Origin of the sequence: Leptospira harrisiae (assembly GCF_002811945.1) — a bacterium.
Taxonomy (GTDB): Bacteria; Spirochaetota; Leptospiria; order Leptospirales; family Leptospiraceae; genus Leptospira_A; species Leptospira_A harrisiae.
Genome location: NZ_NPDX01000002.1, coordinates 346029 through 403699, shown reverse-complemented (window position 1 = coordinate 403699; position 57671 = coordinate 346029). Strand labels below are relative to the sequence as shown.

The 57671-nt window shown below is 35.8% G+C and carries 50 protein-coding genes (1 of these 50 only partly in view); 27 read left to right on the top strand and 23 right to left on the bottom strand.

The annotated features are described in order from the left end of the window. The first annotated feature begins 130 nt into the window (after positions 1 to 130). The 4 genes from CH364_RS11735 to CH364_RS11720 all read left to right on the top strand — a co-directional run bounded on the left by CH364_RS11735 (position 131) and on the right by CH364_RS11720 (position 3293). Complete coding sequence (locus tag CH364_RS11735; protein ID WP_100744069.1) at positions 131 to 649, top strand: DUF1993 domain-containing protein; 519 nt, start codon at positions 131 to 133, stop codon at positions 647 to 649. An 85-nt stretch (positions 650 to 734) separates the two neighbouring features. Further along, complete coding sequence (locus CH364_RS11730) at positions 735 to 1253, top strand: RDD family protein (RefSeq protein ID WP_100744754.1); 519 nt, start codon at positions 735 to 737, stop codon at positions 1251 to 1253. A 206-nt stretch (positions 1254 to 1459) separates the two neighbouring features. Continuing rightward, positions 1460 to 2545, top strand: coding sequence for an MBL fold metallo-hydrolase (locus CH364_RS11725; protein WP_165782917.1), 1086 nt, complete (start codon positions 1460 to 1462; stop codon positions 2543 to 2545). A gap of 85 nt (positions 2546 to 2630) precedes the next feature. Continuing rightward, positions 2631 to 3293 carry a nuclear transport factor 2 family protein gene (locus CH364_RS11720; RefSeq protein WP_165779509.1) on the top strand — a complete coding sequence of 221 codons (663 nt, stop codon included), beginning with the start codon at positions 2631 to 2633 and terminating at the stop codon, positions 3291 to 3293. A gap of 16 nt (positions 3294 to 3309) precedes the next feature. Here the strand turns inward: CH364_RS11720 and CH364_RS11715 are convergent, their stop codons facing one another. The 5 genes from CH364_RS11715 to CH364_RS11695 form a co-directional block, all read right to left on the bottom strand. After that, the gene (locus CH364_RS11715; RefSeq protein WP_100744066.1) at positions 3310 to 4134 is read right to left on the bottom strand and encodes an SDR family oxidoreductase; all 825 of its coding nucleotides are present in this window, start codon (positions 4132 to 4134) and stop codon (positions 3310 to 3312) included. Continuing rightward, on the bottom strand, positions 4118 to 5080 hold the full coding sequence (locus CH364_RS11710; protein ID WP_100744065.1) for a fumarylacetoacetate hydrolase family protein: 963 nt from the start codon (positions 5078 to 5080) through the stop codon (positions 4118 to 4120). The genes CH364_RS11715 and CH364_RS11710 overlap by 17 nt, the downstream gene beginning before the upstream one ends. A gap of 16 nt (positions 5081 to 5096) precedes the next feature. After that, entirely contained in the window at positions 5097 to 6218 is a 1122-nt protein-coding gene (locus tag CH364_RS11705) for a VOC family protein (protein WP_100744064.1), read from the bottom strand. Continuing rightward, positions 6215 to 7825, bottom strand: a complete 1611-nt coding sequence (locus CH364_RS11700) for an FAD-dependent monooxygenase (protein ID WP_243401364.1) — start codon at positions 7823 to 7825, stop codon at positions 6215 to 6217. Before CH364_RS11700 ends, CH364_RS11705 begins: the two co-directional genes overlap by 4 nt. Positions 7826 to 8058: 233 nt before the next feature. Further along, positions 8059 to 8700 (bottom strand): TetR/AcrR family transcriptional regulator, encoded by a 642-nt coding sequence (locus CH364_RS11695; protein ID WP_243401363.1) that lies wholly within the window; start codon positions 8698 to 8700, stop codon positions 8059 to 8061. 366 nt (positions 8701 to 9066) lie between these two features. Here CH364_RS11695 and CH364_RS11685 point away from each other — a divergent pair, with 366 nt between their 5' ends. The 3 genes from CH364_RS11685 (at position 9067) to CH364_RS11675 (ending at position 11159) form a co-directional block, all read left to right on the top strand. Next, a complete protein-coding gene (locus CH364_RS11685; RefSeq protein WP_100744062.1) occupies positions 9067 to 9831 on the top strand; it encodes a helix-turn-helix transcriptional regulator in 765 nt (254 codons plus the stop codon). Between the two features lie 87 nt (positions 9832 to 9918). Beyond that, positions 9919 to 10335, top strand: a complete 417-nt coding sequence (locus CH364_RS11680) for a DUF1761 domain-containing protein (RefSeq protein ID WP_100744061.1) — start codon at positions 9919 to 9921, stop codon at positions 10333 to 10335. A 143-nt stretch (positions 10336 to 10478) separates the two neighbouring features. After that, on the top strand, positions 10479 to 11159 hold the full coding sequence (locus tag CH364_RS11675; RefSeq protein WP_100744060.1) for an SGNH/GDSL hydrolase family protein: 681 nt from the start codon (positions 10479 to 10481) through the stop codon (positions 11157 to 11159). Here the strand turns inward: CH364_RS11675 and CH364_RS11670 are convergent. The 3 genes from CH364_RS11670 to pckA form a co-directional block, all read right to left on the bottom strand. Then, on the bottom strand, positions 11156 to 12112 hold the full coding sequence (locus CH364_RS11670) for a Gfo/Idh/MocA family protein (protein WP_100744059.1): 957 nt from the start codon (positions 12110 to 12112) through the stop codon (positions 11156 to 11158). The genes CH364_RS11675 and CH364_RS11670 overlap by 4 nt on opposite strands. 15 nt (positions 12113 to 12127) lie before the next feature. Further along, complete coding sequence (locus tag CH364_RS11665) at positions 12128 to 13180, bottom strand: Gfo/Idh/MocA family protein (RefSeq protein WP_100744058.1); 1053 nt, start codon at positions 13178 to 13180, stop codon at positions 12128 to 12130. A gap of 114 nt (positions 13181 to 13294) precedes the next feature. Beyond that, positions 13295 to 14887 (bottom strand): phosphoenolpyruvate carboxykinase (ATP), encoded by a 1593-nt coding sequence (pckA, locus tag CH364_RS11660; protein WP_100744057.1) that lies wholly within the window; start codon positions 14885 to 14887, stop codon positions 13295 to 13297. 70 nt (positions 14888 to 14957) lie between these two features. On the opposite strand from pckA, the gene CH364_RS11655 reads away from it, so the two are divergent. The 5 genes from CH364_RS11655 (at position 14958) to CH364_RS11635 (ending at position 21520) form a co-directional block, all read left to right on the top strand. Beyond that, positions 14958 to 16388, top strand: a complete 1431-nt coding sequence (locus CH364_RS11655) for a glycogen/starch synthase (RefSeq protein WP_100744056.1) — start codon at positions 14958 to 14960, stop codon at positions 16386 to 16388. A gap of 246 nt (positions 16389 to 16634) precedes the next feature. Then, a complete protein-coding gene (locus CH364_RS11650; RefSeq protein WP_100744055.1) occupies positions 16635 to 18233 on the top strand; it encodes a hypothetical protein in 1599 nt (532 codons plus the stop codon). Between the two features lie 269 nt (positions 18234 to 18502). After that, a complete protein-coding gene (locus tag CH364_RS11645; protein ID WP_243401362.1) occupies positions 18503 to 20107 on the top strand; it encodes a hypothetical protein in 1605 nt (534 codons plus the stop codon). A 169-nt stretch (positions 20108 to 20276) separates the two neighbouring features. Continuing rightward, positions 20277 to 20651, top strand: coding sequence for a DUF1304 domain-containing protein (locus CH364_RS11640; protein WP_100744054.1), 375 nt, complete (start codon positions 20277 to 20279; stop codon positions 20649 to 20651). Next, positions 20651 to 21520, top strand: coding sequence for an RNA polymerase sigma factor (locus tag CH364_RS11635; RefSeq protein WP_100744053.1), 870 nt, complete (start codon positions 20651 to 20653; stop codon positions 21518 to 21520). The genes CH364_RS11640 and CH364_RS11635 overlap by 1 nt, the downstream gene beginning before the upstream one ends. Here the strand turns inward: CH364_RS11635 and CH364_RS11630 are convergent. After that, positions 21488 to 22384, bottom strand: a complete 897-nt coding sequence (locus tag CH364_RS11630) for an AraC family transcriptional regulator (protein WP_100744052.1) — start codon at positions 22382 to 22384, stop codon at positions 21488 to 21490. The two genes, CH364_RS11635 and CH364_RS11630, sit on opposite strands and share 33 nt — an antisense overlap. A 147-nt stretch (positions 22385 to 22531) precedes the next feature. Here CH364_RS11630 and CH364_RS11625 point away from each other — a divergent pair, with 147 nt between their 5' ends. Further along, complete coding sequence (locus CH364_RS11625; RefSeq protein WP_100744051.1) at positions 22532 to 23380, top strand: NAD(P)H-binding protein; 849 nt, start codon at positions 22532 to 22534, stop codon at positions 23378 to 23380. 84 nt (positions 23381 to 23464) lie between these two features. On the opposite strand, the gene CH364_RS11620 is transcribed toward CH364_RS11625, so the two are convergent. Continuing rightward, complete coding sequence (locus tag CH364_RS11620; RefSeq protein ID WP_100744050.1) at positions 23465 to 23875, bottom strand: DUF5329 family protein; 411 nt, start codon at positions 23873 to 23875, stop codon at positions 23465 to 23467. Between the two features lie 143 nt (positions 23876 to 24018). On the opposite strand from CH364_RS11620, the gene CH364_RS11615 reads away from it, so the two are divergent. Next, the gene (locus tag CH364_RS11615) at positions 24019 to 24690 is read left to right on the top strand and encodes a TetR/AcrR family transcriptional regulator (RefSeq protein WP_100744049.1); all 672 of its coding nucleotides are present in this window, start codon (positions 24019 to 24021) and stop codon (positions 24688 to 24690) included. Here the strand turns inward: CH364_RS11615 and CH364_RS11610 are convergent. From CH364_RS11610 to CH364_RS11600, 3 genes are read right to left on the bottom strand one after another with little or no spacing between them, the layout of a single operon-like run. Further along, the gene (locus CH364_RS11610) at positions 24687 to 26273 is read right to left on the bottom strand and encodes a sulfatase-like hydrolase/transferase (RefSeq protein WP_100744750.1); all 1587 of its coding nucleotides are present in this window, start codon (positions 26271 to 26273) and stop codon (positions 24687 to 24689) included. The genes CH364_RS11615 and CH364_RS11610 overlap by 4 nt on opposite strands. Before the next feature lie 49 nt (positions 26274 to 26322). Next, positions 26323 to 28512: a transglycosylase domain-containing protein gene (locus CH364_RS11605; RefSeq protein ID WP_100744048.1), complete on the bottom strand. Its 2190-nt coding sequence runs from the start codon at positions 28510 to 28512 to the stop codon at positions 26323 to 26325. Beyond that, entirely contained in the window at positions 28509 to 33578 is a 5070-nt protein-coding gene (locus CH364_RS11600; RefSeq protein ID WP_100744047.1) for an alpha-2-macroglobulin family protein, read from the bottom strand. Before CH364_RS11600 ends, CH364_RS11605 begins: the two co-directional genes overlap by 4 nt. A 146-nt stretch (positions 33579 to 33724) precedes the next feature. On the opposite strand from CH364_RS11600, the gene CH364_RS11595 reads away from it, so the two are divergent. Both CH364_RS11595 and CH364_RS11590 read left to right on the top strand, forming a co-directional pair. Further along, a complete protein-coding gene (locus CH364_RS11595) occupies positions 33725 to 34159 on the top strand; it encodes a hypothetical protein (protein ID WP_100744046.1) in 435 nt (144 codons plus the stop codon). A gap of 44 nt (positions 34160 to 34203) precedes the next feature. Then, on the top strand, positions 34204 to 36582 hold the full coding sequence (locus tag CH364_RS11590) for a PAS domain-containing protein (protein WP_100744045.1): 2379 nt from the start codon (positions 34204 to 34206) through the stop codon (positions 36580 to 36582). On the opposite strand, the gene ahpF is transcribed toward CH364_RS11590, so the two are convergent. The 3 genes from ahpF to CH364_RS11575 form a co-directional block, all read right to left on the bottom strand. Then, positions 36568 to 38127 (bottom strand): alkyl hydroperoxide reductase subunit F, encoded by a 1560-nt coding sequence (gene ahpF / locus CH364_RS11585; protein WP_100744044.1) that lies wholly within the window; start codon positions 38125 to 38127, stop codon positions 36568 to 36570. The two genes, CH364_RS11590 and ahpF, sit on opposite strands and share 15 nt — an antisense overlap. A 43-nt stretch (positions 38128 to 38170) precedes the next feature. Continuing rightward, positions 38171 to 38734, bottom strand: a complete 564-nt coding sequence (gene ahpC / locus CH364_RS11580; protein ID WP_100744043.1) for an alkyl hydroperoxide reductase subunit C — start codon at positions 38732 to 38734, stop codon at positions 38171 to 38173. Positions 38735 to 38834: 100 nt separating this feature from the next. Next, a complete protein-coding gene (locus CH364_RS11575) occupies positions 38835 to 39752 on the bottom strand; it encodes a hydrogen peroxide-inducible genes activator (protein WP_100744042.1) in 918 nt (305 codons plus the stop codon). Between the two features lie 92 nt (positions 39753 to 39844). On the opposite strand from CH364_RS11575, the gene CH364_RS11570 reads away from it, so the two are divergent. The 11 genes from CH364_RS11570 (at position 39845) to CH364_RS11520 (ending at position 50339) form a co-directional block, all read left to right on the top strand. After that, on the top strand, positions 39845 to 41770 hold the full coding sequence (locus CH364_RS11570) for a PP2C family protein-serine/threonine phosphatase (protein ID WP_100744041.1): 1926 nt from the start codon (positions 39845 to 39847) through the stop codon (positions 41768 to 41770). Positions 41771 to 41774: 4 nt separating this feature from the next. Next, the gene (locus CH364_RS11565; RefSeq protein WP_100744040.1) at positions 41775 to 42512 is read left to right on the top strand and encodes a LytR/AlgR family response regulator transcription factor; all 738 of its coding nucleotides are present in this window, start codon (positions 41775 to 41777) and stop codon (positions 42510 to 42512) included. Positions 42513 to 42637: 125 nt separating this feature from the next. Beyond that, complete coding sequence (locus tag CH364_RS11560) at positions 42638 to 43009, top strand: LIC20211 family lipoprotein (RefSeq protein ID WP_100744039.1); 372 nt, start codon at positions 42638 to 42640, stop codon at positions 43007 to 43009. 8 nt (positions 43010 to 43017) lie between these two features. After that, the gene (locus CH364_RS11555) at positions 43018 to 43416 is read left to right on the top strand and encodes a hypothetical protein (RefSeq protein ID WP_243401358.1); all 399 of its coding nucleotides are present in this window, start codon (positions 43018 to 43020) and stop codon (positions 43414 to 43416) included. Continuing rightward, positions 43413 to 43754, top strand: a complete 342-nt coding sequence (locus tag CH364_RS11550) for a hypothetical protein (RefSeq protein ID WP_100744038.1) — start codon at positions 43413 to 43415, stop codon at positions 43752 to 43754. The genes CH364_RS11555 and CH364_RS11550 overlap by 4 nt, the downstream gene beginning before the upstream one ends. Then, complete coding sequence (locus tag CH364_RS11545; protein ID WP_100744037.1) at positions 43726 to 46242, top strand: TonB-dependent receptor plug domain-containing protein; 2517 nt, start codon at positions 43726 to 43728, stop codon at positions 46240 to 46242. The genes CH364_RS11550 and CH364_RS11545 overlap by 29 nt, the downstream gene beginning before the upstream one ends. Further along, entirely contained in the window at positions 46242 to 46742 is a 501-nt protein-coding gene (locus CH364_RS11540; protein ID WP_100744036.1) for a hypothetical protein, read from the top strand. Before CH364_RS11545 ends, CH364_RS11540 begins: the two co-directional genes overlap by 1 nt. Before the next feature lies 1 nt (position 46743). Further along, positions 46744 to 47358, top strand: a complete 615-nt coding sequence (locus CH364_RS11535; RefSeq protein ID WP_100744035.1) for a MotA/TolQ/ExbB proton channel family protein — start codon at positions 46744 to 46746, stop codon at positions 47356 to 47358. 2 nt (positions 47359 to 47360) lie between these two features. Further along, positions 47361 to 47762, top strand: a complete 402-nt coding sequence (locus tag CH364_RS11530) for an ExbD/TolR family protein (protein WP_002973390.1) — start codon at positions 47361 to 47363, stop codon at positions 47760 to 47762. Next, positions 47759 to 48412: an energy transducer TonB gene (locus CH364_RS11525; protein WP_100744034.1), complete on the top strand. Its 654-nt coding sequence runs from the start codon at positions 47759 to 47761 to the stop codon at positions 48410 to 48412. The genes CH364_RS11530 and CH364_RS11525 overlap by 4 nt, the downstream gene beginning before the upstream one ends. Before the next feature lie 10 nt (positions 48413 to 48422). Beyond that, positions 48423 to 50339 (top strand): sensor histidine kinase, encoded by a 1917-nt coding sequence (locus CH364_RS11520; protein ID WP_100744033.1) that lies wholly within the window; start codon positions 48423 to 48425, stop codon positions 50337 to 50339. Here CH364_RS11520 and CH364_RS11515 read toward each other — a convergent pair. The 7 genes from CH364_RS11515 to CH364_RS11485 form a co-directional block, all read right to left on the bottom strand. Next, the gene (locus CH364_RS11515; RefSeq protein ID WP_100744032.1) at positions 50311 to 50883 is read right to left on the bottom strand and encodes an SCO family protein; all 573 of its coding nucleotides are present in this window, start codon (positions 50881 to 50883) and stop codon (positions 50311 to 50313) included. The genes CH364_RS11520 and CH364_RS11515 overlap by 29 nt on opposite strands. Next, complete coding sequence (locus CH364_RS11510) at positions 50865 to 51935, bottom strand: multicopper oxidase domain-containing protein (protein WP_100744031.1); 1071 nt, start codon at positions 51933 to 51935, stop codon at positions 50865 to 50867. The genes CH364_RS11515 and CH364_RS11510 overlap by 19 nt, the downstream gene beginning before the upstream one ends. 26 nt (positions 51936 to 51961) lie before the next feature. Beyond that, positions 51962 to 52273, bottom strand: a complete 312-nt coding sequence (locus tag CH364_RS11505; protein WP_100744030.1) for a PLDc N-terminal domain-containing protein — start codon at positions 52271 to 52273, stop codon at positions 51962 to 51964. Positions 52274 to 52291: 18 nt separating this feature from the next. Beyond that, a complete protein-coding gene (locus CH364_RS11500; RefSeq protein WP_100744029.1) occupies positions 52292 to 54262 on the bottom strand; it encodes a right-handed parallel beta-helix repeat-containing protein in 1971 nt (656 codons plus the stop codon). Positions 54263 to 54339: 77 nt separating this feature from the next. Then, positions 54340 to 54966, bottom strand: coding sequence for a TetR/AcrR family transcriptional regulator (locus CH364_RS11495; RefSeq protein WP_100744028.1), 627 nt, complete (start codon positions 54964 to 54966; stop codon positions 54340 to 54342). Then, on the bottom strand, positions 54963 to 56909 hold the full coding sequence (locus CH364_RS11490; RefSeq protein ID WP_100744027.1) for an ABC transporter permease: 1947 nt from the start codon (positions 56907 to 56909) through the stop codon (positions 54963 to 54965). Before CH364_RS11490 ends, CH364_RS11495 begins: the two co-directional genes overlap by 4 nt. Before the next feature lie 3 nt (positions 56910 to 56912). Further along, a protein-coding gene (locus tag CH364_RS11485; protein WP_100744026.1) for an efflux RND transporter periplasmic adaptor subunit crosses the window boundary here: on the bottom strand, positions 56913 to 57671 show its 3' portion. Its footprint extends 186 nt past the window's final position; only the last 759 of its 945 coding nucleotides appear in the window; its start codon lies off the right edge, out of view — the gene reads right to left on this strand; it ends in the stop codon at positions 56913 to 56915.

Below are 57671 nucleotides of genomic sequence, written 5' to 3'. Positions count from 1 at the left end.
GCCGGCCAAAGTAATCATTGAATCAAAAGTTTTTGATAAACTTTTTTGCCATCGCAAGTTTGACCCAATCTAATAAATTTGTTCTAATTTATTAGATTGATTCTATATCTTCTTCAATTCGAGTAGAACAATGAATGAATCCATTATTTATGAAATCTCCGTCCAATCCTTTAAAAAGGGTCTTGGGAATTTAATCAAAATTTTAGAAAAAGCAGAAATCCATTCTGAAACCAAGAAGTTCCCTTTTGAGAACCTACTCAACGCTCGACTCTTTCCTGACCAATTCCAGCTAACAAAACAAATTCAAATTGCTTGCGATACCGCCAAACTTTGTGTCGCTCGTATCACAGGAAAAGAAGCACCTGTTCATGACGATTCTGAAAAAAATTTAAATGAACTCAAACTAAGAATCCAATCAGTGATCCAATACTTGGATACTTATAAAGAAGAAGATTTTAAATCAGTGAATGAAATCAAAGTTTCACAACCAAGATGGGAAGGAAAATATTTAACAGGCCTTGAATACCTCACACAACATGCAATTCCTAATTTTTACTTTCATATAACAACTGCCTATGCGATTCTCCGACACAACGGAATTGAAATTGGCAAAAAAGATTATTTGGGTGAGATGCCTTATAAAAAATAGATGGAAACTGTATTTGAAAATTTCTGTGGGCTCTGATACAAAGAGCCCTCTTGAATAAAGTTAGAATTTCAAATTGGAAAAAAAATTGAACCAAAAACCTAACAATCACTATACAGCTCGTATTCTCGCAAAAGTATTTGATATTAAAGTTGCTGAAATACTATCACTTCCTTTGAGAGAATTTATTTTAGTTCGTATTAATGGAGAAATATTAAACCAAATTCTCCCATATATAATGACTTTTATTGTTTTCATAATATATGATACATCCTTTCAATTTTTCGCAAAGGGAAGTTTAGGAAAAAAGATTTTTAATATTCACTTAGTATCTAATGAAAATCAAGAGATTCCCATCACTATAATTTTATACCGTTCATTTTATGTTTTCTGTTTTGGATTGGGATTTATGATTCCAAAAATCTCAATTTTATTTGCTTTATTTAGTATTTTTTACTTATTTAAAAATGGAACTACTCATTGGGATAAAGTTTTAAAAATTAAAATTGTTTTTAAACAAATTTCGATTTTTCGAATGGTGATGATTGCCTTTTGTTTTTTGATACTATTGAATTCCTACTTTCGGTTGATAAAGGATTATTATTAATGGAATGTTTTTTTCATTTTTTGAAACGACGGGAGGTGTTTTCCTAAACTGCGCAATAAAGCACAAGTCATGGTGTGACAAAAACAATTCGGTTTCACCTTCCTTTTAACATAGTTGACAACTTCTTCATAATTGAGAGAATTGTCAATATTATGGATAGTTCTCAATTTTTAGTTTTTTTGCCTAAAAGTCCGAAATTGAATTTTGTGTTATTTCTCCAAAAATATACACCTAAACTTGTATTAGGATTTCTCTATTTATTAACTAGTTCCTGTTCCTTTCATAAATCTTATTTCGCAGATCATTTGGTTAAAAAACAAATCATCAAAAATACTGCCGAACACAGCGAAAGAAAATGGCTTTCCGATGGAAAAATCCATCTCATCACAATTGGAACAGGTTCACCCCGAGCTGATGAAAAAAGGATGCAAACTTCAACCGCCATCATAACCGACGGAAATTTTTTGATCTTCGATGCAGGATCAGGAACCTCCATTGCTGCCGAAAGACAACATCTGCCTATAGATAAGATGAATGCAATTTTTTTAACACATTTTCATTCCGATCATATTGCGGATGTCCCTATGATGGTCAATAGTAGTTGGAGGCTGGGAAGGAGACACAATCTCCCTGTTTTAGGTCCAGAAGGAACTATTAAAGTTGTAGATGGTTTCAATCAATTTATGTCCTTTGATGCAGCATATCGTCACAAAAATGGAGATGGAATCTCCTCAATTTCATATGCAAAAGCAATAGGAAAAGAAATTTTGACCCCTAAAGAAAAAGTAAAGCTACTGTTATTCGAAGGATTGAATGGGCTAAAAGTATATTGTTTTACAGTATCACATTCTCCAGTAGAACCTGCATTTGGCTATTTGATTCAGCACAAAGGGAAGTCAATTGTTATCAGTGGTGATACAAGAAAAAGTGAAAATCTTGAGTACTTCTCAGAAAATGCCGACATCCTCGTTCACGAAGCTATAAATAAAAGAATTTTAAATAAATTTCTAGAAGTCACAGATCAATATCCAGATGATACTTCGATGCAAATTGCAGCTACAACGGCAGTCCGTGTTATGGATTATCATTCCACTCCGTTGGATGCTGCTGAGATAGCACAGAAAGCAAATGTTAAAACATTAGTTTATACCCATATCACTCCTACGCTCGGACCTTATCTTGCCAGAACCTTCATTACCGTTCCAATGTTTTTAGAGGGGGTTTCTGATGTTTACAAAGGGGAAGTGATCATAGCCGATGATGGATTCCATTATGAATTGAACACGCAGTAATTTTGCAAACGGTATAACAAACGTGAAAAACAATATTAACCATAAAAATAACAGTTTCAAGATTAATACAATATTATGTTTAATATTGTTTTCTACTAGTCCTTCAATTCCAGAGAATTTACATATTTCTGAAACCAAAACAAAATTAGAAATTGCCTCCAATGTTTCTTCTTTTGCTTTTCGAGACTCAGCTCGGTGGGAAGAATTAGAAGACCTTTTCCATAAAGATGCAACGATCTCCATCAGTTGGTTTGATGGAACTGTAAAAAATTTTATAGAAAAATCTCGCCTAATGGTAGATAGTGGAACGCCACCGACAAAACATTGGATCTCATCGCCTAGGATCACCATTTGTGGAAACCGTGCCTTGAGTGAAGCAGATGTGATGATTATGGTTCGAAGTTATGCGGGACCAATCGAACTAGATGTAACTTCTTACACTCGGTTTTATGATCAATTTGAATTGAGTGAGGATGGGAAATGGCGTATTCATAAACGAACCGGTATTTATGAAAAGGATCGATTCGATCCTGTAGGCCCCTCCTTTCTATTTTGGGTAACCTATTTATTTTTGCCCCTCGGAAAATATCCAAAAGAACTACGCCATCTTGCTTTTGGATTAGAGCGAAGCGGCATATCAGTTGCACAAAACGTTATCACTTCAGGTAGCGAAAACGAAAAAAAGCTAAAACAAAAAGCTTGGGAATGGAGTGGATGTGAAAAGTTTACAAACGCAAAACAACCATAATGCGCTCTACTTACAACTAGACAACTTTTGCCTTAGGAATCAATTTAGCAAACAAACTTGGAAAGTATTTATGTAAAAAGATGGCAAATTTTTCTTTTGGACGGGCAATCACAACTTCCAACCTTCCATCTTCAATAGCTGATATGATTTGTTTTGCGCAAACGCGAGAATCGATTCCTTCCTGAATCCCAGGATCAAGCTTCCCATGTTTAGAACCATCGCCAGAATATGCGTTTTCTGAAATATTCGTTTTTATAAATCCTGGATATACTAAGGTAATTTCTATGTTATGATTTATATTTTCTGCACGAAGTGCTTCATAAAAACCAGTCAGCGCAAATTTTGAAGAGGAATATCCTGTACGAAACGGAACACCAAATTTTCCTGCAATGCTCGCGACACTAACGATATGTCCAACCTTTTGTTGTCTAAAATAAGGTAACAAAGCCAGAGAAAGTGCAATATTACCAAAGAAATTTATATTTATTAGTGATCGGTATGTTGATAAACTTGTCTCATGAGCTAACGAACGTTGGCTGATACCTCCATTATTAATTAACACATCAATACGTCCAAATTTTTGAAGTACAAATTCCGGAAATTCTCCTAACGTAGCATATTTTTCTAAATCCAGAGGTAAAATTAAACAATTCTCGTCTGACAATTCTGATTGGCTTTTTACTCTCTCCAATTCTGACTTTCGTCGTGCAGAAAGAACAAGATTTACACCTGAGTCCTTCAATTCATGAACCAATGCCTCTCCGATCCCTGACGAAGCTCCCGTGATCCAAACTACTTTGTTTTTCCAAAAATTCTTTTTTTGATTATTTGTTATTTTCATACTCATTAACTACTATAAGTTCTTGGTCTCCCAAATCAATTCTACGATCAGCAGTTCGTATCGAAGAACGAATGGTATCACCTGGTTGTAAGTATTCAGTTCGTTTCAATTGTCCTTTTACAAATAAGTCCCATTTCTTTTTTTCAGGAAGTAAGGCAGCAATTTTTTGTAATAGTTTACCTGGTGCTCTAAGTGCACATCCAGATGGAGTTCCTGTTAATAAAATATCACCTGGGTTTATATCACAAAAATGGGATAACTCTTGGATTGTTTCCGATGGTTTGTATACCAATCCAGCAATGGTATCATGTTGCCTAATTCTATCGTTTACTAACAATGTTAGTTCCAAGTTATCCAATAAGGAAAAATCACTTTGGTCTAATACAGCAAGAATTGGACCAGCTGGTAAAAAGCTACGATAAGATTTTCCCTTGTACCATTGCATTTGTGGAAGCTGAACATCCCTTGCAGAAATATCATTGGCCATAAATATTGCAGAAACATACTCAGAAATATTAGAAGAATTTATTTCCAAAGGTTGGTTGATCGATTTTCCAAATACCAAACCGAGTTCAATTTCGTAATCAAGTAACTTGATATGACTTGGACGAACAACTTTACCGTGTGCTGGAGAAAGAGATGCATCTGATTTTGTAAAAAATAAATTATAATTTTTTTCGTTTGGATCAAGCCCAGACTCAATCAAATGTTGTTTGTAATTTGCACCTTGACAAATGATTTGGCACGGTGCAGTAATTGGTGAAAGGATAGAAATATCTGCCAAGGTGTATGCGGAAGAATCGGGAATTGTTGGTTTAGTTTTTACAAATTCCAGAAATTCTTTTGTACTCAAATCACCAGTAAACAAAGAAAAAATCTTTCCATTTTCCCATTTTGCCCAATCAACTTTTTTATCTTTTTCAAATCGAATATAATTTGTAGCCATATCTATTTCCTTTTTATTAATATCGAATCCATTTTCTGGGAGAAACTTTCATCGTTTCTTTGAGATCAATTAAATTGCTGATTTTAATTTCTTTTCCACCAAACAATCCTTTAATAAGTGAAAAAATTTTATTCAAACTCAATGTTAAGTCCAAAAAATTTTCAGGCATATCTTGACCCCATTGGTATAAACTTTTACGGTTTACAAAATGGTAACCAACTGCAATAGTATTATCGAATTTATCTCCATCTGAGTAATGTTCTACGAGCATTCCAGTGGGGTCTCTATGGTAATCGAATATCTGACTTCCTAAAAGATGCCTTCCAATTCCCCAGGCGGATCTCCAACCTTTTTCCAATAACCATTCTCTTCCCTTTGCAACTTCATCCAAATTTTCTAATTCAAATGCACAATGTTCCAATCGATCATCAACACCAGTAGCAATCACTATTGTATGGTGATCTGTTAGTTTATTTCCTAAATCGCAGCGTAAAAAAGTAATCACTGGATCTTTTGATTCAGGAAGTATTTGAATATCAGAAGGGATAAATCCAAAAGTATCACAATACCACTGCGCATTTTTATAAAATTCTTGTTTAAGTAAAACAGCATGTCCCAAACGCATAATTTTTGCTGCACCTATTTCATAAGGACTAGGCATATTGATTCTCGCTGTGTGGCTTGGCGTATTCCAAAGTTTTGGCTGATTGTTTTTCGATAGAATTTGATTCTGGAAATTGGAGACTAACACAGCATCAACGGACAATCCAGATGGATCAGTTAAATTCACAATAGGTATATTAGAAACACTTCCGAATCTTCCATTGTGTAAAAACTTCGCCCCCGCCAAAACTTTTAACTTCTCGAATTCTTCAGCGGAAGCAATAAACAAACCAATTCCGAGTAATTCATTTTTTTTATGTTTTTCAATCGACCAACACGGATATTGGGAACTTTGGCCATGAAACAAAACCCTACTAGTCGAATGTTCTAATAATTTTAATCCAAAATCCAAATAATATTTTTTAGAGGATTCTAAATCCTTTCTACCTAACCGAACATAGGCGATATCTTGGGCTTTGCTCAGCGGGTTTTTTGTTCTTACGGGGCATGGCGAGGTGGAATTTTTATTTTTCATGCATTGGTCTCTAAATAAATATTATAAAACTCGCGAATGATTTGGTTCGCATTTTCTTTCGGAAAAAGAGCAACTACAATTCGATCAGGACGAAGTATTGCAAACCTATCCAATCCACCGAAGGCTGAAAAAAAAGTGGAAGTTATATCTTCTGCCGAAGGTTGCAGAGATTTTGAGTCATATACTCTTTGTTGACTTGAAAAAAACATTGTTTTACCCCCCATTCGTTCCCAAATCTTTTTTGAGTCTGAATCCAAAACATCAAAAGGGTGTGCGCCATAACCCAAAATATATAATGATTGTCCAAACATATCATCAGATAATTTTAAAGTTCCATTTGGTAACTTAACAAGTGCTTGAGGAAGGATGGAACCTGGTTTAATACTCGCATTTGCGATTTTTCTATTTTTTAAAAAAAGACCATTTTTAAATGAATTTTCTGGCCGTATTCTCAGATCAAAGAGGAAACGTTTGAGTGGAGTATAAAATAAAAACTTAAAAACCAAATCGCGAAAAATTGCTTTGATCGCTTTTCTAGTCATGATGATGGAACCGAGTAACACTGCCAAACGTATTGTCTTTTTTGCATGCGGTCTTCGCTCGATTTGATAACTTGAGAGTATTTTTAATGACGCATTTTTATTTAATACTGCAGCTAACTTCCATGAAAGATTCATACTATCCCTGATTCCACTTACAAGTCCTTGGCCAGCAAAGGGAGGAGTTAGGTGAGCTGCATCACCTAACAAATATACTCGCCCTTTGCCCATCCAATCCACAATTTTTGCTTGGAAACGGTAAACAGCGATCCTTTCCACCTCCATATCCGAAACATCACCCCAAGGTTTCATCAATTCACGAACTTTGTTTGGTTTTTCCATTTCCTCTTTTGTTTCACCTTCATGAAGTAGGAACTCCCATCGCTCTGAACCATTGGGTCCCGGAACGTGAGCAACAGGTCTTTTGGGATCACAGATAAACTCAACAATGTTCAATGGATTGGGTTGATTTTTTATGTCCAATATCAGCCAATCTTCTTTGTAAGAAGATCCTAACATTGACCAGCTTTGATTTTCTCTTAGATTACTGCGGGCGCCATCACAACCTAACAAAAAACCTGTGGTAATTTTACAATCTACATCTTGGCATTTAACAGTTACTATAATATTTGAATCTGATTCTATATGAGAAACATAAGTGCACTCTGACCATAAACGAACATGAGAAAATCGTTTTAAACCATTCCTGAGTATCCGTTCCAATTCAGGTTGGTAAATGGACACCAAACGAGGATGGCAGTCTAGGGAACCACTTGAATTGATTTTGGCAAAACGCCCGCCAAAGGGAGAAATCAGTTCAATCCCAGAAATTGCTGGCATAGTGGCAGCGATCTCTTCTCCGAATCCTGCTGCTTGTAAAACTCTCAAAGCATCCTGGTCCAAAGAAATGGCTCTTGGAATTTCTAAAATCCCGGGATTTTGATCGATGAGAAGCACAGGAATGCCCTGCAAACCCAAAAGATTAGCAGTGAGAACTCCGACAGGGCCTGCACCTACAATGACCACATTGGGTGTCTGGAGATTTTGATTTTCAACCATCCGTTCCATAAATGTAAAATCCTTCTTTTTTGAGAGTATTCTCATTTATGCAATATATGTCAATAATATTAAAACCGACAAACCATTGGAAATATGACTAACTACCAAAAGCAAAGGATATCACGATAGGAAATCGAAAGGAAAAATCGTTAGGGGGAGAATCGAAAGTTATTCAAATGGCAAAACTAACCAATTAAGGCTGCATTAGTTGTGAGGGATTCTTTAGAATTATCTAATGGAAATTAGGGATTTGATTTCCAAACTTTATCATATGCCCGAGTGACAGTGTTTTTTGCATTCGTATGCGTAAAACCGAAGGCTCTCAGTACTAAAACAATCAAATCCACATCATGTGTTTTAAAGTTTGCTCTACCTTCCAGAATATTTCGGATTCCATAGTGAATGGCTCCAACAAACAAAGCCAAGGCGGACTCTTCCGAATCGATTGAGAATTTTCCAGATGTTACTGCTTTTTTCATATCCCTAAGTGGATAGGCTCTGAGAATTTCGCTCATTCTAGGTGCCACTGCTGCCACACGTATAAGAGCCCAGGCCCAATCGGAATCTTTTCTTGCTTTTTGTAAAAAGTGTACGGCACCAAACGCCAAACGTTCCACTTCGTTTTGAATATCAGCCATAAGAATATCCGCTTCCGCCGCAGCCTGTTCTGCCAACATTAGAGCCGATGCATCTAATAACTCTTCTTTTGTTTTAAAATAATTATAAATTGTTCCGTTGGCTACTTCAGCTTCTACTGCTACTTCTGCTATGGAAGTTTCCCCGGCCTCTTTTATCGCAAACAATCGTAGCGCTGCATTCATGATTTGCGCACGTGTTCTTTCTTTTTTAGGGAGTAATGTTTTTTTAGGTTTTAATATAGCCACAAACTCTATCAATTTTTAAGAGTGATTGGCAAACAACTACATTTTTGAGAGATGACTCAGTTTTTAAAAATTGAAAGTGACCACCTTTAGATTAACAAATAGTATAATCGTTATACGCAATTTCAGTTTATGGAATGGTTCCTTATAACCAACCCTCAAAACCCCTGCGCCAGGGATCCGGAGGGCTTGGCCTGCCTTTGGCAGGCGGAAGCGTGAGCGCACCCCGGAGTGAGCCCGGTCGGTTTTGAAATATGCTATTTCAACTAACGGATGCGAGGCGTCCGTGTGGTAAGCAGTTTCATTCTGATACCTTTGAGAAAAACCTTTACAAAACATTAAAACGACTTTTCCTGGAAGTAAATCCACATGTTGCCCACTGTTACTGAGTACAAACCACAATCGTTACTCCATCGTTATGTGGAAAGTTACCTTTTTATCCAAACTCAAAATGGTTTTTCAAAATCAATTTATCCACATCATTCTTTTGTTTTGACAATCAAACTCAAAGGAAACCATAGTTACCGGATTCATAAAGACATACATGCTTTGCCATCCATCTCTCTATCGGGACTTAGAAAATCTGTAAAACACAATCTCCTATCGGAAGGATCAGAAATCATCATCATAAAATTCCAACCATGGGGAGCTTTTGCTTTTTTCAATATGCCGATGAATGAATTGAAAGAAATCGGTATTTCTGGATACGAATTATTCAATAAAACAGATCTAAACGATTTACATTCACGTTTGTTAGAATCAGAAGATCAAGTTTCAAAGACAAAACATTTAGAAAATTTTTTACTGAAAACAATTAAAAAACAAACAATTGATCATCGGATTTTTGAAGCGATTTCACAAATGAACCAGTCACAGGGAAAGATCAAAATCAATGATATTGCTTCAAATGTAAATTTGAGTATTGATACTTTTGAAAAAAAATTTCGAGAAATTACAGGAGGTACGCCTAAACAAATATCTTCTATCATACGTATGAGTAGGGCTATCCAAGAAATTCCAAAGTATAAATCATTTACTAGACTTGCTTATGATTTAGGATATTTTGACCAATCACATTTTATCAAAGAATTCAAAACTTTCACCGGTCAAACACCCTCACAATTTTTGATGTAAAAAAAAATCCACCCTGATTTTTTACAATTCATTCTTTTTAAAATCTATTATAACCATTCAATACTCATGATTAAAGGAAAATTGTTTATGTTACAAATTTTGAGTCATTTGGATTGGATCGCCATTGGTTTGGCATTTTTTGTTTATTCTTTTCTTGGTTATTTTTGGTTTACAATTCTCTTCGAAAAATTATATAGAACTTCACTTGGGAAAGAAAACGAAACCCCAGAATCATTGGCATTCTTGTTTGTATTCGGCCCAATGGTTTGTATGCTCATCATAACAATAACGACAGCGGTTTTATTTTCCGTACTTCAAGTTCAACAAACCATTGATGCACTTGTTTGGGGCAGTTTGTTTGGATTTGGTTTTTTGACCGCCAATACTTTTAACATCGCCATCAATCCGAACATTCCGAGGCCTATTCTGTATGGTGCCATTTCCAGTGCCTACCATCTAGTAGGAATCAATATTGCCTCTTTTCTACTCATCCAAAGATTCTAAGATTCAAAGTGCAGCTGTAACCTCACCGGTTTGTAGCTGCCTAACGGGAAACTGGACAAGTTGAAGAAAAATTCTAGACTAATTTATGGAAATCGACATAATCAAATTAGATTACGAATATCATATAGGAAAACGTTTTAAAGTTGAAACATACAATTGCTAGAATTCTTGCCTTTACTGATTCGTTAGGAATGCCAAGGAAAGGAACTCCTGTTGAATCTACCTGGACAGAAAAATTACTTTCGCATTGGAAAAATACAAGTATTGTTTATCTTAAGAATGGTCGTGGATTTACATCCAACAATTTAATGGAAGAACTAGATGAAATTGTTTTTCTAAAGCCTACTACTACAATTTTACAAGTAGGAATATGTGATTGTACCAGGCGAGGCGTTCCACCAAAAATTGAAAGATGGATTCGAAGAGTTCCATATCTCCGCAGATTTGTTCTTGATTATATCAAACGTAACAACTATAAATTCACTAAATTTTTTGATTACCGATATATTTCATTGAAACAGTTTGAAGATAATATTCAAAAATCAATCAATCGAATCACTGAATCGCAATCATCATTAATCATCATCGCAATTGCACCACCCGGCGAACATATGATTAAAAATGTCTTTAACATTGAAGAAGATATTAAAACCTTCAATACTGCTTTGAATGAATTAGCTAACTCAAACAACAATGTAATTTTTATTAATCCATATGAAGGCAAACTAGCTAAGGAAGTTGTAGTAGATTACGACGGGCATCATCTTTCAGAAAATGGGCATGAGTTAGTATTCCAGAAAATCAACGAAGCATTAATAAATTAACTTTCCAAATTCAATAATCCATAAATAGAAGCACAAAGTTTCATGGATTTAGTAGCTGACTCGAGAGTTGCCAATGCAAATTGTTTTCCCTCTAAAAGATTCAAAATTTGCTCGGCTTGATAGCGCAAACCGGGTTTAAATTCACTATCAATGATGTCAGGTTCCACTTCGGTGAGTCTGCGTTCGCCACGACGTTGGATTCCTAACTTTTCGAGTGGCCTCATTTCAAGTCTAACTTTACGGTTTGAAACTGTAACAACCCAAGGTCCGGGGCCGTCCCAAACAGCTTGGTAAACGCCAACATCGCCACTCGAAAATCTGATGACTGAAACTACATTTCCGGGATGTTCCGGATTCCAAGGGGAAACGGAATCTACAGAAATGACATCACCTCTTCCAAACAAAGTAAAATAGTCTATCAAATGAATGGAGTTGGCATACATATAATTGTTAACAACAATTTCAGGTTGACCCATTTCCCTTGCGGCAACCATATCTTGTTGGTCAAGGATAGAGATCAGTCGAGGGCTTTCATCATCCGTGATTTCTTTAACAGCTTGTCTCGTGGAAGAGTAGGATCGTCGATTAAGAGCAACATAAGCTCTAACCTTCATCTCGTTAGCTTTTGCAAAAATTGATTCTGCAATTGATAAATTTATCCCAACAGGTTTTTCTAAAAAACAAACCCATGGATACTGAAAACATTGAAAACAGATTTCAGGCATTGATAACTCGGTAACTGTTACTACGGCTACATCGGCTTTAGTCTTTTGGTACATAGAATCAATACTTTCAAATGTCTCTGAATTATACAATGAAGCAAGTTCTTCGGCTCGCGACTTGGTTCTACTATAAACGCCGACAATCTCAACGGATTCAAGAGATGCAAATGCCTTTGCATGTTCCATTGCCATATAACCGGCACCAATAATTGCAATTTTCCACTTTTTCATGTCGAACTCTCTGAATTATGCCCAATTAAATTTTTGATTTTTTCTTATGTTTGAACTATTGATAGAAATTGGAACATTCCCATTTTCATGAGACGAATGTGCAGCAACCAAACATGCCATGGCATGTGCACCTGCATCACCGTCAGGAAAAGATTCGCCTTCCAATAAAGCATTCCATACTCGCACTGTTGGTACAACTGTATCAGCTGGTTCGATTTGTGTATTGATAATGTCAGCCGGCATTCCATAACGACTAGTTGGCAGTTCGCGAAATTCAGTTTTACGAGAAGAAATTCTTAAATCTCCAGTAAGCTCATCTACAAGAACTTGACCATTACGACAAATATAAACAAGCTGTAAGCCATAACCAGAGTTAGATGAGAAATCGATAAACATAGAAATGCCTAAATGATTTTTTGCGAGTAACCTACCAGAGCGATCTTCAAATTGTGGCCCCCGGGGATTTGGTAATTGGCCTTCTTCAAACCATGCTTGAATTGTCTCCACATTTGAATCTGTCATATAACGAAACATTTCAAAATAGTGACTAGCATTCATAGCAAGGCCAAAGTTAGAACCGGCAACAATGATACTGGACAATGTGCCTAGACGATCACCTTCCTGAATCAAAGCCTTTACCTGTGTGTATTGTGGCATAAACCTCATTTGATGGTTGATCGCCAAAATTGACCCTGCTTTATCACATGAAGACTTCATTTTTTCAACTTCCTCCAATGAGATTGCCATAGGTTTTTCGCAAAGAATATATTTTATACCTAATTCTGCTGCTGCACATACATATTCGCAATGGAAAGGTGCGGTGGTTGCGATGACAAGGGCCGTTGGTTTTGTATTTTTTAACATTAAATATGCATCAGTAAAACCAACTGATTGTTCTAATTTGTAATCTTTCGAAACTAATGCTATCACCTCTGCTGAGACATCAGCGATTCCACAAACTTCCATTTCTAACTTTATGACCGCTTGTAAATGACGGATGCCCATACGACCAAGTCCGATAATCGCAACTCGCATACCTTTAGCTTTCTTAGAATCATTCTTGATCATATTTTATCTCTTTTTTCGTTCATTAGAATAAAAAAGCCGCCTATCAAGAGACAGACGGCTTTCAAACACTTTAACTCTTAATCAAAAGAGTTAAAGTTCAAGTGATACTAATACTTACGCTACTGGACCGTATTGGCTGTAATCAAATTCTTTGGAACCAGTGAGGTATTTTTTATAGTTCTCAATGAATTGTTTAGCAAGATCAGTTGCAGTTTTGTCGTAGTCTTCTTTGTTTTCCCAAGCATTACGTGGGTTAAGGATATGTGCATCCACACCGTTGATTGTTTTTGGGAAAGAAACTTGGAATACTGGGTGTTTTTCAAACTCAGATTTTTCAATGTTTCCGTTAAGGATTTCATTGATGATTTGGCGAGTTGCAGGTAGGTTCATACGTTTTCCTACACCATACTTTCCACCAACAAGACCAGTATTGATAAGATAAGCATTTACTTGGTGTTTTTTCATTTTTTCACCGAGTAACTTTGCATAGTATGTTGGGTGGAGAGTCATAAACGCCTGACCGAAACAAGCAGAGAAAGTTGCTTGTGGTTCTTTCACACCGCGCTCCGTTCCCGCAACCTTTGCTGTGTAACCAGATAGGAAGTGATACATTGCTTGTTCGATAGAAAGTTTAGAAACCGCAGGAAGAACACCATAAGCATCATAAGTAAGGAAAATAACAGTGTTAGGGTGACCTGCTTTCGATCCTGGTTGGATGTTATCGATGTGAAAAATTGGGTAAGAAACTCTGGTGTTTTCTGTTTTTGCAGCAGAAGAGTAATCTACCTTTTTTGTAGCCGCATCAAATACTACGTTTTCTAGAAGAGCATCACGACGGATGGCTGCATAGATTTCTGGTTCTGTTTTTGGATCCAAATTGATGGTTTTTGCATAACACCCACCTTCAATGTTGAAAATTCCATTATCGTCCCAACCATGTTCATCATCACCGATGAGTTTGCGGTGTGGGTCAGTGGAAAGAGTGGTTTTTCCTGTTCCAGAAAGACCAAAGAAAAGAGCACTGTCTCCATCCTTACCAACGTTAGCTGAACAGTGCATTGTGAGCACGTTTTTCAGTGGTAAGTAGTAGTTCATGACAGAGAAAATCCCTTTTTTCATTTCTCCACCGTATTCGGTTCCACCGATGATACAGATTTTTTTTGCTAAGTGGAAAATCACAAATACATCGGAGTTAAGGCCATGTTCTTTGTATTTTGCGTTTTTGTAACCAGATGCGTTGATGATGGTAAACTCTGGATTTAATTTTTCGAGTTCTTCTTTAGTAGGGCGAAGGAACATGTTTGTGCAAAAGTGGTGTTGCCAAGCTCTTTCTGTAACCACACGAAGAGAGATACGTGTGTCGTTGTTGGTTCCAGCATGGCCATCAAAAACATAAAGTTTTTTGTTATCTAGGAATTTAGTTACTTCTGCGTATAATTCATTGAAAATGGCTTCGGAAACCTTTGTGTTGACCGGACCCCACCAAATGTTGTTTGTGGAAGAAGGTTCATCGACAAAATATTTGTCTTTAGGGGAGCGACCCGTAAAAATCCCGGTATCTACCATCATCGTTCCGTTATCAGAAGTTACGCCTTCTTTGTTGTTCAATTCGTGCTGGTAAATTTCTTCGTATGATAAGTTATGGAAGACTTCAGACGGTTTAAGGCCTAATTCAGCAAGGCCGCGCAGATTAGTAGATACTGACATGGATCTCTCCTCGATTTCACTTTGTGTTTTTCTAGCTTCTTACTTTGCGAGTCGGTGTCAATAACAGAAAATGAAGATTCTCCACGCATCTGCAGAATATTTTCCTTACATTAAGATGGGAGGCCTTGCGGACATGCTTGCCTCACTCACCAAAGAACAGGCGAAGTCGGAAGAAGTTTATGTCGCATTACCCTTGATTGGGAAGTTGGGAAAGTCACCCCAATTTACGGGCATGGTGTTCCCGGCCCTGCTCCCAAAAGACGGAGAAACAGACACACTCATCATTTCAGTTTTGAAAACATCTAGATTTTTAGAAGCGGAAGAAGGTGGTGTGAAGTTATATTTTTTCGAATCAGAACTTTTCCAAACTTTGGATTCTATTTACGGACACGCAGAAGAACACTTTCGCTTTGCTATTTTCTCTTACGCTTGTTATGCCCTCAGCCAAATCTTAAATGTAGATGTATTTCACGCCCATGACTGGCATACCGCATTGTCACTGGCCTTACAAAAAGATTCCAAAAAACCAATTCCAACTGTTTTCACCATTCACAATTTAGCTTATCAAGGAGATCATCCGTTTTGGATGACCGGCTTCTTAAAAGAAGCACCCTTTCACCTCATCACTAGCCCTTTTGAACACAACGACAAATGTAATTATATGAAAGCAGGAATTCTTTCTGCTGGAAAAATCACTACTGTGAGTCCTGGTTATAGAGAAGAAACCATTTCAGAACCAAATGGATTTGGACTCAGTTATTGTTTAAGACTAAGAGCAACCGACTATTCAGGAATTTTAAATGGAATTGATTCAGAAGAATGGAATCCAGAAACAGACCAAAGAATTTTCGAAACCTATTCAACGAAGGATTGGAAAAAAGGGAAATTAAAAAATAAAGAAGAGTTATTTAAAGAAATTGGAAGGCCTTTTTTACCCTTAGATGTTCCTTTGGTTGGTCTTATTGGAAGGCTTACTTACCAAAAAGGATTTCCCACTTTTTTAAATGCATTTTTAGAAAGACGTCACCTGCCACACTGTTATGTAGTTCTTGGTTCAGGAGATCCAGAAACAGAAAATTCTTTTTTTCACTTATCAGATACTTTACCCGATGTATTTTATTTTTACAAAGGATATAATGAATCACTTGCACATAAAATTGAAGCAGCTAGTGATTTTTTTCTGATGCCTTCACTCTTTGAACCTTGTGGCCTAAACCAAATGTACAGTCACGTTTATGGAACAATTCCAATTGTTTCCAGAGTCGGTGGACTTCGCGATACAGTGAATGAATCAAGTATCATAAAATATAAAACGGGAATTATCTTTGAACCGAATGACGTTGGTTCGCTTGGATACGCTCTGGAACGAGCAAAAGATTTATACAATTCGCCTGAAAGAGAGAATGTAGTGAAAAACATGATGGCATTGGATTGGAGTTGGAAAACTAGGAAATTAGAGTATGACAAAGTTTATACGGAAACAATAGAATTGAAAATATGAATGGTTTGAAAGACCCAAAGATAAAACAAACCTTACATCTCGTGCAAATCGTACGTTAAAACCTTTTCATTTAAGATTTTCTACATTCATTATTGTACAATCTTAGGATCATTACTAGTCTCTCTTTTTTTTCCAAACAAATCTTGCAAATGACTTGTGAATCTTTGACTTTCCAATTTGCTAAGGACTAAAAATTTCAATTATAAATTTCCATTTATCTAAAGATGAATGGGGTCGTTAAGGATCATGTTTTTATTTTTTAGAATCAAAAAATTTCTACTTATCATTATTTATTTAATCCTCCTGTTTTGCATTTTTGAAAATTGTAAGTTGGATTTAAACAATCCGAGTGATTCAAATTCAAAAAGTTATTTCGAAACGGCTGCGATGAATGTTTACCTTCGAACTATCTGTAGCCCTTTTATAAGAGGAAATGTTAAAATTGGAAGTGGGAATTATACTGTTCTCCCACAGTCGTTCCTTCCATTAAAAAATGGGAATTATATTGTAACTGCGAGTGTTTCAGAACAGGTTTCCTGGTCAGGTAAAAACTTTGGTGTTAATTATAGTTATACGGGAGTGACCGGAACGGATGCTTCCATTGTCATTTTCCAAGTGAATGGCAGGACTTTTGAAATAGATTGGTTGGACTATTTAGGACCCGCAGCCACCACGACAGCCAATAGTAATTTTTCTAGCCTTTCGGAATTTTCCAATGGAGACATTGGAATTTTTACCCAAGTCCAAGGAACAGAACAACCAGGTGCCATTTCAACAAAACTAAACCCACAAGCTTTTATGGCGGTTCGTTTTAGTCCATCTGGTTCTCGAGTATGGTTCACCTATCTTGATATGGCAACAGGATCTTTTTCAATTGATAAAATAGCCCACGTAGTCGACTCGAACGACAGAATGCATCTCTTTTTTACATCCATTGGAACTGCAACAAACACACCAAATACAGTGGGTATCATTGAATTTCCCGCACCTACAGTTGCATCCAACGGATTGGTTGCAGGACAAAAAGAAATTGGTTGGGCCATTCTTAATGGGAATGGGATTCCACAAAGACAACGTTTTTTGAGAGGACTAAGTGATTTAGAAGTAATCACTGCAATATATTCAAAAGACGGCAATATAATGTTAGGCGGTTCCACTCTAAATTCAATTGAGAATTATCCAGGTCATCCTGCAGTCAATTTCCAAAGAGGTTTTTCTGCGCTTTTATCTTCCAATACTATAGATATTTTGAATGTAACTTATATTGGATCTAATAATACTTCATTCAATTTGGGTAAACTCGAATCGATCAAATTAGCAAATGATGGGTATTATGGTACAGGAGTGGCCGCTGGTTCTTATGGTTTTCCTATTCACGATTATCAATACTTCCCTTCTGGAAATTTTAGAAATTATTCATTTGTTAAATTTGATCTAAATGGAAATTTACTTTGGAACCAATTTTTGGGTTCCGCTGTCACAAACGTTATCGATCAAGTTCCAGCTATAACGTACATAAGTTATTATGATGAAATCCGTGCAAAACTTTTAGGAACGGATGCTGGTGCATGGATGACTGGACTCGATTCAATCAGCTACGGAACTGGTTTCAATCCATACCAAGATGTGACTTTGCATATCAATGGAAAAACGGGAAGGTACGGATCTATCCGTTATGAAAACAATATCTTTAACACTTCACCTGTATCAGGACTCGTTGGTATGAATGTAATCATTCAAGATGTTTGTAATGGAAGGTTGGTATCCTTAAAAAGATATTTAAACTTTCCTGCTGCGAATGGGTATTTAGAATTATCTACAAAACCACCGATTGAAGAACTGTAAACCCTATGTTTTTTACTACAAAACACTGGGACTTTTACCAAAATTCATTCTTGTAAAAAGTTTCCATTTCCGTTTGAAACATATAAATATTAAAATATTCTAACTCAATTTTTATTTTTAAAAAAACAAAAACGATTCATCCAGAAAACGTTCCGAAAAAAGGTTGGCATTGTTAGGGTTTTCAACAAAGGACTTGAGAAATACGTTACTTCCTATGAAATGACTAAAAATAGAAAACTTTTCCTTTTAATGGGAAATTTGATTTGGCAATGAAACAACGTAGAAATTTTACCAGGAAGTTCACTCTACTTCTCACTCTCTTGATTGTATTGTTGCAGTTTAACAACTGTAAACTGAACTTTAACAATCCTAGAGACCCGATGTCCCAAAGTTATTTGGAAACTTGGTTCTGGGAAGAATACCTTCGAAGTTTATGTAATCCCAACACAAAAGCGTCAATTCGATTGGGAACAGGAAATTACAAAACATATCCTTACAAATTACTGAAACTCAAAAACGGAAATTTTTTAGTAACTGCGGGAGTTTTTGAACCAGTGAATTGGAATGGAAAAACCACTGGGAAAAATTTTTCTTTTTCTGGAACACCAGGCACCGACATGAACGCAATTGTTTTTTTAGTCAATGGAAGGACATTTCAAATTGAATGGTTGGATTATATAGGACAACTATATTCTTCTTCTGATAACAAAGAATCAGTTCCTATCGCAGAATTATCGAACGGCGATATCGTTATTGCAGGTTATATAAAAAGTGCTGAACAAGGAATTCCCCTTTCACTCAAATCCAATTCCAATTCACTTTTTCTTGCTCGATTCAATTCAAGTGGGAATCGAGTATGGAGCACTTATTTAGATAAAACAGATAATTCAATTGTCGAAAACCGGTTCGTCCTTGTGACAGATCCAATGGATAACATACATTTATTTTATAATGGACGAGCTGTTTCCATGACTCCAGATAACAATGGATTCGCTGAATTTCCAACGATGGAGGTAGCTTCTTACGCACTAAATACAGGTATGGAAGAAATCGGATGGGGTGTGATTTCCTCTCAAGGTAATCCGATTAGACAAAGATATTTACCATCTTATGGTCGAGTCTCAGTTTTCAATGCTACTTATGGCCCAGACCACTCTATCCTTCTTTTTGGAGCTGCTGATGACAATTATGTAGGTTTTACTGGGCATCCCTTACCTTCTTATAATTACCAAAGACCGATGGTGACAAAACTTTCGATTTCTGATTTTGCAATTACGAACCGAACTTATCTTGGATCTATCAGCGCCAGTTTTACATTAGGTGTGATTTATGGAATTGCTCCCGCACAAGATGGAGTATATACTACAGGGATCAACGCTGGAGATTTTGGATCTTCCTTTCATCCTTACCAACTATTCCCCTCATCATCAAGTTTTCGAAATAATATCTTTTCAAAATTTGATTGGAATGGGAATTTAATTTGGAACCAATTTCTCGGATCAACTACAACTGATACTTTAGAGATTCCAACTATCATTGGTTATGTTTCAGGAACAAATACGATTAAATCATATGGTTTTTCTTTAGCTGATGGAAGTCACTATACAGGGTTTTCTATTCCCACAAGTGGCAATGGAATCAACCCCTACCAGCGAGCCACTCTAAATATCTCGGGAAACACTGGATTTTACCAATCCATTCATTATGAAACTAGTTTTTATAATTACCCTGCCACAACAGAACCTTTGCAGTTTACAGTTTCTGCGACTGAAGCCTGCGGAGGAAGGATGGTGCGATTGAAAAACATCTTGGACCTGAATACCGAAGTAGGCGTGTTGGAATTGGAAACTAAACCCCCAAACGAAGAACCATAGGGTTTTTGACTCTTAAATCGAACAACCCTTGTATCCTATCTGTTTTTAATGCGAAAATACAGATAGGGTCGCTGAATTATATTCCTTTTTTTCATTTTTTTCTTCCCATTTTGTCACAAACAGTAAGATCGATTGTCCCAATAGAAAAAGCGTTCTTTAGGAGAATTTAATGAAACTTCTTTCTTTCATACTTAGTACATTTGTTGCAGTGGAACATGTGTTTATTTTGGTCTTGGAAATGTTCCTTTGGAAAACCGAGTTGGGGATGAAAATTTTCCAGTTAACACCAGAAACTGCAGAAATCACTGCAAAACTTGCAAAAAACCAAGGGCTTTACAATGGTTTTTTAGCTGCCGGACTTTTTTGGGCATTGTTCTTTATCAAAGAAGAAAAACAAAAGTTCCAAACCATTTTGTTTTTTCTCATTTGTGTGGTAGTTGCGGGAATTTACGGTTCGGCAACTGCTAAGTTTTCAATTTTGTTTTCACAAGGACTTCCTGCTTTCCTTGCTCTTGTAGTTCACTACGTAACCAACAAAAAATAATGATTGAAGATCCGCATCTTTTACTGTTAGAAAGTTCACTTGCTGGAAAAACAAAAGCATTGGAAGAATTAGTTCAAATCTTCCAACCAAAGGTTTTTTCACTCGCATTGAAATTTTTATGGAATCCAGAGGATGCGGAAGACGCCACCCAAGAAATATTGGTAAAGGTAATTACAAACTTAGGTGGATTTAGGAAAGAAAGCAAACTTTCTACCTGGATCTACCGAATTGCCAGTAACCATCTGATCAATGTACAAAAATCAAAAATGGAACGAAGGAAAATACATTTGCGAGCCATCCGGGAAGAATTACACCGAACACAAAAACCTTACCAAACTCCTTCTGAATTTCCCACAGTGACATTTGAAGAGGAATCCTCTCCTCATGTTTCTGAACTTGTTTTACATGTTCAAGTTGCTTGCACCTACTCTATGTTACAAGGCCTATCTCGGCCTTACAGAATGGCCTATTTACTAGGAGAAGTATTTCAAACTTCCAGTGAAGAAGGTGCTTTTGTAATGGGAATTCGTCCAGAAACATTCCGTCAAAAATTATCTAGATCCAGAAAACAAATGGAAACATTTCTTGGTAAAGAATGTAGTTTAACAAAGGCAGACAATCCATGCCACTGCAAAAATCGAATCTCTTATGCAACAAGAGCAGGAAGAATCAAATCTTATCTTAAACTTTCTGAACAAATGAAACTAGATGGAAGATGGAAAGAAACAAAACCAATGATGGCAAATACTTCCAAAATCAGGAAAGCAGCCGAGGTATTTCGAAATCACCCAGATTTTTTACCAAAAAAAAACCAATTAGAAAACATTAAATCGTTACTACACAACTCGTTTCCACTCACGGCTCGGTGAATTTCCATAAATACGTTTGTAAGCTTTCGAAAAAGAAAAAGCAGAAGCATAACCAACAATTTGTGCAACTTCTTCCAATCCCATATTCCCTTTTTGAAATAATTGTTTTGCTTTTTCCATTCTAAGTTTTGCCAAGTATTCCATCGGCGGAATTCCTAAAACATCACGGAAACGATTGGCTAAGTTTGCCCGAGAGACCCCCGTTTCTTTTGCCAAAGACTCAATGGTCCAATCTTTACTATATCCATTGTGTAATTTTTCCAATGCATATAAAACTAAAGTATCATGAAAAGCTTTTATCCAACCAGATTGTGTATCTACATTTTGGTTTAACCACATTCGTAACATATAATATAGCAAAATATCTGTTAGTCTTTGGACAATCAAATCAGTACCTAAATTTAATTCTAATTCACGAGATAGGATTTGAATGATATCTCCTAACGCATGGTGAGCTTGAATAGTTTCATAAGGTATATGGATGTATTCGGGTAGTTCTAAAAACAGCGGGTGGATGGGACCTGGAGGGACCTCATAACGAACAGAAACAAAAGTAGTGACAGGATTTTCTTTTTTGATCCGAATCTCTTTATCACCGAGAAAACGTTCAATGGTTACCACTTTTGCTTTAGGATCAGATAATAATTCATGATTGGTTCCTCTAGTGATAAAGATAAGATCTCCTTTATGTAAGGGAATCATTGTATTACCTATTCTCGCATAACAACTACCTTGTGTTACGACATGAAAGCCACCACTTTTATCACAGGGAAAGTGAAATCCAAAACTTTGAAAAATTTGGCCTTTGGAAAGTAAGTCATTTTTCCAACCGGCAGAGGAGAGAATTTCCGATAACAAATCCATATCCCTAATTTACACCTATTTGACCAAAAGTCTATCTTTTTATACGATTGGATATTTTTTTAATATTTTATGACATAGACAGTATATAAAATCTAGAGTATTCTAGAAAAACAATAACGGAATCTATTCCGAATTCAAGGATTAACTATGAAAGTATTTGTATATGGTGGCTCTGGACTCGTTGGAGGCCATCTTGTAACGGAACTACAAAAACAAGGACATGAAGTTTGGATTGGATCCAGAAAACCTGAGGCTCAAAAAAGTAGCCCAAACTTGCATTGGGTATTTGCGGACTCATCCCAACTTACAAAAGGATTGGAAGTTTTGGAACAAGTGGATGCAGCTTATTTTTTAAGTCCTCCTGGCCAAACCAATCAATATGAAATTCTTTCTCCATGGATTGAAAAAGCTAAACAAGTGGGTCTTAAAAAATTAGTACTCATGACTGCAATGGGAGTTGATCATACACCACCTGAAGCACCCTTTCGCAAAACAGAAATTATGCTCGAAGGAGCAGGTATTCCATGGAATATTATTCGTCCAAATTGGTTTATGCAAAACTTCCACACATTTTGGATTGCGGGTATCAAACAAGACCAGAAAATTTATTTTCCAGGTGGGAATGCAAAAACAAGTTTTATCGATGCAAGAGACATTGCTTCTGTAGCTTCTGTTTTACTCACAACAACGAAAAACGACAACAAAGCGTTTACTTTGACTGGTCCTGAATCCATTGATCATAATGAAGTTGCAAAACACTTAACAAACGTAAGTGGAAAGAGTATCGAATATGTTGATGTCGATCCAAAAGTTTTTGAAGTTTCCCTTGTTTCAGCAGGACTTTCTAAAGATTATGCAGCTTTTCTCGTGATGATCGCTGGTGCATTAAAAGAAGGATTTTCTGCTCCAATTCTTGACACTGTCAAAACTCTTACAGGAAAAGATCCTATCACTTTTGCACAGTATGCAAAAGATTTCGCAAATGCTTGGAAATAAAACCTGAATCCATTTTTAAATTCAATTTTATTTTCAATCAAAGATTCAGTTGGCGGCTCCGCCAACTGGGAAATTGATGATTTGTTATAAACAGGATTCTATTTTTTTTAATTCCGAATACATCCAGTCAGCCGATTTGATTTCTTTGCCTTCTAATGATTTGATTAAATAAGGAGTTCCTGAAAGAAACGATTTTGAAGCAATTTTTTCGATGAATAATTTAGCAGTCCACTCCTTTGGATCTGGTGCAAAAAAAGAATTCTTTGCTTCTTTTAGTTTGTAACGAAGGTGTTTTTCTGCCTCTTCCGCTGTATGTGATTCTCCATTCCGAATGAAACTCCCTTGCAACGTTCCAACTCTCTTTAATAGTTTTTCAACTTTTTCTTCTTCGGTAAAAGGTAAACAAACATTGGATTTCCCATTAACATTCAAAACCAGAATTCCAAAGAATAAAATAATTGTAGTTAGGAACCAATTGAGTCTTGGAAACTTCATAAACACTCCTTCAATTGTATCATTTCAATCTAATTGCTGACCTTAAGTCAAATATAAATGACTGATAGTTGTTCTAAATTGACTTCTAGTCAATAATACGTTTTTTTCTAGCATATTTTTTAGTAATCTCCTAACTTGGAGGTATGAGTCGTATGTCGATTGCAGAACGTTCGCCAAAAAAAAGAGCTGTATTGGAAAAAGATAAACTTTCCAAACGAACGACCATCCTTCAATCCGCAGCCTACCTTTTGCTCAAAAAGGACTGGGCAGAACTTTCAATGGATGAAGTTGCAAAACGTGCAAAGATTGCAAAAGGCACTTTATATTTATACTTCCCTACGAAAGAAGACCTTTGCCTTCGCGTGCATAATGCAGATTATGAAGCTTGGTTTTTAGACATGGAAATTTTTTTTACAGAAACAAAAAACATTGATGCCGATGAATTTTCAAAATGGTTTGTTGAATCAATGGATCGACATGTTCGATTTTTGAAACTCCTACCCATTGTCCCAACGATATTAGAAAAAAATGCGAGTGTTGAAACCATTCGAGAATTCAAACTTAGCCTAAAAGCACAAATATCAAAAATCCTTCCCCAACTCATCAAAACATTTCCATTTCTAAACGAACATTCAGCATTTATATTTTTGATGCAATGCCATGCATTGGCTGTTGGATCTTGGTCCCATGGATTTCCTTCCAATCAGTTCCGTGAAGCAGTGAAAGAAGATGGATTGGATATTTTTGTGTTAGATTTCAAAAGTTTTTTTAGAACATCCATTTTGACACTTCTAAATGGAATCAAATCCACCTAACGCATACCCGAATACATTTGTTCTATTATATTTCGTTTCAACTTAGGATCGGTAACGATAACTCTTTGTTTTTCTGACCAATCCATTTGTAACAAATGATCTCTATCGCTATGATATATATATTTTTTAACTTTAAAAATCCAAGATTTTTGAATTTCAGAATTCCAAGTTTTTAAAAATAAATTCGGTTGGTAGTTGGGTTGAAAAAAATGATTCTCAGATATTATATTCGTTTTTCCTTCATGTGTTTCTAACAACTTTAAGATAGTAGTTTTAAAATCGACTGAAGAGCCGACATTTGGCACGTAAACTTTACCCGATTTTATAAAGTATAACAAAAATGGTACATCTGTTTCTTGATTATATAATGAATAATTGTGTGCATGTGCCCCTTCCTCACCAAAAGATTCACCATGATCTGCTGATAGAATTAATACAGTTTCGCGAGAAGAGTTCTCCTTCCAAAAAGAAATAATTGCATCGAATACGCAAATTTCTTCATCTAAAGAAGTCTGGTAACGAAGAATAGGCGAATTCCATTGCCCACGAGAATCCTCTTTAGATACAAAATAAGGACTGTGAGTTTGACTAAGTCCTATTAATACAAATAATGGATTCTTTTCCGATCCAACTATTTGCTTCAATGCAGGAAGCACTACTTTGTCATCCATTCCCCAACTAAAAGATGGATATAACTTACCGTACCTTTGTTCTAAATATGATTTATCCCAAACTGATTGAAAAATTTTCGGAAAAAAAAGATCCATTCCTTCAAAGTAAATGGATTGAGTATAAATCATAAAAGTTTGGTAACCATAAGAATTTTGTAACTGTTTGGGAAGATTCAAATGTAATGCCGAATCATTGACTGTGATACGAGTGGTGGTTAATTGAGGTTCTCCGGTTAGCCATGTAAAAATACTTTTAGAAGTATGAGGCATTGGAATCCAAAAATGAGAATTTTGCAAAACTGAAAAATTTATATACTTTGAATTTGTTTTCAAAAGGTGTTTTCTTCCTACACCTTCCAACAAAACCAAAACCAAATTTGGCCGCCCAGGTATTGACTCTAAATAATTTTGTATCTTAGTATGTGGATTGAAAATATTTTCATTTGTTTGTATTAGATTTTTTTTTGATTCAGAATCATAACGCAGACCAACCACAAACAATAGGCCAACGATCAAAATAATTTTTAATCTTTTATGATTGTGGCAAAACAAAAAATAAAATCCAATCGCAAATGCAAACCATTGCCATAGTTGCCACTGGTATAAAAAATTAAAAATATCCGCATATAGAAGCGAAATATGACTCAAAAAATAAAACACTATTTCAAATGTTACTTCAGTTTGATAAACTTCCTGATATCCCAAAACAATTAAAAAAAGAATCCATAAGAACAAACGAATCGAAGTGTTTGTTAGGTTGTGAAACGTATGATTATGATTGAAATAAAAATCTAACATTATGGTTATAATTGTTAATGTAGATAACAAAAGCCCGTGAAAATAAATCCAAACCCCTAAAGAAAATAAAATCGGACCTTGTAAAAAATACAAAAATAAATACAAAAAAGTCATTGGTGATTTCTCCCAATGATAAAACATTTTCAATTTTACCAATATACCCTTATCTAACTTCAAAATCAACAGATGCCTTTTTTTGTTTTCCATCATACAATACCAAAGATTGTTTTCCACGTATGATCGGTAACCTCAAATCTCCATTCGATGAGACTTTCAATTCTGTTTTCCCATTCCAAATCAATTTTGGTTCATTCAAAGTTTTTAATTCACGAATTTTTACGGGGATACTTTGAGTTTCTTTATCGTAAGAAGGATGGTGTAAGTAAATTTGTCCCATAGAAGGATATACAAATCCAACGCCTAATACAGTTGAATTAGTTTCTTCATCATGTTCGTTGCACAACTCTTCCGAATTTATATTTTTTCTTACCTTCAAAGCGATCGATGGACACTGAGACGAAGCAAGTTTTCCAGTTAGGCGACAAAAATTTTTTGTTTCTGTAAATTTAGAAATATAATCTGACTTTGGTCGATTTTTCATTAGATTTCGAAAAATATTTTGAACAATTCGTCCAGCGCCGAAGGAACCAGAAACATCCATTGTCCGTTCACCAGAAAAGTTTCCAACCCATGCACCTACCACATAATGATCATTAAACGCAATAGTCCAAGAATTTCTGTAATCTTTTGAGGTACCAGTTTTAACTGAAACAGGAAAAGGAAAATCCAAATAACTTCTCCGACCGAATGCCCTTTGTCTAAGCTTAGGGTCTTTTAACACAAATTTAATTTCTTCAGCTGTTTCTTCAGAAAACAAACGAATCGAATTTCCAATGTAAAAAGGTTTTTTATCAATTTTTCCAAGTCGAATTTTTGGTAAAATTCCACCCAAAGGGAAAGCACCATAGGCACGTGTTAGTTGTAATAAACTAGTACCGCCAGATCCAAGAGCAAGACCTGGACCATAAAACTGCGGAGATTCTTTGAGGTGGTGAAAACCGGCTGATCGTAAAAACCGATAAAACGTTGGTACACCCATCTGATTGATTGCAGTGACCGCAGGTATATTTCTTGAATTTCCAAGTGCTTCCGCAAGTGTCAAATTTCCCCAATAACGAAGGTCAGCATTCCTCGGAAGATAATTTCCACCTTGTTCCAATGAAAATGAAAATTTTTCATCAGAGAATATTGAATTTACATTATAAAAACCCTTATCTATAGCAATTGCATATAACAATGGTTTTAATGTACTTCCAGCATCCCTATATGCTAAAGTACCGTTAACCATTCCATTTCCATCTTCAAAAAAATTTTTAGATCCAATCATTGCTTTAAGTTCCAATTCGTCATCTTTACCTGGAACTCGTTCCAACACGATGACTGAAGCATTTGATACATTCCATCTTTTTAATCCTTCTAATTCAGAATTTACAATTGAGTATACCTCGAAATTTAACTCAGATGACAAAGAAGAAACAAATTCTTCATTAGAAATCGAAAGCAAAGTACGAATCCAATTGAGAAAGTGTTGGTTTTCACCTTTCCAAATATCTACATGATCTAATTTATTTTTTGAACTATGGACAATTGTAAGTTCATTTGGATCATTTATCATTGGAATTTTATAGGGAATCCGGTTTATTAAATTGTGGTACCGAATCGCAAGTTCCTCAAATTTAGGTCTGTTTTTTCGAATCAAAACAGTTAAATAAACGGTTTCTTCTATTGATAAAAAACGAATATGTTTTCCAAATAACACTAATGATGCGGAAGGAAAACCAACAATATTTGAATGAATTGAAACTGAATTTAAATATGCTTCTAAAATTTCTGATTTGTTAAGCCATAACTCATATCGAAAAGCTTCTATCAATTCGAAAGTTTTTCGGATTAAAAAAGGATAAGAAGTAATTTTAGGATTTTGTGTTCTTACAAGTTGCATTGTAAGAGTGGAGGCTCCTCCCCGTTTTCCTTCGGAAAAAAAATAAGACCGAAGAGAATTAAATCCCGCCAGAATATCTACACCATGATGGGAATCAAAACGTTTGTCTTCCGCAATTTTAACAATCTCAGATACAAAACCCGGATATTCATTGAGACTTTCCCAATCTTGTTTGGTTTGATTTTGGTTTTTTCCTCTCCCGATTAAAGTTTTCTCATCTGACAGGATACGAACCGTTATTTGGTTTTTAAAAGTATCAATAGAAACTGGTCTTAATAGAAAACCTGCTAGTGGAAACAAAATTCCACCAACTAACAGGAAATTCAGAATGATCTTTTTTCTAGAGATCAATCCACTTTCACTCGAATCGTATTGGTATTTCCATAAAATTGAGGATGATACATTAAAAATGTTTTTGAAGCTGGCATTATTGAATTTCCTTTAGCAACAGGTCTTAATATATAATTAAACTCCGTTTCTCCTTTTTCAATTCTATCTTCGGAAAAAATCACCCGATCGTCACGATATTCCTTATAACCAGAATAATAATCATCACTCACTTCGTTATCTTCGGCATCTGAAGTTTTTTCAGTTAGGAAAGAAGTATTTACAATTTCAGTGTTACTTGGAATTGGGTCTACGATCATTCCAAATGCTTGGTCTGTATTACTTAAGATTTTTAATTTAACAAGATATGTAGACCCTCGTTGTAAGTTTGTCACTTCTTTTAAAATTGGATCACCATCAGAATCTCTTCCTTCGATTCGATATAAAGTTTTTCTAATTTCCAGTCCATTGAACTTTTGTAATGTCGTATCTTTTACAGGAATGTACATCAATCTAGATTGAAAATACAATCTTCCTTCTGAACTGGTTCGTTTGAAAAGTAAAGGGCGGCTAGATGGATCTTTTCCTTCAAAAAGGCGATCGAATGTAATTTCTTCCTTATAAATAGAATCCGAAGAAGAAGAAAATGATTCATCAATTAATGTTTTTTCACCAAAGATAGCTTTTCCTTCAGTATCAGAAGACGTAGATTCAAAACGATTTCTATATTCCGATAGAGCTAAAGCGATGGTACCCACACTATGGCTGTCAGCCCAGAAATGGTTTTGTCTATCCAACATAATTGATTTTACCAAATCAACTATCCTAGAATTTTTTGAATCAACTCTTAGTAACAATCTCAGATAATTTCCAAGGACTGTTGGGGAACTATAATACGAATAGTAATAATAATTCTCATTTTTTTGTTTGAGAGGTTTTAGAGTGAATAATTCTTTTTCATATGTGATGTACTTTGTATATTCCTCAAATAATTTTTTAAACACGGGATCAGATTCAAAGGAATCTAGTTTGTGCACTTCTGCATATGCTGTAAGAAAAATACCTCGTGATTTTAAATTTAATTCCTCAAAATTATCTACCAAAGTCTTTTCTAACGAATGAACTTCCTTTTTATCTTTTGAAAGCACAGAATATATTAAACTTAAAGTTTGATAAGAGTTCGTTGATGTTTCAGTAGGATTTTTTACATAATTTAGTAAATACTGGATAGCGGCTTGGTAGGCTTGTGGATTGGATCGTTTTCCTTTCTCCTTCGCTATCTGCATTACCGAAACAATGTATGCAGTCAAATAAGGATAACCGGTTCTGCCATTGCCTTTCCAGACTTTAAAACTTCCATCGACAGCCTGGAATTCCGACATCTCATCCAAAAACAACTTTTCTATTTGTGTGAAATCATATGACTCTTTGGAAGGAGCTTTGTATTGGAAATCTTTTAATAACTCCCCTGCACTCAAAGAAAGTAAATAAGCAGATGTCCGTTGTTCCATACAAAAATAAGGATTCGATTCATAAAAATCGAAAGCAGATTTCAAAGCGGTCAAAGCAGTTCCCGACAAACGAATGTCTAACGATCCTTTGTTCAACAAAATAGAATCTTTTTTTGGAAAAACAATTAAGGTTTTGTGTTCCGAATCAGTATATCCTGAAAACTGCACAGAAGTTACTGGATCAAATTCTTTGATAGGAATGGTAACAACCAAGGAATCAGAAAGATCTGATTTTTTAAATTCGGCAAATTCGGAACTGTTTTCTGGCTCTACAGACATTTGATAAGACAATTGAATTTCATCCTTTGGATGATCCAGTTTAAGTTTAATGTACTGTGTATCAGAAATTTGAAATGTTCTCAGAACTTCCTTTGTTTGACCAGCAGCCAGTTCAATCGAAGTCCAATTTTTGTCCTGTGAAAGAAATTTTGAATCGATTTTATATTTGAATTTTCCTTTTTTCTTCGTATTATTTGTTATACTTCCACCTAACTCCAAACTATCGCCTACTCGAATAAATCGCGCAACAGTCTTTTGTAAAACTAAATTCTTTTTGACAAGGAATTCAGAATTGGAAGCTCCGTATTTACCATTGGCTGAAGATGCAACCATAACTCGAAATGTAGTCAAATTGTCCGGCAATGTAAAACTTAGATCGGCATTTCCATTACTATCAGCAATAACCACTGGATTCCAATAAGCAGTGTGTCGAAAATCTTTTCTCGCCCCTGATTCTGATTCAGCAGAGAATCCGCCACCGGAATCTTCACCATAATCTCCTCCTGGACTATCACCTTTATTTTCGTATATATAATGTTTGATGATCATACTCCGAAGCTCAAAAGTTTTAACAATGCTATACCAATATTGATAAAACATTTGAACTGGGCTTTGGAATGAATAACCAACTAAATCTAATACTCCACGATCGGCAACAGATACGGTGAGCTCTGCACCTGGATTAGTTTGGATCGATAGTTTCACTTGTTCTCTCGGTTGGTATTCCGTTTTATCAGTTTTAATGACTACCGGAGCCGTTCGAGAATTTAAATTAACTTTCAAAGTTACAGATCCGGTTTTTGCCTTTGGAGCACCTAAGTCTTGTTCATTGAACTCTTTGATGTCCTCTGCAGAAATCCCTTCTGGTATAGGCAATCTACCAGACAACATAACTACATTTACATCCACATTAGGTAAAAATGATTCTTCGATAGGAATCTCAAGCGGCGCACTATTTCCTTTCATTAAAAATGATTTTTTGAAATATACCGAATCTCGCTCTACAGTAACGATCACGCGAGCGTTCTGCAACGGAGATTTGATTAAAATTTTTGCCGTATCGCCAATTTTATATTCTTTTTTATCAGATCGTAACTCAATGGAATCATCCCCGCGAAAGTCCCAAGTATAATAAGATTCTTTTTGATATGCATAAAAATCCACTCGAGAATATACTTTATCGCCATTCAGAACTAAAACAGTATAACTTCCAGATTCTTTAGCTCGATAATCAAAAGAGACTCCATCCACCTTTGAAATGAGTTTTTTAACTTCTACAATTTTCTTTGTTAGTTGGTTGCTGCGAAAGAAAAACTTCCCTAATCCCTTTGATAAAACTGAAGTCCAATCATTATAAATAATATAAACTTTTAATTCTGTACCTGCAACTGCCTTCCCTTGTAAATTGACTGCAAATGCATTGAATAAAAATGGTTTTTCCATTGATTGGTAGCGATCGTTACATTTCAATCCAACATATGTTTCGGATGGATTGTAAGGCAAAATAGCAGATTTTGTTACAGACTTTCCATCTACATCAAAAACAGATGATTCCACGACTAAATTATATGGATCGGCAATTTCGATGGTTTCACCATCAGTGACGAACTTACCTGTTAAATCAGTGATTGGAAGATCCAATTGATAAAAACCTTTATCATCCAATACACCTTCTGACCCAGTTACGTAGTCGGAATTTCCACTAGAGTATTCATCTTCATAATCATACCATGTATCTGAAAAATCATAATTTGGAAAGGAACTGAAAGATATATATCTTTTTCTTTTTAAGACCGAATAACTAACCTTAGCTCCTCCCATCGGAGCACCAAACATATATTTTCCTTCTACAGATCCTTTCAAATTTTGGTTTTTGTTTACAGAATTTGCCAAATTTACGTTTACCATAAAATTAACAGGGCGGAATTCTTCTACTTGAAAGGTATCGTAGGTAACAGAATCATCTTTTCCGGAAAGGTACACGGATACAGAATAATGTCCAAGAGGTGCATCTGAAGGAATGGAGTAACCAGTAGTAACACCACCTTGCGAAGTTGAAGTTACGTTTGTATTTGCTACATCCTTTCCTCTTGAATCGCGTATTTGAATGTTCAATACTTTCGAAGCATAAGGTACCAAAACCCCATTTTTTCTATCCGAAATAACTGCTTTGATCTCAACTCGGTCACCAGGTCTATATAACTTTCGATCGAAGTATATTTTACCTTTCACATGATTTTCAGTGTAGTAATCACTATAACCTTCAATATGTGTTTCATTAAAATGAAGAAATGCTTTATCGCCAGAAGGATCTTCCGCAATTAACACAGATTTTCCGAATGCTTTTGTATCATTGATAGAAGGAGTCGTACAATATCCGTCTTTATCTGTTTTACAAGTTCCTCGGAGACTTCCTTTTTCATACAAACTGATATCCGCATTCGCAACGGGTTCTGCTTTTGATAAACTATGTACCCAAACGTGAATTGTATTTGGATCTAATTTTGTTGTGATTCCTAGGTTTGTAGATTGTAAAAATATAGATTCCTTTTTGAATTCTTCTATGTTGTTGTCACCGATAACATTGGCACCTAACTGAATTGCAACCCAAGACTTTGTGTTTGGTTTAGGGCCAAAATAATTGTCGATATCCATTCCTTGATTGCCATAGGAATTTACCTTTATTCCCGATTTCCAAACAGACTTTTTCCAGTTCAGTTGGTTTTCGTATTCATAATACTTATCTCCAAGTGTGGCAACTGCATTTACAAGAATGGGAATTGACAATTCAGCGGAGCGAATTTGAAATTCAGGAACATTTGAAATTGAAATCGGTAATACTTTGTTTAAATTGGATTCAAATATATTTTCCCTTGATAAATAGAATGATGGTTTTCTTAACATTGCCGGCAAGTTGAAGCTAACAGGTGTTTCAAGAAAACAATCGTTCTCTGCATAAAATTTTCCAATTTTGATTTCATAACTTATACCTGGATCAAAACTCCAAGAGTCGAGAGAAAACTCTCGGCTTATGTAATTAGAAAATACTGTTTTTTGGTAAGAAGGTTTTGGAGATATTTGAACTGCAGATGCAAACTCTCTTAAATTGGTATCTTCTGAAACTGTAAAACGATAGTCCCAAAGATCTTCTATATATTTTAAATCACTCGTATCAAGTTTTACCTCAACACGACAACTACTTGGAAAAATAGAACGTTTGAAGGAACGAAAAAAACCTGAAAAAGAATTACACGAGTTAAGGGAAAATAAAAAACCAACGATAAGGACCAACTTACGCATAAAAACTCCGAAATTCGAATGTTCCCTGTTCTACGACGGACACTTCCAATTGCCAACTCTTTCCTGAATGAAATGGAATAACTTTCTAAATTTTTTTATTAGGATCGGAATTTTCGCTATGCTTTTGTCATTTTGCAATTTGATTGATGACGATGTCACTATCTCAATTCAAAAAACAGTTTTTAGAATTAAATGCTCCCAATTCCTTTCCCATCGGGAATTACCAAGCGGATTGGCTCGGGCCCCGCTGGTTCCAAACTGGTGCACGCCTTAGTTTAAATTTTATGTCTTTTCGTCATTGGTGGGGAAAATCCTTTGATGGGTCAGAAATAGCTTACAATCTATTTTTACCTCCGAAAACAACCGAGTTCCAAATGCGTCATCCGATGAAATTATCGATTGGAAAATCGCGTCTAGACGGGAAGCCGAGTTTGATCCTTGAATACACAAAAAATGCGCCATTTCCCTGGCCCTACTTCGTGGACGAATTCCGGATCCTGAACGAATCGGAATTCCTTGGAATGAATTATTCTCGATTCACACCCCAATTGGCACTTCCCTTTCTTATTAGAAAATCCTAATTTAGGATGTTAAAATTTTCGAAAAGTTACGTCATATCGATGGTATGCGCCCTCCTCCGCCATCTCTGGAAATACAAATTCTCTCCGCAATGGAGGAGGTGATCTTTTCGGCGAATTTTCCAGAATTAGAAATCATTTACATTAGCCCTTCCTCAGAGACACTCACCGGATATCCAAAAGAATACTTCACTAATCAAAAAGATAACTGGAAAAATTTAATCCTCGAAGAGGACCGGTCCCTCGTTGAAGCGGCGTTAACGTCACTTCATGCTGATGACAAAATTAGAGTCCGTTACCGCATTCAAACCAAAAACAAAAAAATCAAATTTGTTCAATGCCAAGGAAGATTAATTCGGAACGAAACCGGAGAAATATTACGATTTGATGGAATTGTTGCAGATATCTCCGAATTACTTTCCTTACAAGATATTATTAAAAATGAATCTGGTGAAATCAAACAACTATTACTCGAAAACAATATATTGTTTAATGGAAGCCAAGATTCGATGTTTCTTGTGGAAGTAATGGACGAAGGAGATTTTATCATACGCCGTATAAACTTGGCTTATGAAAGATCTACTGGTGTTACACAAGCTTTCATCCAAGGCAAAACTCCAATCGAATTACTCGGCGAAGAATTGGGCCAACCAATTCTAAAAAATTTCAGAAATGTATTAAATGCCAAAACGACAATTTCGTATGAAGAAAGTATTCCCATGCCTGCAGGAACAAAAATTTGGACTACGGCACTAACTCCAATTGAGGTAAACGGAAAATTTAAATTTATTGTTGGTGCCAGTAAAGACATCACAGAACAAAAACGTGCAGAAATTGCATTAAAAGAATCTAACGAACGCTATGCCCTTATTTTAGAAGTAAGTTCAGATGGATGGTTTGATTGGGATTTGGTTAACGATACCGTGATCTATTCTCGTAGGTGGTGGTTAGAGTTTGGAAACGATGACAATGTTGACAACGTTCCCATTGGCTATTGGAAAAGTTTAATACATCCTGATGATTTAGATTGGGTTACTGAATTTTTAGAAAACATTATGCTCTCACAAAGAGAAACATTTGAATTCAGTTTCCAAATGAAAAAGAGGAAAGGGAACTACGCTCATGTTCTTTCAAGATGTTATATCCAAAGAGATTCGTCTGGAAACAAAATCAGAATGGTTGGATCTAATTCAGATCTCACAGAAACTAAAAAAATAGAATATACACTCCGCAAAGCAAAAGAAATGGCGGAAGCTGCCAATATGGCAAAAGGGAATTTTTTGGCTAACATGAGCCATGAAATCAGAACTCCTCTGAATGGCATCATTGGATTCACCGAACTTCTATTACACTCTTCTTTAAACGAGGAACAAAAAGAATATTTAAATAGTATATTTCTTTCTGGAAAAAGTTTATTATCCTTAGTAAATCAAATTCTTGATTTTTCAAAAATTGATTCAGGAAAAATGGAATTAGAATTCATTAGTACTGATTTAATTGATTTAATCCAATCTACTGTTGATCTTTTCCAAATTTCTGCTGCATCTAAAGCCATTCCACTGAAACTTCAGTTAGATCGCAACTTACCAAAATTTGTTTCTTTGGATCCATTACGAATTAGACAAGTACTTTCAAATTTAATTGGAAATGCGATTAAATTCACTCATGAAGGGAAAGTAGAAGTAACTGTCAAAGTGCAGAAACAGGTAGGTGAAATCATTGATATAGAATTTGCGGTGACAGATACAGGAATCGGAATTGATCCTAATTCACAATCTAAACTTTTTGATTCCTTTTCACAAGCGGACACTTCCATCACTCGTAAATATGGAGGAACAGGACTTGGACTTTCCATCACAAACGAACTCATTCAAAAAATGAACTCTCAACTTAAAATTGAAAGTGAACTAGGAAATGGAAGTCGGTTTAGTTTTGTTTTATCATTAGAAGTAAATTCATCTGGATCGGTTTCTTCAAACTTATTTGAGGAAAAATTAACTGCACCTGAAGAAACAGTCATTGTCGTAAACAAACAAGTCCAAAATGATATTTTGATTGTAGAAGATAATGATTTAAACAAAAAACTGTTATCAAAAATGTTATTAAAAAGATACCCCCATATACAACTTAGATTTGCTATAGATGGGGCAGATGCAGTCAAACAGTACCAACAAAAAGCACCAGATTTGATTTTTATGGATTTACAAATGCCGGTAATGGACGGTTATACGGCAACAATCGAAATTAGAAAACTAGAAAAAGGCACCAATAACAAAACTCCAATCATTGCACTAACAGCGGGAGCCTTTTTCTCAGTAAAAGATACGGCGATAGAATCTGGAATGAATGATTTTCTCACCAAACCAATCTCTTCCGCCGACCTTTATTCTGCTCTTGAAAAATGGTTATTATCAGGCAGCGTGTAATAGATATTCAAAGGCACTAATTGCCGCTTTTGCTCCCTCACCCATTGCTATGATAATTTGTTTGTAAGGTGTGTTTGTCACATCTCCACAAGCAAAAATTCCATCCACATTGGTTTTACATTTTTCATCGACTAATATTTCTCCAAATCGATTGGTCTCAACTAATTCCTTCACAAAACTACTGTTTGGTACTAGACCGATTTGCACAAAAACTCCATCTAAGGGAATGGTGTCCGTTTGTTCAGAACTTCTATTTTTATAGGTAAGACCTGTTACTTTTTCCGAATTGGATTGAATTTCCATAGTTTGAGTTTTAACCAAAGTTTTAATATTGGGTGACTGTGCCACTTTATCTAATAATACTTTGTCTGCATTGAGCTTATCACCAAACTCAATCAAGGTGACTGACTTTACGATACCACTCAAATCTAACGCTGCTTCTACTCCTGAATTTCCCCCACCTACAACAGCAACATCTTTGTCTTTAAAAAATGGGCCGTCACAATGAGGGCAATAAGCAACACCTTTCCCAACAAATTCTTTTTCTCCAGGGACATTCAGCTCTCGCCACTTGGCACCAGTTGAAAGTATCACTGTTTTTGTGAGAATTCGTTCACCCGTATTCAAATGAATGGTTTTTAATTTTCCTTGTTCAATTTTTATTACGCGTACGTTTTCTTTCTTTTTGATTTGGTTTTTATTTAGTTGTTCGGATAATACATTTGTCAACTCTGGTCCTGTTGTATAAGGCAAGGATATTATATTTTCAATTCCCATAGTATCCTTTACCTGGCCACCTAACCTATCTGCTATGACTAAAGTTTTCAATCCTTTCCTAGCAGAATATACTGCCGCAGTTATACCGGAAGGGCCACCTCCAATGACTGCTACATCATAAACCTCAGATGGATTGTTTAGGATCTCTGTTTCTTCGTTTGACTCAGGAACAGAATACAATTCTAAAAGTTTATCAAATATCACGGATGCTTCAGCCTTTCCTGAAAGAAAACGTTTTCCATTTAAAAATACAGCTGGAACTCCTTGAATATTTTTCTCTTTTACTAACTCTGGATACATAGCTCCATCGATCATGTTATGTGAAATTGATGGATTGATGAGTGCAAAACTATTAAGAGTTTGAACCACTTCTGGGCAGTTATGGCAATCAAGAGAAATGAATGTTTCAAAGTTCAAATTTTCTTTTAATTTTGATACGGCTGAGAGAATTCCTTCTTCTAATTTGATTGGATTTCCACCTGATTGCAAAATTGCCAAAATCAAAGATGTAAATTCATGACCCATGGGAATTCCTGAGAATTCAATTCCTGTTGGTTTTTCGTCAGAATAAATTGCAAACCGAATACCATCATTTTTTTCTTCTGAATGTTTCAATGAAATTTTTGAACTGAGCGATGCGATATCATTTAAAAATGCAACCAACTCATCTCTTTTTTCATGAACTCCCGAATACAATATGATTTTAACAGGATTTTTGATTCGTTCAAAATATTGTTTTACTTGTTCTTTTGTTGATTCATCTAACATAATAACCTCCCGATTTAGGCGGGTTAAACCCGCCTAACTTAGTTTAGATTTTTCCTACCAAGTCAAGACCTGGTTTCAAAGTTGTGTTACCTGGTTTCCATTTTGCTGGACAAACTTCTCCGTCGTTGTTTGCAACATATTGTGCTGCTTGCACCTTACGAACGAGTTCTTCAGCAGAACGACCAATTCCAAGATCATGGATCTCAGCAGTCTTAATCACGCCTTCTGGATTTACTACAAATGTTCCTCTAAGTGCTTGACCATCATCTTCAATCATCACTCCGAATCCTCTAGTGATCTTACCAGATGCATCACCTAACATTGGAAATTTGATTTTTTTAATGGTATCACTTGCTTCATGCCAAGCCTTGTGAACAAAATGTGTGTCAGTAGAAACTGAATACACTTCAACTCCCATTTTTTGGAGTTCCTCGTAATAATCTGCTACATCACCTAGTTCTGTTGGACAAACAAATGTAAAATCCGCAGGATAAAAAACAAAAACGGACCATTTTCCTAGAACGTCTTTTTTGCTAATTTTTTTAAAAGCACCGTTATGGAAAGCTTCCGTAGTAAAGTCTGGAATTTGTGTGTTGATATTGGACATTGAATATCCTCCTTTGTTGTTAAGAAGAATATACTCTGAATTAGATCATTTGTAAAATAAATACTATAAATGAATGGATTTATAAAAGCTATCAGCTTATTTAGTCTTGGTTGATCGAAACACCAATGATCTTAAATTTATCTTTGGTGTGGTATTCCTTTGGAATTACATCCAGAATCAAACTTGCAAGTTTTTTTAAAATTTTAGTCTTATAAAATCCTTTTTTATAAACCAAACTAATTTCCCGAGCTGGTTCCGGTGATTGAAATGGAACCACTCTTTCCGATGATTTTCCCACTGCTAACTTTGGTAAAAGTGTCACTCCGATCCCCATATCTACCATTCGTTTTAGAGTTTCGACACTCCCACTTTCAATTTTTGCCAGAGCATTTCGATTACAAATTTTTAAAGATTGGTGTCGAAAACAATGCTCCTCTCCAAGGACAAGCAACGGATATTTTTCTATATGTTTCATGGAAACAGAAGTTGATTTTTCTTTGGCATCTTTTGGATAATAAACTACAAAGGGTTCATAATAAAGCGGTTGTTCAACGATGTTTGAAATTTTAAGTGGGGTTGCAAGAATCCCTAAATCAATTTCCTCTGATTCTAATTTTTCTAATATAGTAAGTGTAGGAAGTTCAGAAATTCGAAAATTAACCTTCGAAAATTCTTTTTGTAAACTTAGATAAATTGAAGGGATGAGGTAGTTACTTACAGTAGGTATGATTCCAATTGATATACTCCCAGCTGGTTCATCTTTCCATTGACCAGCTATTTCAAAAAGTTTGTCAGCTTCCTTCAAAGTATTCTTCGCCTGATCGACCACAGCTTTTCCCAATTTTGTAGTAATGACTGGATTTTTTTTTCGATCAAATAATTCAAAACCAAGTTCCTGTTCCACTTTTTGAATTTGTAAACTCAAAGTAGGTTGAGCAACTAAACAATGTTCGGCGGCTTTTGCAAAACTCTTAAATTGATCCAAAGCAACGATGTATCGAAGTTGAGTAATTGTCATTTAGATTTGCTCCAAAAAAATAACTAAACCAAACAAGAGTATGAAAATCAACTTGCTTTCTCTCTGTACACAACTATCTTTAGCCGATAATGATGAGAATCCTCTCATTTATTTTCCCCATAGTCCTTACTACGGTCTTTTCGCTCTCCTCGGAACCACTAAAAGTAAGTTCTAAGTACCTTACGACGATGTCAGAGGGTTGGACATTTACGTCCCAAGACAAAACTTTTCCTATCCAAGTGGGAAAAGGGCTTTCTTTACAGGGAATAAAACCACCGGTCCACGGTTCCTATCAAACATCTTTTTATTACGAACCAGACAACAAACCCCTCGGTATATACTTAGACAGAGTCCAAGAGGTCGACAAACTTTTTGTGAATGGTGTTTTGTTAGGAGAGACTGGCAACGTTTCAGAGGAAGGTTTGTATCAACCAAACTGGTATTACAAACGATTGTATTTTATTCCAAGTTCTGTTCTCAAAGAAAACCAAACCAACCAATTGGAAATTGAAATCCACTTTCGCAACAAAACCTTTCAAGGTGGATTGTTTCGAAAAGTACCAGTGATGGGAAATTATGAACAACTCCAAGAATTCATCATCAAAGAAGATGGTCGTGATTTTTGTTTTATCATGTTGTTTTTTGGAATTGGTGCTTATCAAATTTTTTCAATCGTACTCAAAAGACAGGCCAAATCTAATTTCTATCTCCTACTTTCTACACTAATTTTTGTAATGTGGAGACTCCCACTTTTAAACATTAGTTATACATATACAAATTTTTCTTTTTTCTTTTGGTTAAAAGTTTTTTTTACAGCACAAACTTTACTTCCAGTTTCAATCTTTTTGTTTAGTTATTCTTTATTTCAAACAAAACTCAGAATCAAAGAACGATTGTTAATTTTTTTCCTTCTTTGCCTTGCCTTTTTACAAACTTGGGAACTTGAAATCCCCGCAAGAATTTTGTTACTACGAATATGGGAATTTTCATTAATCTTAGTTGTATTTTTTATTCTAAGAGGAGTCATTCGAGCTGCAAAAGCAAAAAAAGCAGAAGCATACTTTTTAACTGTTGGATTTATATGCATTTGTATTGGAACAACGATTGATATCATTATCGATGTGACATCAGGAAAAAATATTTATTTAACCCAATATGGTTTTTTAATTTTAATGATTCTATCGGGTGTTGCCATCTCTTACCGACACGCAAAAAATGAAAAAGAACTTTCAATCCTAACAAAAGACTTGGAAATCCGTGTTCGAGAAAGAACCCTTGAACTTAGAGAAAAAAACCAAGACCTCGAACAAGATTTATTTTTTGCTTCCCAACTCCAAAGTTACCTATTACCGAAAGAACATCCAAATACTATTGGAATTCGAATCCACACAACTTACCTACCAATGAAACAAGTTGGTGGTGATTTATACGACTGGGTAGAGTTAGATGAAAACCGTTTGCTTTTGTTAATTGCTGATGTGGCTGGACATGGAGTCCCTGCAGCCTTTGTTTCTTCTATGGTAAAGGTTCAATTTAGAGAATCTACAAAAAATATCAATTCGCCGAAAGATGTTTTGGAACATATGAACCAAGCTCTAACATCTCTTGTCAGCAGATATTTTATAACTGCATGTTGTGCTTTAATTGATTCAAAGACAAAATCCATTACCTTTTCTACTGCTGGCCACCCTAACCCACTCATTTACAATCGAGTCAAAGGTAAATTTGAATTTATGAATATCAAGGGACCTATCATTGGGTGGAGAGAATCGTTTACATACGGTGACTGGACTCACAAAATGGAGACAGGTGATCGATACTTTTTTTTCACCGATGGTGTCACGGAAGCTAGAGCTGAAAATAAATTGTTTGGTGAAGGCAAAATACTTGATCTACTGGAAAAGGGAAAAAACAAGGATATAAAAACATTATCGCAGGAAATTATCGTACAGATTTCCAAATTTTCGGAAGAAGAACTTAAAGATGATGTTACCTTTTTCTTTATTGATGTAACTTAAAACAATGGAATCATCCACTTACTCCGTATTAATCATTGAAGATGAATATCCAGCAAGGATGCTCATGATGGATTATATAATGAATTGTTCAGAATTAAAACTTTCTGGGATTGCTGAAAGTGGTGATAAAGCATTAAATCTTCTAAAAGAAAAACAATTTGATTTGGTTTTTATGGATATCAACCTGCCTGCAATCAGTGGGATGGATATTTTAAGAAAGGAACATAACAAAAATACATTTTTTATTATTACAACTGCCTATAGCGAACATGCGGTAGAGGCCTTTGATTTGGATGCGACCGATTATTTGTTAAAACCTTTTTCATTTGAACGATTTCGAAAATCGGTGGATAAAGCATTACGTTTTTTGCAAGAATCAAAACATACAAAAACTCAATTTTCAGAAAATTCAACAAATCTTAAAATTCAGTCAGATTCTGCTGTATTTCTATTACCTTTTCAAGACATTCAATTTATTTCTGCAAATAACAAAAGTTGTGTGATTCATACTTCACAAAAAGATTATGAAACCGCAAAATTACTCAAAGAAATTGAAGAAAAATTACCTTCAAAAAACTTTCTTAGAATTCACAAAGGATTTTTGGTTAATTTGGATTTTGTGGCAAGCCTTCGTTATGACAAAGGTGGATCCTATACAATCCAACTAAAAAATGAGGATGAAACAACTTTACCTGTTGGAAGATCCTTTGCACAAAATCTAAAAGAAGCTCTCAAATTATAACTAATTCTCGTTTCACTCCGGAATATGTAGCGTTCATTCCAAGTTAAGTAGTTAATCAACGTTAGTGCAAATATTCCATTGACCAATCTCACTAAAATGCGATTTGGACTTGGACGGAGTCTTTTATGAAACAAATTATCGCCATTACCTGCATTTTCTTTTTATCCTTAGTTTTAAACAATTGTGCTTCCTCTTCCGTAGGAATTGCTACGAGTAATAAACCAATCCCTAATACTCCTTACGAAACTGTCAAAACTGTAGAGAAAACCTTTACATGGTATGCATTGGATTTTATTCTCTTTGGGTTACCTTTCACGGAACCACCCATCACTGATTTATATGAAAAAGTTATGGAAGAAGATTCTGGCGATGCACTCGTGAATATTCGTTATTGGAATGATAAATCAATTTTTGGACCGCTAACTCGTTATCGATTTACAATCAAAGGTGATTTGGTTCGTTTTGGCTCACAAACAACAACTAAAAACAAAAAATAGTATTACGAATGAAAACTTCCATTCTCAGAATCTTTATTAGTTTTTTTTCTGCAATGATAATGGCGTTAGGTTGTATCGGTTCTCATGTCCCAAAAGACATTTACTTATACGATTCTGCGACGGTCGTTCGTTCCACAGATTATAAAATTCTTGGCAAAGGCAAAGGACAAGACTCAGCATTTTATTTATTAGGAATGTTTCCTGTCACTAAGGCACCTAATGTAGAACTAGCGATGAGTCAAATTCTAGAAAAATATCCTACAGGAAAAACTCTAATTAATATCAAAATCCAAAGAGAAGATAAAGCTTATTTTCCTTTAGGACTCGTAACAGTGATAAATGTTACTGCAGATGTCGTTGGTCAACCAGAAGAAACCGAAACACCAACTATCAAGGGTAACAAATGAAAACTCTAAATGGTTTTTTAATTGTTATCGCAATATTTTTTATCAACTGTGGCCCAGGTGTCGATCGAGTAGACACAAATGATGCGCAAAGCCAAGTGTATGCTGCTGCAAAATTTGCTTCAGAAAAATGCGGAAATCCTATTCCCAATCCACCTCTAGTGATAGTAAATAAACCAATCCAAAGAAATTTAGATTTTTGTACTATTGCGATTACACGTACAGAATGTCCATTTCTTGGATATCCATTACCTTGCACCCTCATTTACCTCGAACAAGAAACGGGAGATATCCCTTGGTATTTAAACTTCAATGAACTCAGCAAAATTCAAATTAAATAAACCTTTCTTATTTGGGATTTTCCTTTTTTGTTTCGGATCCCCGCTACTTGCGGTGAGTATTCGCGCAAAACTCATCAACCCTAAAAAGGAAATTGCAGAAAAGAATTTATCTGTTTTGATTTTCGAAACAAAAAAATTTGCGCAAACAGACGCAGAAGGAAATGTTACTCTTGATTTTCCATCTTCTGGCGAGTACACTTTGCGCTTGTTACGTGACACAGGTATCCAAGAAATAAAAATTTCTGTGGGATCAGAAGATGAATCTCGCACCATTTACACCGAAAAAAAAGCAAGTGCTCCAAAAACTGGAATCGTCGTAGAAGGGGAACGGGAAAAAACTGTAGCCTCACGAACTAAGGTTCGTTACGAAGAAATCAAACGAATGCCAGGAACTTTTGGTGAAGCTCTGCGTGCATTAGAAACACTTCCAGGTGTCATTCCGAATATCGGATTTGGTGGTGGGGCAAACGGAATCATTGTACGTGGTGCCAACCCAAATGCAAACACATATCTTTATGACGACCTTCCTATTTTATATCCATTCCACTTAGATGGACTAACATCTGTCATTCATAATGATTTAATCAAATCTATAGATTTATATTCAGGTGCATATCCAGCAAACTTTAATAATGCGACTGGCGGTATCATTGAAATTGAAACTATTGATTCTGTTCAAAAAACAAAAGGTGCATTTCAGGTTTCCCTATGGAATACAACTGCTTACGCTGCCACACCCACTTCAGGTGGAAAAGGTTATCTAGCAATTGCTGGTAAACTTGGATATCTGGATAAATCGTTAGGAGCGACTGGTCTATTGCCTGAAGGAATTCGTCTACCTCGTTATAACGACTCACAAATTAAATACGTTCATAACTTCACACCCGAACACCAAATATCTTTTTATAACTTAACAGCACAAGACAACTTTGCGATTAATGTTCCGAACAAACCTGCAAACGACCCAACAACTTCTGCCTTTGCACTTCTTAGTGGAGCCAAAGCAAGTTTTGGACAAAGTTTTCGGACAACTGCATTAAGATACACCTGGATTCCTGGTGATAAATTCCAGAACCGTGTTACTTTGATTAACTTTGACCCTATTGGTGAATACAACGTTGGATTTGGAACCATCCAAGGTAAACAATACCAAAGAGGAAGTTATGTCGGTGTTCGCCAAGATGCGTATTGGACAGCAACAAAGTTTCTAAAAGTTGATTTTGGTACGGAAGTCAGAAAGTTTTCCTTTAGAGATTATGGAACGGAAGTGGCATTACGCGACCCAACCAATCCATCACCTAACCCTTATAATTCTGCAAATCCAGACTTCGTAGGTCGACCTATCAGCATACAAGGAAATTCACCTTATTACAATGCATATACGACTCTACACTTTAAATTTGGAAATTTTGTATTTGAACCTGGTGCACGTTACGACTATGTGCAAGTTACTGGAAACGGTGCTTTAACTCCAAGGGCCACTGCTTCTTATACCTTCCCAGAAGTTGGGAAAGGTATGACTATTTATGGAAGTGGTGGAGATGTTTCAAGATTTCCTTTAACAACAAATTTCAATTCAGAAACAGGAAACCCTGATTTACGTTTTGAAAGAGCAAGAAAGGTAAGTGCAGGGATTGACCAAAAAATAGATCAAGTTTGGCAAGTGAAAATGGAAGTATTCAAAAACCAATTCACTGATACTATCATTGATGATCCATATGTTTCCACTCCCGTTGGATTAAACCCGGATAAAGGGCAATGGTTAACACAACCTATCGTCGCCAATCGTCCATTAAACTATTCAAACAGAGCGTCTGGATGGTCACATGGATATGAACTATTAATTCGTAAAAATGCGCGTCCTGGCACAAGAGACTGGTTCGGTTGGATTTCCTATACTTGGTCTCAATCATTTCAAAACACAAACTTATATCAAGTTTATGAAGGGGATAATACACAAGTAGGTGGAATCGAAAGAAAAATTCTTGCCGCATACTTTCCAAATTCAGTCGAACAGTTAGCACCCTGGGATAGAACTCATGTTGCCAATTTTATTTATGGTTGGAGGGTGAGCGAAGGTTACCAAATTGGGGGTCGATGGAGTTATTTAACAGCGATTCCAACTCGTCCAGTTGTCGGGGATGACGGCGGTAAATTTTCAAATCCTCTAAATGGACTCACTTATTGGAATCCACAATATTCCAACAACCCTTACACATCAGAATACGGATATGTAAAACGCGGAACAGATTTTCATAGGTTCGACATTCGATTTGATATATTTGAAAATTATTCTTGGGGATATTTAAACTGGTATCTAGAAATCGTAAACGTTTATATGAGAAAAAATAAAAATGGATATGATTTCGATAACTCTAGACCTTTTTCTGCTACAAACCCCAAAGAAAATGACACATTTGGAACCTTACAACTGCCAGGTGGAACAGTGATCCCATTCTTTAACGTTGGAATGGAGGTGCATTTCTAATGAAGTTTTTAGCAATTATATTTGGCATTGTGATGATCTCCTCTTGCACTGAATCTAAAAAATTTGAAGATTCATATAAGGAAACGGTGTTATTACAATACCTAACTACACCAAACGCACCTCAAGAGACATGTGAATCAGCGATTACAAACAAAGATCTTTGTTTCAAGGCTTATGCGACTGCTGCAGGGGGAAGTTTTACAGACACACCGGCAGCAACAAAAACTGCAACATGCCAAGGATTGATTAGTTCGATTTACAAAAATATGTCTGGAATTGCACAAACTTGTTCGTTCAATTGCCAAGTTACTGATTGGAAATCAAAAACATCATCTGGAATTTGTGCACAATCAACTATTGCCAATTTGATTGAATCTAGTTTAACATCGACTACAGTAATTTCCTGTTTGCGATCATGTTTTGCATCCACAAACAATCAAATTAGTAACGATCAAATTCCATTATATTTATTATTTAATAACATTCAAAACGGAGGATAATATGCAAGAGTATGTAGAAATAGGTGAAGAATTAGTTTTTATTGCAATGGCAGTGGCGAGTGTGATCGCACTGGCAGTATTTGCTGAGAGGTTAATTTATTACAAAAAATCTCTAGGTAAAAAAAACGAGGACTATTTAACGGAAGTTAGAACTTCCTTACAAGAAGAACCAGAAATTCACTGGAAAACTGATGCAGGTGAAGAATCAATTTACACACGATTCATTCAATTTGCTTTAAACCAATTGAAACTTGGCAGAAAAGGATTAGATGAAAGTTTAGATGGCCAAATTTTATCCGAAAAATTGGAATTAGAAAAACGGTTACCAATCTTAAATACATTGGGTAACAATGCTCCATTTATCGGATTATTAGGAACGGTTCTCGGTGTCATCAAAGCATTCTATGGATTGGGAACTTTAGGAAGTTCTGGTGCTGAAGTGGTCATGCGGTCAATTTCGACTGCACTCCTTGCAACAGCAGCGGGTCTTGCAGTCGCCATTCCTGTGGTAATGGCTAATAATTATTTTTCTAGAAAATCCAAAGTCATCCTACAGAATTTGGAAATTCTGAAAAAAGAACTACTCTCTTATCAAATGAATAAGACAAAGGTATAATTATGGCTGGTGCATCAGGTTCTCAAGACGAAGAAATTGGAAGTATCAACATCACACCCATGGTGGATGTGATCTTAGTACTACTCGTTATTTTTATGGTAACTGCAAACTTCCTTAAAAAAGAAAGTTTAAATATTAATTTACCAAAAGTGCAAGCTGCTGACCCGAACGTTGCGGAATCAGTCCAAGTAGCACTAACAAAAACAGGTGCAATTCTCTTAGAAGGGAAAGACACGGACATTTCAGGTTTAGTTCGCAATCTTGAAAGAGAAGCAAAAATTAGACCTAACATGCGTTTAACTCTTTCTGCAGACGAAAGCCTCCCTTATGGAAAAATTACGGAGCTGATGGGAATCATCCGAAAAGCGGGTGTTACAAAAATTGCCCTCAGTGTAAAAAAATGAAACGCCTTGCGGAATTATTGGTTTCACTCAAACATTCCATCAAACAAAATAAAGAACGTTTATTTCATATTTGTTTGATTGGTAGTTTGTTTGTCCATACCGCAACTTACGCCGGTTATAAGATTAGTCAATTACGTGGTGATGAGGTTGTTGAAGAATCAACCTTCGAAGATGTGGATGTAAGTTTTGAGGAAATTCCTCCAGAACTTATTGGTGGTACTTCTTCCCCTGCACCAGTAGAAAAACAAGAATGGGTAGAAGGAAGTAACAAAGACAAAGCCGACGAACCGGACAACTCAGATCTCAATCCAAACCAACTTTCTGGAAATGGGACTGACAAAGATGGATATCTTTTTTCTTTCAATGGAGACAAGATGCCAACTGCAATCATTGATTTTGATTTAAAGGAATATTTTCCTCCGCAAGCTAAGGCGGCAAATATCGTTGAGAAACAAGTTGTTTTACTAGTACAAGTAAATGAAGATGGAAGTCTTCAATCTGCTAAAATTGTATCTGGTCGAGCTGGATACGGATTCGAAGAGGCAGCTATGAAACTCATCAAACGTGTTCGTTTTAGCCCTGGTTATGTGCAAGGACAACCCAAAAAAATGGCACACAGACTTCCAATTTTATTTTCCCTAGAAGACTAACGCTAGTTTCATGAAACCTTTTTGGAGCAGATTTTTAGAAAAACCAACTCTATCAATCTGCCTCCTATCACTTGTCATAACAGTCTCCATAACGTCATATACATATTCTTTATTAAAACCGACAGATACTTCTTTGTCAGAGTATTATCTCGCAGAAAATACAGAATACTTTGTGGGGGATATCCCAACTGATGATTACGGAAAAATTGATTTTCAGAAAATGCATAAAGTGTATTGGGAATCGATTTTTGGCTGGATCAATGATTCTGAACTCCAACGAATTACAGATTCCGAATTTATTTGGTTACGTTCGAAAGCATTCCCCAATCCCAAAGGGAAGGAAGATCTTTTTTTATTATTAGAACATGGCGGCTTGAATATAGAGATATTTAATGAATATGGAGATTCCATTTTTAAGTATGGAAATTTTTCAGAACAAGAAAGACTTCCCAATATTTTCCAATCCAAGTTTGATTGGGTCAAAGTCCCTAATGATGATTCAAAATATTATTACCTAAGATTGTATCACAAAAAAGGTATTCTCTTTCTCATCTCAATTGTAGAAAATTTAGTTGGAAAACAAACTGCACTCTACCGAGAAATCGCTTTAAAGAATTTAACACCTATTTTCTTTCATTCATTTTTTCTGATGATCGGAATTATATGTGCTCTGGTATTTTCCATTGAATTCAAAAAACGATACAACATACTTCTTGATTTTGCGGCATTTTCCTTATGTTTTGGATTACTTGGACTTACATCCAACGTACTCATTCGATATTTATTTACTAATTCAGAAACATTATTCATTCTTACGACGATATCTTCCAATTTTGTCTTTATACCAATGTTATCAGGAGTGCGACGTCTCTTTGGAAGCGGAAGTTATAGATTACTAGATATACTTATTTATCTAGATGTGTTCATTTGCACATTGACTACTATATTGGTTTTTTCACTTCCATTCTATGATCTATCTCATTCACTCCTTATTAGTAGCAGAACTTTTTTCATCTTATTCAATCTTTTGAATATTCTTGGACCAATATATATTACCTTTGAATCTTGGAAAAAAGGAAATCCAGATGCCTTTGGACATTTTATTGGTTTTAGTGTTACTCTCCTTCTTGTAATCCTTGAAATGTTCATTGCAATCAAATCCAATGATAACTCTACAAACAAAGTGGTTCTTTGGGGTGTACTTTTTGGTGTGATCTCTCAAGGTTTTGCCTTAGAACGTACGATTTTTGCTAATAGACAAAAAGCCCAAGTGTACAAAGAAGATTTATTAAAAGCAGAAAAATCACTTAAAGAAAGCCAACTCAAAACTCTTCAAACAAAAATGAGTCCTCATTATTTATTCAATTCTCTAAATACAATCCATGCACTTCATAAAATAAAACCAGAGTTAATTGGCGATGCAATCTTAAGTCTTGCCAACAATTATCGATTTATCTCTGATCGAACTGATAGAGATTGGATTCCTTTTGAAGAAGAATGGAATTTTTTAGAAGACTACTTGCATCTTCAAAAATTAAGATTTTATGATACAATTCAGATTGATTTTAAAAAATCGGGAGATTTTTCTTCAGTAATTCTTCCTCCATTATTACTCCAACCTATTATTGAAAATTCTTTTAAACATGGGTTTCGCGGTTCCGCGGAAGAGCAGTTCCAACTTTTTATACATGCAAAAATGATTCGGGATTCTGTTTTTAGTTTTGTTGTTTATGACAACGGAATTGGTATTTCTGAAGATTTACTTTCTGACAAAACAAAATTATTAGCAAGGTCTCTTGGAAATATCAAGGAACGCTTAAAAAATCTTTATACAGAATTTAGTTTTGAAGTGACAAGAAATTTCCCCGAAGGGGCAAGAACCGAAATTGAAATTATTCTTAATTCTCGTGTTCCGCAAATTCCCTAAGTTTAGTGGCAATCGCATTCGCTGACACTCCACCTGGAAAATTGGCAAGTGTATTCAAATCTTCATCTAACACATAAATAAAATTGGAATGATCGATTCGGTAATTTTTTCCATTCCCAACTTTTTCCCTTACAATTCCAAATAAATCTGTGAGTTTCGTTAATGATTCTGCATTGGGAGATAGTGCTGTTAAATTTTTTCCAGGAAAATTTTGAACGTAATTTTTGAGAGTTGTTGGAGAATCCCTTTCAGGATCAAGAGTTACAAAAATAAATCGAAAACGATTTGATTTCTCACCTAATATCAGTGAGGCCCTACCAAAGTTTGTTAAAGTCAAAGGACACATGTCAGGACAATGAGAAAATCCAAAATAAAGAACAGATTTTTTTTCTGACCAAAACTGCGGATCTAATAAACTTCCATCTGGCTTAACAAAGGATAGGTGTTTCCATTCTTCTTTGATGTGATCTTCTTTGGATTTACAAAAAAAACTTAAAGTGAGAACAATTAAAATAAATACAAATTTTATACTGCGACGATCCAACCCATTCCTCCATTTTCTGCCATATGTGTTTGGTGTGGATGAAACATATATCTTCCTTTTTTCTTAAGAACAAATTCTATCACCACGCGTTCTGTTTGTCCCAGGGATACCACATCAGAATGTCCATCAGGAATCGTACTACCTAAACTTCGAATGATATCAAAGGTTTGTGCATGCAAATGGAAGGTAATGATTGGTTCCCTTTCCATCATATTTTGAATGTAAAAACGAACTCGTTCCCCAACAGGAACTTTCATTGGATATCTGTCATAAATTCCCGCAATTCCATTCCAAGTATAATAGTCGTTTCTCCCCTTACCTTTGGTATCCCATCCAGAAAATGTTAAAACAAATTCGTGTGCGGGTTTACGTTTGACAGGTGGATCTACAAGCAATGCACCATACAAACCTTTGGCGGTATGTAACATAAGTGGAGGAACATGGCAATGATAAGGATGAAGTCCAACTGGACCCGCTTCTATTTGATATGTCCTTTCACCGAAAGCAGGGATAGGTTCCCAACCATCTTCTAATGGATCATGAGTCCCATGAAAATGTAAGGAATGAGGATCAGGACTTGAATTTTTTACATGAATACGAAGTGTATCTCCCAAATTTGCCCGTAGAACTGGGCCTGGAACCAATCCATCAAAGGTCCAAGCAGGATAATTGACATTATGTGCTATATTCATACTCAAAGGAAAAAGATTTAAATTAAAATCTTTCGTCTTACTTTTCGTATTGGAATAGTTAGGTGGGTAGTAGAATCTCTCGGTATACTCTTCTTTAATAAAAAAAGGAGGATGCGCCATACTTCCATAGGTATTTGTAGCACGTAAACTTCCGCCAGCGCCTATCGAGTTTTGATAGTTATCGCTAACGGTTGGTGTGGTCACAATTCCAAAGTTTGTAGCAGAGGATGAATTACCAGGATCAGAAGGTCCACAAATTTCCTCAGAATTTCGAATGTTATTTCTCATGGAACCAAACAAGGATCCCACAAAACCCATCACCCCAAATCCTATCGTTGTTAAAAAACTCTTCCGATCCATAAATAAACTCTCTCTTATTTATAACACTAAATGTGAGAAATTAAACTTAGAACCCACACAAGAATAAAAACTCCAAGCCCACCGCCGACAGCAATTTGTTTGAATTTTTTTTCGTATTCCTTATCAGCAAACAAAAGATAAATGGCAGGCCCAAGAACCGGGATTACCAAAATCACAAGTGACCAAATGATTTGTTTTGTTGTATCCATATCTTTTTGTTTGGACAATCCAAACAAAGCCAAAGGAGCCCATACCATCGTTAAAACGAAGGGAAGGTAATATGCGTAAGATCCAATAAAATAAGTCCAAAAACCTGGGTTTGCAAAAGTTGTTTCCATAAATAATCTCCTAAATGATTATACAGACGGTTCCGTTACCGCTGTCATCGCATAACCGGCATAAGCCAGAATTGTAAAGAAAAGTAAAATACCACCAAAGACAACGGTATTTCGAACGGCTCGTGAAACCTTAGATTCTTTAGAATATAAATAAATCAAAGAACCAATAAATGGTATGAGTAAAATCAACCAAAAGTAAGAATCTACTTTTGTGCCTTTCGCAGAGAATCGATCCAAAATAGAAAGTCCTGTCCACGCTGCAAATATGGCGAATGGAAGTAGATAACCCATCAAATGAAAATACCAAGTTTTTAAAGTACCTGGGAAATGAACTCTCCATCCAGAGGTATACATTTTATTTGATGCTATATCAAACTCTGCTTGGCTGAGTTTTGGTAACTCCGCAGTTTCAATCAAACCTTTGTTAGCTTCGAATACATCGTGTGCGGGAGTTACATTCGCCAAACTTTCTTTAGGCATGTTCATTTGAGACCCAGGGATTGGTTGGTTTTTATAAGAGCCTAATACAAATTCACGAAGGTTTGCTTGCACAAACAAAGCAAGTAAACCAATACTTGAAGACATATCTCCAGAATGTGGGTAACGAAGCCCTGAACAAGACTGTAGAGAGTCCAAAAATGGTGGGCTTGACACGCCGTAGGAATTTCCTTCAAAACAGTTTCCTACATTGACTGGACCGCTCAGTGCAATGTCTCCACGACCCGAATGATACACTTTATTGTTTCTTACAACGTTGTTGTTAGAGATCCAAATGTTTTCGTCAATATTCATAGTCACTAAAATTCCATAGTTGTTATGGTTAAAAACCAAATTATCTTCGACTAGGTTTTCTAGTGCACCAAGGAGTGCGATACCATTTCCAATGGAAGGATATTCCAATTTTTTGGAAGGTGCATTGGTATTGTTATTGTCATACACAATGTTTTTCTTAACCACAATTTGTTTTTGTGGAGGAAGTAACTCACGATCCAAAGTGTTAGGACCAATTCCTAATTGGTTTTTTCTCCAAATGGAAGACAAAAGATATAAGTTTCCACTTGAGTTGGTTCCAGAATAACCAAGTGCATTGTTTTCTGAAATTACATCATTAATTATCGCATTACATGGATTACACTGTCCTATATAAAATCCAGAATCAGGAGATCCAGATGCATAGGAATGTTCCATAAGTCCATCTTCTGAATCAAATGCATAAATTCCATAGTCTCCGTTATTATAGGCCGTTAAATAGGAACCACGATATCCTTTTACACCTGTCCAATACACACCATTCAGTGTTGCATTTCTTGTTGTTAGGTTTTCAACAGCAACTCCGTCGGCACCAACAACCATGATTCCGTTTCCACGTAAAAATTCGCCATCAATAATGGTTTCATTACGATCTTCACCACGAATCACAATGGAAGGCGTAGTGACAGTCACCTCTTCTTTATAAATTCCTTTGGCCACAAGAACCAAGTCTCCAGGTGAGGCAGCATCCACTGCATTTTGTATGGTATTGTATTGGGAAGGAACTTTGCGAGTTACACCTGTCCACTTTTTTGATATCTTAGACTTAGCAATGTTCGTCTGAGGATTGTATGTGGCATCACCAATGACAGCTACTCCGGTCATTCCAATTTTGCCATCAGGAGAGGCATGGAAGGAACAGAAATAAGGGTACACCCCTTCTTCTGGGAAAAACACATCGGTATGTGCACCACGAAACATAGCCAAATTCCCAAATGTTTTCTCTGTGGACCAATCTTTGGTGATGGAGATGGCATTGTGAGGGTTGTTTCCTTCGTTCACAAATCGAATTTTACCGCCTTTGAACGTCCGAATGACTGGCGGGTGAAAGGCATTGTCCATCATCGTAACATGGACGAAGGCCGAATTGGCAGGGTCTTCCGAACTACAATGATTCATACCAAACGTTATGAATACTGCAATGAAGATTCCCAATAAATATCTTTTGGTCTGTTTCATAGCTCTTTCCCAGAACATGAGGATTCCCTCATATTTTGAGAATTTTACATCTGTGTTAAAACTTTGTCAATGTTAAATCAAAGGAATGAGGAAAAATATACAAATAAGAGATTTTGTAGCTCGGAAAGGACTGCCTTTTTTTCGGCCGGTTTTCCCTTTCTTTGGGCAATTTTGACGACAGAATCAACAGTTTCGACGATCATCAAAGAACTATAATAGGCTCTTTTTTTATCCACCTTAGGAAACAAATAGAGAATTACTTTTTCTGCTAACGACTTCGCAAAACGTTCATTACTTTCTATATCCAATTTTAATAAGGCTTGGTTTGTATAAAGAATTGAATTGATTAGACGATATCCTTTCACTTCATTTAACGTTCGTTCGAAGGAATATAAGGTAAAATCAATAAATTCATGCGTAAATTTTTTTCTTTTTTTTAGTTCTTCATCTACAAGTTTGAAAAAAAAGTCATGGAGCATCAAATAACAGGATTCGGCATGAGAATAAATAATGGATTCTTTGTTCGGAAAAAATTGATAAATAGATCCAACCGGAATTTCACTTCTTTCGGCAATCAAATCTGTCGTTAAGTCGTCATAACCAACTTCACCTAACAATTCTATGGTTGTATCTATAATTTTTTGATACCTTTCCTTTGAACGTTTTTGTTGCGGAATTTTCCTTGGATTTAATTTTATATTCATTCTGATCTTAAAGCTACTATGGGACTCAATTTCGCTGCATATTCAGAAGGCCACCAGCCGAAAAGAATTCCAATCGATATGGAAAATAGAAAAGCAAATCCAATAGAAGGAAAGGATAAAACTATACTCCAACCAAAGTATTCTTGTAAAAACAAAACAGATAAAATTCCAAAAACAAGTCCAACGATTCCTCCCGTCAAACTGGTCAAAGTAGATTCTATTAAAAATTGTATACGAATATCAGATTCTCTAGCACCAAGGGCCTTCCGTAAACCAATTTCTTTGGTTCTTTCCTTTACAGAGACTAACATAATGTTCATAATTCCAATCCCACCTACAACTAGAGAAACTGTTGCTAGTGCAATGAGCAAAGTAGTCATTGTTTGATTTGTTTCAGACACTGCTGATTGGATATCAGCCATATTCATTACTTGGTAAATATTACCCATTGATTCATTGGTTCCATGTCTCTCATGTAAAAAACGTTTTAAGGAAGTGGTAAATTCCTCTGAAGATTCTGTTTTTTCTAATTCCATTTCCAAACTGTCGACAGCATCTTTGTTTAACAACCTTCGCATAGCAGTATTTATAGGAATCAGAATCACGTCGTCTTGGTCACGAAAACCCGCACTTCCTTTTTCAGGAAGAAGGCCAACTACACGAAATAGAATCCGATTTACTTTTAAATAAGTTCCTACAGGGTTTTTTCCTTCATACAATTCTCTCACAACCGTGTTTCCCACAAGACAAACGAGAGCTCTTTTTTGATTTTCTTCTTCTGTAAAAAATCTTCCTTCCACAGGTTCTAAATTTCTTAATGTTTCGTAATTGGGACTGGCTCCAGTGATATAACTATTCCAGTTTCTATTTCCATAAACAAGTTGCCCTCTTCCATTCACAACGGCAGAGATTTGTTTTACTTCTGGAAATTTTTTGGATACTGCTCCTACATCAAAAACATCCAATCGATTAACAGTACCAGCTTCCAGTGAAACTCCTCCACTACGCATTCCACCTGTTCTTACGATGACCAAATTGGCACCTAACGAAGAGAACTGTTCCTCCACTGATTTTTTGGCACCTTCACCTAGTGCCATCACTGAGATCACACAAACCACACCAAAAAGGATACCAAGTGCTGATAAAAAAGTTCGCAATCGATTTGATGATAAAGAAAACAAGGATTGTATAAAGATTCCTTGAAAAAGGGGCCATCCAGTTTTTCTTTTTAAATTTGTTTTGGGAATGGAACCAGAATCTTTTTTTTTCTTTTTTCCTTCATTCGATACTATCATTCCATCACTCACATGGATAATACGATCACAAAACTCCGCCATTTCTGGTTCATGTGTCACCATCACAATGGTTTTTCCTTCTTTATGAAGACGTTGTAATTCCAACATGATTTCAATTTTACTTTTTGAATCTAAGTTTCCCGTAGGTTCATCAGCAAAAATAATGGGCGGATCGACAAGCAGTGCTCGTGCAATGGCAACCCTTTGTTGTTGGCCACCAGAGAGTTCATTGGGTGTGTGAAAAATTCGGTTCTCCAATCCAACTTTTCGAAGTTGCTCCTCTGCTTTTTCCTTCGTATCATTTACATTTGTATACAAAGCAGGTAAACTCACATTTTGGAATGCATTTGATTTTGCTAATAAATGAAACTGCTGGAATACAAACCCAATCATACTTCCACGAACATCAGACAATACATCGGAGGATTCTCCACTTACCTTTCGACCAAACAATCGATAGGTGCCCGAATCTACATGATCTAATAATCCCATCACTTGCAAAAGTGTTGATTTTCCAGAACCAGAAGGGCCCATAATGGCAACAAATTCGCCTTGGCTAATTTCTAAATCAATTCCTGATAAAACTGGAAATTTTGAATTTCCGATGGTATAGGATTTATTTAAGTTTTGAATCTCGATTGCTAACAAACGTTATCTCTTCGGCATTTTCGGTGAAGAAAATGGGCCATTACTTCCGGACTTTTTTTCTTCCTGTATTTTTTTCTTTCGATAGACCATTTCGTTTTCTTCTAGTCCAGAAAGAATTGCCGTATTTTGTTCATCAGAGTTTCCAATTTGGACCGAAGTTTCTATCAGTTCACCGTCTACTTTTTTTAAAACTTTTCCTTTCCCCGAATTCCCTTTAATAAATTCATTACCTAGAAGTAACACATCTCTTTCTTCAGAGATGATAAAATCGATTGTTATTGACATTCCACTTCTTAAATATTCTGGAATGGTTTTTAATTCTAAATCTACATTATACATGGTCACATTATTTTCTGTAACTGCCTCATATCCAATATGAGTTACTTTTGCTTGAATGGCGACATCCGAATAGGAATCAATGGTGACATTTGCTACTTGGCCAATTTTTATTTTGGAAAGATCTGTTTCGTCAACTTTTGCTTGGATCATCAAATTATCCGAAAGAACATAAAGGATATCTTGTTGCGTCACTGTTTGACCTGGACTGATATTAGAAGCAATCACCAAACCACGTAAAGGTGATATGACAGGTGTTGGTTTATAAAAATCTTCCCATTTTTTAAGTTCTTCTTCTCCTTTGGCTCTGGCTGCATCTAACAAAGCAGCTCTTTCTGTAGAACTCATCCAAGCAATAATTTTACCTCGGGCAACATGGTTTCCTTCATTAACTAAAATGGATTCCACACGTCCCGCAATTGGCGG

Bases quoted from the DNA above. Each gene is read 5' to 3' on its own strand.
- CH364_RS11570 (WP_100744041.1), top strand. From the start codon at position 39,845: ATGAGAATCCTCTCATTTATTTTCCCCATAGTCCTTACTACGGTCTTT.
- CH364_RS11615 (WP_100744049.1), top strand. From the start codon at position 24,019: ATGAGTCGTATGTCGATTGCAGAACGTTCGCCAAAAAAAAGAGCTGTA.
- CH364_RS11495 (WP_100744028.1), bottom strand. From the start codon at position 54,966: ATGAATATAAAATTAAATCCAAGGAAAATTCCGCAACAAAAACGTTCA.
- CH364_RS11685 (WP_100744062.1), top strand. From the start codon at position 9,067: ATGTTGCCCACTGTTACTGAGTACAAACCACAATCGTTACTCCATCGT.
- ahpC (WP_100744043.1), bottom strand. From the start codon at position 38,734: ATGTCCAATATCAACACACAAATTCCAGACTTTACTACGGAAGCTTTC.
- CH364_RS11665 (WP_100744058.1), bottom strand. From the start codon at position 13,180: ATGATCAAGAATGATTCTAAGAAAGCTAAAGGTATGCGAGTTGCGATT.
- CH364_RS11705 (WP_100744064.1), bottom strand. From the start codon at position 6,218: ATGAAAAATAAAAATTCCACCTCGCCATGCCCCGTAAGAACAAAAAAC.
- CH364_RS11560 (WP_100744039.1), top strand. From the start codon at position 42,638: ATGAAACAAATTATCGCCATTACCTGCATTTTCTTTTTATCCTTAGTT.
- CH364_RS11565 (WP_100744040.1), top strand. From the start codon at position 41,775: ATGGAATCATCCACTTACTCCGTATTAATCATTGAAGATGAATATCCA.
- CH364_RS11630 (WP_100744052.1), bottom strand. From the start codon at position 22,384: ATGGATTTGTTATCGGAAATTCTCTCCTCTGCCGGTTGGAAAAATGAC.
- CH364_RS11670 (WP_100744059.1), bottom strand. From the start codon at position 12,112: ATGAAAAAGTGGAAAATTGCAATTATTGGTGCCGGTTATATGGCAATG.
- CH364_RS11540 (WP_100744036.1), top strand. From the start codon at position 46,242: ATGAAGTTTTTAGCAATTATATTTGGCATTGTGATGATCTCCTCTTGC.
- CH364_RS11545 (WP_100744037.1), top strand. From the start codon at position 43,726: ATGAACTCAGCAAAATTCAAATTAAATAAACCTTTCTTATTTGGGATT.
- pckA (WP_100744057.1), bottom strand. From the start codon at position 14,887: ATGTCAGTATCTACTAATCTGCGCGGCCTTGCTGAATTAGGCCTTAAA.
- CH364_RS11715 (WP_100744066.1), bottom strand. From the start codon at position 4,134: ATGAAAATAACAAATAATCAAAAAAAGAATTTTTGGAAAAACAAAGTA.
- CH364_RS11640 (WP_100744054.1), top strand. From the start codon at position 20,277: ATGAAACTTCTTTCTTTCATACTTAGTACATTTGTTGCAGTGGAACAT.
- CH364_RS11530 (WP_002973390.1), top strand. From the start codon at position 47,361: ATGGCTGGTGCATCAGGTTCTCAAGACGAAGAAATTGGAAGTATCAAC.
- CH364_RS11600 (WP_100744047.1), bottom strand. From the start codon at position 33,578: ATGCGTAAGTTGGTCCTTATCGTTGGTTTTTTATTTTCCCTTAACTCG.
- CH364_RS11650 (WP_100744055.1), top strand. From the start codon at position 16,635: ATGTTTTTATTTTTTAGAATCAAAAAATTTCTACTTATCATTATTTAT.
- CH364_RS11535 (WP_100744035.1), top strand. From the start codon at position 46,744: ATGCAAGAGTATGTAGAAATAGGTGAAGAATTAGTTTTTATTGCAATG.
- CH364_RS11735 (WP_100744069.1), top strand. From the start codon at position 131: ATGAATGAATCCATTATTTATGAAATCTCCGTCCAATCCTTTAAAAAG.
- CH364_RS11505 (WP_100744030.1), bottom strand. From the start codon at position 52,273: ATGGAAACAACTTTTGCAAACCCAGGTTTTTGGACTTATTTTATTGGA.
- CH364_RS11520 (WP_100744033.1), top strand. From the start codon at position 48,423: ATGAAACCTTTTTGGAGCAGATTTTTAGAAAAACCAACTCTATCAATC.
- CH364_RS11550 (WP_100744038.1), top strand. From the start codon at position 43,413: ATGAAAACTCTAAATGGTTTTTTAATTGTTATCGCAATATTTTTTATC.
- CH364_RS11590 (WP_100744045.1), top strand. From the start codon at position 34,204: ATGCGCCCTCCTCCGCCATCTCTGGAAATACAAATTCTCTCCGCAATG.
- CH364_RS11525 (WP_100744034.1), top strand. From the start codon at position 47,759: ATGAAACGCCTTGCGGAATTATTGGTTTCACTCAAACATTCCATCAAA.
- CH364_RS11555 (WP_243401358.1), top strand. From the start codon at position 43,018: ATGAAAACTTCCATTCTCAGAATCTTTATTAGTTTTTTTTCTGCAATG.
- CH364_RS11680 (WP_100744061.1), top strand. From the start codon at position 9,919: ATGTTACAAATTTTGAGTCATTTGGATTGGATCGCCATTGGTTTGGCA.
- CH364_RS11645 (WP_243401362.1), top strand. From the start codon at position 18,503: ATGAAACAACGTAGAAATTTTACCAGGAAGTTCACTCTACTTCTCACT.
- CH364_RS11610 (WP_100744750.1), bottom strand. From the start codon at position 26,273: ATGACTTTTTTGTATTTATTTTTGTATTTTTTACAAGGTCCGATTTTA.
- CH364_RS11700 (WP_243401364.1), bottom strand. From the start codon at position 7,825: ATGGAACGGATGGTTGAAAATCAAAATCTCCAGACACCCAATGTGGTC.
- CH364_RS11710 (WP_100744065.1), bottom strand. From the start codon at position 5,080: ATGGCTACAAATTATATTCGATTTGAAAAAGATAAAAAAGTTGATTGG.
- CH364_RS11625 (WP_100744051.1), top strand. From the start codon at position 22,532: ATGAAAGTATTTGTATATGGTGGCTCTGGACTCGTTGGAGGCCATCTT.
- ahpF (WP_100744044.1), bottom strand. From the start codon at position 38,127: ATGTTAGATGAATCAACAAAAGAACAAGTAAAACAATATTTTGAACGA.
- CH364_RS11500 (WP_100744029.1), bottom strand. From the start codon at position 54,262: ATGAAACAGACCAAAAGATATTTATTGGGAATCTTCATTGCAGTATTC.
- CH364_RS11510 (WP_100744031.1), bottom strand. From the start codon at position 51,935: ATGGATCGGAAGAGTTTTTTAACAACGATAGGATTTGGGGTGATGGGT.
- CH364_RS11620 (WP_100744050.1), bottom strand. From the start codon at position 23,875: ATGAAGTTTCCAAGACTCAATTGGTTCCTAACTACAATTATTTTATTC.
- CH364_RS11635 (WP_100744053.1), top strand. From the start codon at position 20,651: ATGATTGAAGATCCGCATCTTTTACTGTTAGAAAGTTCACTTGCTGGA.
- CH364_RS11575 (WP_100744042.1), bottom strand. From the start codon at position 39,752: ATGACAATTACTCAACTTCGATACATCGTTGCTTTGGATCAATTTAAG.
- CH364_RS11655 (WP_100744056.1), top strand. From the start codon at position 14,958: ATGAAGATTCTCCACGCATCTGCAGAATATTTTCCTTACATTAAGATG.
- CH364_RS11595 (WP_100744046.1), top strand. From the start codon at position 33,725: ATGACGATGTCACTATCTCAATTCAAAAAACAGTTTTTAGAATTAAAT.